Origin of the sequence: Streptomyces sp. NPDC046759 (assembly GCF_040645475.1) — a bacterium.
Taxonomy (GTDB): domain Bacteria; phylum Actinomycetota; class Actinomycetes; order Streptomycetales; family Streptomycetaceae; genus Streptomyces.
Genome location: NZ_JBEYYJ010000035.1, coordinates 54,011 through 108,431 on the forward strand (window position 1 = coordinate 54,011; position 54,421 = coordinate 108,431).

Genomic DNA, 54,421 nt, shown 5'->3' on the forward strand with positions numbered 1-54,421 from the left:
CGCACGAGGCGCTGCGCGTCGAACACCACCAGCCCCGGCTGGGCTTCGAGACCGACCACCGGACCATCCCGCACGAGCTGGGCTGGATCGGCACGGCGGTGCATCTGCAGAAGGGATGCTACCGGGGTCAGGAGACGGTCGCGCGCGTCCAGAACCTGGGCAAGCCGCCGCGTCGCCTGGTCTTCCTGCACCTCGACGGCAGCGAGGTCCACCTGCCGGTGCCGGGCACGGAGGTCCGGGTCGCGGACGAGGGCCCGGAGGGCCGCAAGATCGGTTTCGTGACGACGTCCGCACGGCATCACGAGCTGGGCCCGGTGGCGCTGGCCCTGGTCAAGCGGAACGTGCCCGTCTCCGCGAGGCTCCTGGCCGGAGAGACCGCGGCGGCACAGGAAGTCGTGGTCGAGCCGTAGCCGGACGGCTGCGGGCACGACTGTGGGCGCCGGGGCCCCGGTCGCGCCCGTGCGGCGCAGGTCCGGCGGAGCCGCATGTCGAACCCAGCCCCGCCCCTTCGGGCGCTCCCGCGCACGGCACCTGGATCTCCAGCAGCAGCACGGCGCCTAGATCTCCAGCAGCACCGTGAACGGCCCGTCGTTCGTCAGCGACACCCTCATCTGCGCGCCGAACCGCCCGGTGGCGACCGTCGCCCCCAAACCGCGCAGCTGAGCCACCACCTCGTCGACCAGGGGCTCGGCGGCGTCACCGGGGGCCGCCGCGTTCCAGGTGGGCCGACGGCCCTTGCGGGCGTCGCCGTACAGGGTGAACTGGCTGATGACCAGCAGCGGGGCGTCGATGTCGCTGCACGACCTCTCGTCCTGCAGCATGCGGATCGACCAGAGCTTGCGGGCCAGCTGTGCCGCCTTCTCCTTGGTGTCCTCGTGGGTCACCCCGACGAGCACGCACAGCCCCTCGCCCTCGATCGCGCCGACCGTCTCGCCGTCCACGACGACGCTCGCGCCGTCCACTCTCTGCACCACCGCACGCATGCGGACCATCATGCCGGGTGCCCGGTACGTGGTCACAGGGGGTCCAATATAGATCCCTTACCCCCCATCTGGGGCCGTTCGGGGGCACTCGGTCACATAGTGGCCAGTTGGGGTGGCACGATGCTCCCACACGCCGGTCGAGGGGACGGTCACAAGCACATGAGCACACCGAGTACGAGCGGGCGGCTGGAGGCGCAGAACGCGTACCGGCCGCCCGCCCAGCGCGCCGACACTCCGGTGGGTCCGGCGCTGCCCACGGAGCCTTCCCCGGACCCTCCGAGCCGGGGGGACCCCTATCCGCCGGATCTGGCCCTGCTGAGCCTGCCCGAGCTGCGCACGCTGCGCCGCGACGCCCAGCGCGACGAGGCGGACCTCAGTTATGTGCGGCGGCTGCTGCAGGGCCGGATCGACATCCTGCGCGCGGAGCTGTGCCGGCGCGGCCGGACGTCCGTGCCGGCGCCCGCGGACGGTTCCGTGGTCGACCGGCTCCCGGAGATCCTCAAGGACGCCCCGGCCCGGCACCGTTCCTCGGCCCGCCACGTCACGCTCGGCACCCCGCACAACGAGGAGTACCGGCAGCTGGCCGCCGAGATGCTCGGCGAGGTCGAGCTGTCCGATCTCCAGGCGCGGACGGACCTGGAACTGACTGCGGCCATGGGGCGCCTGGTCCGGTACGAGCAGGAGGTCTCCCGGCGCCGCCAGCGGCTGCAGCGCACGACCGACGACTGCAGCGGGGAGATCGCGCGGCGGTACCGGGTGGGTGAGGCGCAGGTCGACGATCTGCTGACGTGAGCCCGCGCCCCGTGCGGGCGCGGAAATCAGGACGACAGGGGGCGGCCGGTCTGCCTACCGTGACCCCATGACCGACGTCCGTATCGCCACCGAGGCCGACTTCGAGGACTGGCAGCGCGCGCTGGCCACCGGGTTCACCCGTCCGCCCGTCCTGGCGCGCGAGCAACTGGACGCCCGCAGACGGCTGTTCCGGCCGGGGCGCTGGCTGGGTGCCGTCGACGGCGACCGGTGGGTGGCCACCTTCCGTTCCTTCCCGCAGGAGCTGACCGTGGTGGGCGGCGCCCTGGTGCCCGCCGACGCCGTCTCCGGCGTCACGGTGTCCCCCACGCACCGCCGCCGTGGGCTGCTCAGCCGGATGATGGGGCAGGACCTGGCGGCGGCGAAGGAGCGCGGTGACGTCGTCGCCACGCTGATCGCCGCCGAATACCCGATCTACGGGCGCTTCGGCTTCGGCCCGGCCACCTGGTCGACGCAGTGGACGGTCGACGTGCCCCGGGCCGGCCTCGATCCGCGCTGGTCCGGGCCCGACGACGGCGGCCGGATCGACCTGGTCGACGGCGAGGACGTGCGCAAACTGGGGCCGGAGGTGTTCGAGCGGTTCCGCCGCGCCCAGCCCGGCGCGATCAGCCGGGACGAGCTGTGGTGGGAGGTGAACACCGGCCTGGTCCCCGTGCACGCCGAATGGACCGAGCCGTTCTACGCCGCCTACCGCTCCGCCTCCGGCGAGGTCGAGGGCTTGGTGGCGTACAAGTGCGACGAGACCTGGCAGGGCAAGCAGCCCGACCAGACGGCCACCGTGCTGGGGCTCGTCGCGACCACCCCGGCGGCCGAGCGCGCCCTGTGGCACTTCCTGTGTTCCATCGACTGGATCACGAAGGTCGAGAGCGGCGACCGCGGCCCCGACGACCTGCTCCCGCTGTACCTGCCGGACCCGCGCGCGGCCCGGGTCACCGGGCAGGGCGACTGGCTGTGGGTGCGGATCCTGGACGTCGTACGGGCCCTGGAGGCACGGACGTACGACGGGGCGGGGACCCTCGTTCTGGAGGTCGTCGACGAGAGCGGGATGGCCGGGGGGCGGTTCCGGCTGGAGGGCTCGCCGGAGGGCGCTTCCTGCGCATCGACGCGTAGGAAGGACGCCGATCTGACCCTGCACATAAGGGACTTGGCCTCGGTGTGGCTCGGCGGGGAGTCGTTGCTGCGGCTCGCGGCCCTCGGCCGGGTCCGGGAAGAACGAGAGGGCGCCGCCCGGAAGGCCGACGCCCTGTTCCGCTCGCCCGGGCGTCCCTGGTGCCCGGACATGTTCTGAGGACTCCTCTTCTCCCGGTGGCCGTGACTGTGCATCCGTAGCGAGCTGTTCTGTTGTGGCTGTGCTGTGCGGTGTTCAGTTGTGGCTGTGCCATGTCGTGTTCAGTTGTGGCTGTGCGCTTCGGTGGCCGTCCCCTGTCCGGACTCCCGGCTCCCCTCCGGAAGGGGGCCCGGTCGGCCAACCACTGGGAAGCTTGACCATGTCGTACAAGTTGGCAGCCAACTTCACTGTACTTATCTCCGTTGGGGAGCGACTCATAACCAGCCGCCGCGGAACTGCCGGAACTTGGCGGGAAGTTGTAGTGTTTGTCCGTGGACCCGGAGCACGCCTTGGCCAGTGGGCGGACGAGGTCACAGCGGCCTCACACGTCCCATCGCGCCATCGCCGACGAACTGCGCAGCCGGATCAGGACCGGTGTGCTGCGGCCGGGTCAACGCATGCCGACGCAGGCCGCGCTGGCCGACGAGTTCGGAGTCGAGCGCGGGGCCGTGCGGCAGGCCTTGCGCATTCTGCAGTCGGAGCATCTGCTCACCGACGTTTCCAAGGGCAGCCCGGCCACCGTGGCGGCGGCGCCGGGCCCGGTGCGGCCGCCCGCCGGCCCGGCGGCGCCGCCGCAGCCCACCATGGTCGGTCTGGCCCCCCGGATCGCGGAGGCCTTCGCCGCCCCGCACGTGCGGATCGACGCGCTCTGCCTGACCGCCGTCTCGCTCACGCTGGCGATCGGTGAGCCGCTCCGCCAGATCCACGCGGGACGGCTGGAACCGGCCAAGATCGACGTCCGGGTACTGCTGCCCAGCCGTGACATCGACCTGGCCTTCCCGGCGGCGGTGGCCGCCGACGATCACGGTCTGCTGCACCGCCGCTGGCTGGCCCAGCGCAACGCCCAGGGCATGGTGCTGCGCCAGAACCTGCTGGCCCTGTGCACCACGCACGGCGTCGACGTGAGGATCTCTTTCCGCGCCCTGCCCTTCACCCCGCCGGTCAAGCTGTACCTGCTCAACGGGTCCGAGGCGCTGTTCGCGTACTACACGCTGCTGCGCCGCGAGCGGGAGATCGAGCACGAGCATCTGGAGCTGTACGATGCCGACGGCACCCGCTCGATGCTGTTCGCCTTCGAGCGGCGGGCCGGGCGGCGGGACGCCGCGTTCGTGGAACAGTCGCGGCTGTGGTTCGAAGCGCTGTGGGAGACGATCAGTTCGGATCTGGTGCTCAGTTCCTAGGGTGACTCCCGCGAGGGGTCACAGCGCCGGGCCCGCCAGGAGCACGGCCAGCAGGACGGCACCGGCGGAGCTGACCGCCGGGCTCTTGGCTTTGATGCCGATCGACAGCAGGAGCATGCCGACGACGCCGGCGGCACCGTACTTCCACTGCACGAGCTGCTCGAAGCCGACGACGAACAGGGCGGAGAGAAGAGCGAGAGCAGGCACGGCGATTCCCCCTTCAAGCCGGCAGAGATCGACCAACTTCCATAAGTTGGCAACCAACTTCAACTAAGTTGTCCCCACTTGGCTGTAGTTCATAAACAACTTTCAGGCAACTCCCCATAGATGGATCAAAGTTGTAGCGTTTGGTCGTGACCCAGGAGCATGTGGCAGTGAACGGCAGCAGGAGGCTCACGCCTCAGGAGATCGCCGACACGCTGCGCGAACGCATCCGCACCGGTGTGCTGCGGCCCGGCGAGCGGCTGCCCACCCAGGCCGTGCTGGCCGGGGAGTTCGGCGTCGAGCGGGGTGCCGTACGCCAGGCGCTGCGTGTGCTCCAGGGGGACGGGCTGCTCGCCGACGTCAGCAAGGGCAGCCCGCCGCGGGTCGCCGAGCCGCAGCCCGCGCGGGGCGAACCCCAGCCGACCATGGTGGCCCTCGCGCCCCGGCTGACCGAGGCGTTCTCGGCGCCGCACGTGCGGATCGACGCCGTCTGCCTGACCGCGCAGAGCCTGATCCCCGCGCTCGGCGAGCCGCTGCGCCTGGTCCACGAGGGCCGGCTGCGGCCCGAACGCATCGACGCCCGCATCCTGCTGCCGTCCCGCGACATCAACCTCGCCTTCCCGGTCTCGGTCGACGCCGGGAGCGAGGAGGACGACGCCGTGCACCGGCGCTGGCTGGCGATGCGCAACGCCCAGGGCCAGGTCCTGCAGTACAACCTCCAGGCACTGCGCGGCACCCACGACATCGACGTCCAGGTCACCTTCCGGGCCCTGCCCTTCACCCCGCCGGTCAAGCTGTACCTGCTCAACGGTGTGGAGGCGCTGTTCGGGCACTACATGGTCACGCGCCGCGCCGAGCCCACCGAGCGCGGGACGCTGGAGATGTACGACACCCTCGGCTCGGAGTCCCTGCTGTTCTCCTTCGAGCAGCGGGCCGGAGAGCGGGACGCGGCGTTCGTGGAGCAATCACAGAAGTGGTTCGACGCCCTCTGGGAAACCATCACCACGGACCTGACACTCTCCTAGTGACTTCTGATGCGACGCAGTCTGAGACGACGCAGACCGAACAGACCGCGAACGAGACCGAGAAGCTCCGGATTCTTGTCGAAGGTGCCCGGGTGGTCCTGTGGGACTTCGACGGACCGATCTGCCGCCTGTTCGCACGGCACAGGGCGGAACGGGTGGCGGCCGAGCTGGTGGACTGGCTGGAGGGGCGTGGGCTGCCGAACCTGCTCAGCGACTCCGAGCGCGACTCGCTGGACCCGCACGAGGTACTGCGCGCCGTGGACCTGCGGCGCCCCGGCAGCGACCTGGTGGCCGAGCTGGAGGAGCGGCTGACGCAGGAGGAGCTTCGGGCCGCCGGCTCCGCGCTGCCCACCGCCTACGCCGACCCCCTGATACGCACCTGGACCGCGGTCGGCTCCCGCCTGGCCATCACCACCAACAACTCCCCGAAGGTCGTCCGCGCCTACCTGGAGGGCCGCGGCCTCACGGCCTGCTTCGCCCCCCACATCTACGGCCGCACGACCGACCTGCACCTCCTCAAGCCCGACCCGCACTGCCTCAACCGCGCCCTGGCCGCGACGGGCTCGGCGCCCTCGGCGGCCCTCATGATCGGTGACTCCCCCTCCGACCTCGCCGCCGCGAACCACGCCGGCGTACCGTTTGTCGGCTACGCGCGTAACGAACGGAAAGCGAAGCTTCTGCGGGAGGCCGGAGCCGGGCGTGTGGTCGCCTCGCTGGAGCCGTTGCTGAGGATGCTGCGGGGCTGGTGACAAAGGCCCCACGGCGGCGCCGCACCCGTCTGCGCATCCCCGTCGCCCCTCGTCTGACGGGGGTCGGCCGACCGATCCGGCTGCTTGCGGCAGCATGCCCGGTCGACCTGGTCCGGTAACCGTGCGGGTGACTTGGCCGGTGGCCCGACCGGCGGTGTTTGCCGTCGGCGCGCGGAAGGTACGTACCGCCTGTGACGGTGGAGCGGAAGGACGCGGCCGGCGGCCACGAGTTCCTCCGGGTCGCGGCGGAACTGCGAGCCCGGATGGCCGACGGCTTCTACCCCGTGGACACCCGCCTGCCCTCCCAGACCGAGCTGGCGAAGGAGTTCGGGACGTCCCGGGACACGGTCCAGCGGGCGCTGCGCCTCCTGCGCGGCGAGGGCTGGATCGAGTCCCGGCAGGGCAAGGGCTCGCGGGTGGTGCGAAACCAGCGCGTCCAGTCCACGACGCCCCGGGCGAGCAGGTCACAGCGCCGGCTGACCCTGGGCCCGCTGATCGCCGAGGCGTTCGAGCAGGACGAAGTCACCCTCGATGTCCACACGTTGACGTCCGAGAGCCTGGACGCCCACTTCCGCGTGCAGGCGGAGCGGATCCGTTCCAAGGCCGTCGCTCCCCGGCGCATCGCCGTGCGCCTGATCCTCCCGTCCTCGGTCGACATCCTGCCCCACCCGCGGCGCCTGGACAGGAAGTACGACGGGAAGTACGACGCACGGTTGCGGGAGCGGCTGCGGGGGATCACCGAGACGAGCACCGCCTCGCTCCGGAAGGTCCTCGACGAGCTGAGCGCCGAGCATCTCGTCCCGGAGGTGGAGTACGAGTTCCGGCACGCCCCCTTCGCGCCGACGTTCAAGCTCTACCTCATCAACCGCTGCGAGATCCTCCACGGCCCCTACATCCCGCTGGTCCGCCCGGTGATGTTCGACGACGGCGAGGAGGTCCTGGCGCTGGACGTCCTGGGCCTCGGCGCGACCCTCACCCACCATGTCCGCGACGGGCGTCCCGACTCACCGGAGTCGACCTTCGTGGACAGCATGGCGTCGTGGTTCGACGCCACGTGGGACCTGCTCACCGACGAGGCGGGGCCCACACCGGGTCGGGGATGACCGGGCGCTCGGGCTTGATGTCGGCCAGCTTGTCCCAGAGGTTGCGGTGGCACTCCATGTAGTGCTCCGCTATCTGCGCGGTCGTACGGGACTTCGAGCGGCGGTCCCAGCCGATGTAGCGGGCCTGGCCGTAGAGCGGCCCGAAGCCCTCGGTGTCGAGGATCCGGTAGGTGTTCTCGTGCCAGGTCACGTCCCTGCGCTCGATGCCGTACGGCGTGGTGAACACCGTCTCCTGGTTCAGGATGTACAGCTTGCGCTCGGGTATCTGCGGCGACTCCCGGATCTCGCAGGATATGACGATCCCCGGGTTTCTCTGGTGCACCCGCTCCAGCAGGTTCTTCAGGGTGATCCAGTTGTGCTTGGTGAAGTCGTCCCGCATCCGCTGCCGGTTCTCCGGGGAGTCCCGGAAGTAGAACCGCTCCGCGTCGGACTCACCGCTGCGGGGGGCCGGTACGAGCCCGCCGGGCAGTCCCATCGGCAGGTTGAGGTGGGCGATGATGACGCACAGTTTCAGCTCGACCGTGCGCACTTCGTGGTCGGCCATCTTCTCCAGCGGCACGCGCAGCGCGTCCAGCAGTGTCTGCATCGTGAAACCGGAGAAGTCGACACGCACCAGCCGGGCCTGGAAGGCCTCCCGGAACGCGGAGTGCAGTTCGTCCCGGTCGGCGAAGACATGGACGCCGGACACCTCCTTCGGCTCCGACTCGCTGATGGCGTCGAAGAGGATGAGGGCGATCAGCGCGGCGAACGAACCGCCCAGGAGCTGCTGGCCCTTGAGCGCGTTCCCCAGTGGTTCGATCAGCTCGGCGGCGACGCCCAGCAGGGCGACCGAGGCGAGCAGCCAGCGGACCATGCGCGGCTTCCACTCCCCGAGTGTCCCGCGGAGTCGTTCGAGCCGGCTCGGGCCGCTGTCGCCCGGACTGCGAGATGACACACGTACCCCCGTGTGCGCCGTCGGATACGGGAGGGTGATGATGCCCAGCCCACCTCGACCGCACACCCACGGCGCGGTGACGAGGGTCAGTTGACGGGCGTGGCCGTCAGGGACCTGGCGGCGGCGATGAGCGGGGCGTGCGTGCGCACGACGGCCTGCGCGCCCTGGTTCCCCATCTGCCGGGCCCCTTCCGCCGACGGGGTGTGGCCGAGGAAGGCGGTACCCGCGGCCCGGGCGGCCCGCAGGTCGGTGAGCTGGTCGCCGATCAGCAGGGTCTGTGCCGCCGGCAGGTCCAGGATCGCCAGGGCCCGGTGCACCGGGTACGGGTCGGGTTTCATGTGCCGCAGCTCGTACGGATCCCGGCCGACCACGGCCTCGAAGCGCGACTGGAGGCCGTTGTTCTCCAGGAACTCCCGCACGGGTCCGTCGGAGTTGTTGCTGACGATCACCAGCCGCAGGCCGATGCCGGCCAGCGCTTCCACGAGCTCCACGGCGCCCGGTGCCGGCTCGGCCCTCTTGACCGCCGTGTACTCGTGCCGGGTGACGATGGCCTCCGCCTCGGACAGCGCGCGCGGGTCACGGGGTGTGGCGGCCGGCCGGTCGAACATGTTCCTGAGGTGCCGGAGGATGCCGTGGGAGTCGTCGCACTCCTCGACATCGCGGTCGAGGTCCCCCCAGATCCCGCGGACCACATCCTTGATCTCGTCCGCGACGGGTGCGGTGGGCTCGTCGCCGAACAGGTCGGTGACGGGTCCGTCGAAGTCCAGCAGCACGGCTCGTGCGCGGCGGATCAGCCGCCGCAGAGCCACGCTTTCGTCGAGTGGGCCGCCCATCGGTCTCCTCCCGTCACCTCGGCCAGTGTGGACCACGCACGCCCACGCTGCCAGCACCGCAGGTCATGCCACGGCGCGGGCGTGAGACGACGTGCGGGGCACAAGTGTGCGTCCCGTAGCCGTCCGGGGCTACCGGGTTCGATAAGGCGACGGCGTCTGGCAAGATCCACGCCCGCGGAAGGAGTAGCGTGCTGCCACTTCCGCACCCTGCATCGGTGCCACTGCGAGAGAAACGGGCCATGTCCCCCCAGTCAGCTTCCATTGCTCGGCTGCACGCGGTCGAGGTGAGCGGCGACGAGAGTCTGGTCGAGGGTCCGCTCCACGGGTACCACCACGAGACGTATGTGTTCCCGCTGCTCGGCGAGGCCGGCCGGGTGCGGCCGGGGCGGTGGAAGTGCCGCGAGCCGCGACCCGATCTGCTGTGGTTCGACCGGCGCTGCTTCGCCTCGGAGGAACAGCTGCTGCGCGACCTCCAGGGGCGGATCCACGGCATTCCCGAGATCGCCGAGGTCGGCGGCATCAGCCTGATGCGTTTCATCGAGGGCCGCACGCTCGGCTCCCTGCACGCCTCCGGCACGCCCGTTCCGGACGTCTACCACCGTCAGATCATCGGGCTCTTCCGGCAACTGGCCGCTGTGGCGCCCGCCAGTCTGGGGGCCGCACGACGATGCGACCGGGAGGACCGTCCGGACGACGGTGACACCGAGGGCTTTCTCCGGCGGCTGGTCCACTTCACCGAACACCGGGTCTACCGGCACAACCTCCAGCGATTCGAGGGCCTGTTCCACGAACTGGGCGTGGGTCACGAGGCGTTCGGCCACCTGCGCGCGCACGTCTCCGGTCTCACCCGGCGGCCGTTCTGCCTGCTCCACGCCGACCTGCACCGCGAGAACTTCATCGTGGACGCCGAACAGCGCCTGTGGACCATCGACTGGGAACTGGCCATGGTCGGTGATCCGCTCTACGACCTGGCGACCCACCTCCATCTGATGCGCTATCCCGCAGGCCAGGCGCGCAGGCTGGCCGAGCTGTGGCACACCACCGTGGAGGAGGTCCGGCCCGGCGGCACCAACGGCTGGCGGCACGATCTGCCGCTCCTGCTCGGCTACAAGCGGGCCCAGTCCGTCATCACCGACGTGATCCGCCACGCCCTGATGCTGGGTGCCGAACCGGACGTCGGCCGGCACCGGCTCCACTCCGCGGCGCTCAAGCTGCACGGAGTCCTCGGCCAGGCCGTCGCACCGCTGGGTCTGGACCCGGTGCCCGGCACCGACCGGATCGCGGCGGCGCTGACACGCTGGTGCCGCGCGCACCGGGCCCGATGACCGCCCTCTGTCCTGCGGGAGCCGTGGCGTCGGCCTTATGGTGGGTTGCGATGTCCACCGCCTGACTCCCGGGAGCGGCCAGTGCGCGCATCTGCTGTTCCACGGCCGCGACTTGCGCCGCAAGGGGTCGTCGAGGCCTTTCTCCGCGACGCGGCCCTGCGCGGCTGCTCCACCAGCGGTTTCCACAACGACAACCATCTGCTGCCGCTTTCCGCGCCGATGGCCCGGCTGCTCGGCCGGGAGCCGGGGACGCCGGTGATCGTGCGCGTGCGGCGGCGAAAGGCCCTCCCGGTGGTGATCCGGACATGGCAGGACGAGGCGGCGATCCTGCGGTCCCTCCAGGGAGTCCTGCCCCATGTGCCCGAGTGCCTGGCCGTGGGAGACGGGTTCGCCATCCACAGCTATGTGGAGGGAGTGCCGCTCTCCGACCTGTGCGGCCCCGGGAAACCGGTGGACGGTCGGCTGGTATTCGAACTGGCCTGTCTGCTCGCCCAGACGGCGAACGTGCGCAACAGGGCGCTGCTGCCGCCTCTGCCGGTCTTCTGGCCCCGGAACCACACCGACAGCCAGGGCTTTCTGCGCACCTTGGTCCGCATGGCCGACCTGCAGATCCGGCAGCCCAACTGGCGTGATTTCGGAGGCTTGTTCTTCGCCCTCGGCATTCCCGAGGACGCCCTCGTCCGGCTGGCCGAACGGGTCCCCGCCATGACCCGCCGCCCCTACGGCATGCTCCATGGCGACCTGCACCGCGACAACGTGATCGTGTCGTACGGCGGTGCCGAGCCACTGATCCGGGTCGACTGGGAGCTCGCCACGTATGGCGATCCACTGCACGACCTCGCGGTCCACCTGGTCCGGATGCGGTACCCGGACCGCCAGTGGGACGAGGTCGTCGAGGCGTGGGCGCGTGCCATGCACGAGATCCGGCCGGCGGCCGTCGCGGGCATGACCAGGGACCTGCGCCACTACATCGCCTTCGAGCGAGCCCAGTCGGTCTACCCCGACGTCATGCGTGCCGCGATGTCGCTCTGGGAGTCCTTCGACCGGCAGAGGCTGGAGGAGGCGACGGCATGGGTGCGCAGCGCCCTGGTCCTGGGGGCGGAACCGCTGCGGTTGAGGCACGTGCCGGAGCGGCGGGACGTCGAGCGCATTCTGTGCCGCTGGGCCGCGTCCAAGCGCGGGGAGGCCGGAACGGAGTACGGGGGCGTACGCCGACGCGGTCCCGCCACCCGGGCGATCGCCTGGACGCCGGACCGGCGTGCTCCGGAACGTCCCGACTTCCCCCACTCCGCCGTCGCCCAGGCGCTCCTCATGGAGGGCGTGGTTCCGGGCGGCCAGGTGTACCGGAGCAGCGGGCACCTCAACTCCGTTCTCTGGGTGCCCGGAACCTCGTTCCCTGTCGTCGTCCGCCGGGAGGTGACCGCCGCACGGCGGCGCGGGCGTGGCTTCCTGAGCGAGCACGCGGTGCTGTACGTGATCGAGCGGTCGGGGGCACCGGTGGCCGCGCCGCGGGTGCTGGCACTGGGCGAGAGCCACGCGACGGACCTGGCCGACCGGTACCGCGGGGACGGGTTCGCCATCCACACCTACGAGGGGCCGAGTGATCTCGGCCGCGCGCTCGACCATCCGGTCCACGGGCTGCTTCCCTACGAGGCGGACCGGCTCGTCGATCAGCTGGCCGCGCTCACCGAGGTCGACTGCGCCGCGATCGACCCGCTGGCGGGCTCCGCCTGCTTCTACGGCTGGCTCAGCGACCAACTCGTGGCCCTGGTCGCCCAACTGCCCAGGGAGACCCACCAGGCAGCCCTGCTTCTCGGGCTGCCTGAGGCGTCCCGGCTGCGTGAGATCCTCGCGCGGCACCGCGTCACCGATCGCGCGGCCGCTCTGCTGCACGGCGACCTGAGCCCCTGGAGCCTCGTGCGCCGGGACGACCCGCCCGGTCTGAGCATCGTCGACTGGGACCGGGCCATGGTCGGCGACCCCCTGTACGACCTGGTCCGCCACATGCACCTCACCCCTACGCGCGCGGAGATCCGCGACCGCATGTTCCGCCGGTGGGAGGCGCTGCTGCCCGGGCGGTTCACCCGCAACTGGCAGGAGGACTGGCGGGTGTACCGCTGGTTCGAGATCGTGCGCTCGGCGTACGCGGACCTCGACCTCATCGTCGCCGGCGGCAACCCGGACACCCCCGACGTGCGCAGCGCGCTGGACTCCTACCCCATGACCCTGGCCGCGGCGACCGCCTCCCTCGGCCTGCCCTCCCGGCGGGCCCCCGGTCGCGGACCGGCCGGCGTCCGGGCCTGACTGCAGGGCAGGGCGGTGCCGCGTCGGCTGCCCGCCCCCGGCCACGCTGCGTAGGCTCCCCCCATGGGTGAGATGGGGCTGCGTGCGCGCAAGAAGCAGCGGATGTACCAGGACGTGTCGGACATCGCCGTACGGCTGTTCCTGGAGCGGGGCTTCGACGCGGTGTCCGTGGCCGAGGTCGCGGCGGCGGCCGGGATCTCCAAGCCGACGCTCTTCCGGTACTTCCCGGCCAAGGAGGACCTGGTCCTGCACCGGATCGCGGATCACGAGGCGGAGGCCGCGCGGGTGGTCGCCGGTGCCGGTGACCCGGTGGACGCGCTGCGCCGGCACTTCCTCGCCGGGCTGGAGCGTCGGGATCCGGTCACCGGGCTGAACGACAACCCGGAGGTGCTCGCCTTCCACACGCTGCTGTACGGCACGCCGGCCCTGGTGGCGCGGGCGTACGCCCATCTGGAGCGGTCGGAGACGGCGCTCGCCGGGGCGCTCGGGGGCGGGCTCGACGCGCGGCTGGCGGCCGGGCAGATCGTCGCCGTCCAGCGGATCCTCGCGCAGGAGAACTGGCGGCGGGTCGCGGCGGGGGAGCGGATCGAGGAGGTGGAGCCGGATGCCGTACGGGCGGCCGAGCGGGCGTTCCGGCGGCTGGCGGAGGGGCTGCCGGACCTGAAGGGCAGAATGAGACTGGGTTAAAAATGTAACTCGGTAACGTTTGCCGGTACCCTGGCTCTCATGACGTCACTCGACCCCGCCCTCACGGACGCCCTGCACGCCGAGCGCACCTACCACGACGCCTGCCGCGGTGCCCTCGCCGCGATGGTCGAGGGCGCCGCCGAACAGGTCGTCATCGGCACGGACGTCTCCGCCTCCGGGGCCGACGCCGAAGTCCTCGGCCGTGAGCTGCGCAGCCAGGCCAAGGCCATGCGCGAACTCCCGCCGGGTCCGCTGTTCTTCGGCCGCCTGGACTTCGCCGCCGGCGATCCCGGGCACGGCGGGCAGACCTACCACCTCGGCCGGCTCCGGATCACCGAGGATCCGGCCGCCCCGCCCCTCGTCGTCGACTGGCGGGCCCCCGTCTCCCGCGCCTTCTACCAGGCGAGCGCCCGTGACCCGCGCGGCGTCGCGGTACGGCGCCGTTTCGGCTGGGCGCCGGGCGGCACGGGCGACTCCGCCGACCTCACCGGCCTGGAGGACGAACACCTGGGCCGGGGCGAGTCACGCGCGAGCGCCATCGTGGCCCGCGAGACCGAGCGGCCCCGGGTCGGGCCCATGCGGGACATCGCCGCCACCATCCAGCCCGAGCAGGACGACCTCGTCCGTGCCGCCCTCGCCGACTCGGTGTGCGTACAGGGCGCCCCCGGCACCGGCAAGACGGCGGTGGGCCTGCATCGCGCCGCGTACCTCCTGTACACCCACCCCAGGCGGCTCCAGCGCGCCGGGCTGCTGATCCTCGGCCCCAACCGCACCTTCCTGCACTACATCGCCGAGGTGCTGCCCGCGCTCGGCGAGACCGGCGTACGGCAGTCCACCCTGCTGGAGGAGATCGCCCGGCACCCCGTCACCGGCACCGACCCGGCGGACACGGCAGCGCTCAAGCACGACCCCCGTATGGCCGAGGTGCTGCGCCGGGCGCTGTACGGCAGGGTCACCACCGACGGCGTGAGCGACCTCGCGGTGAAGGACGGCTCCAGCAGGTGGCGGGTGCCCGCCGGCGAACTGGCCGCCGTCGTCGAGGCGGTGCGCACCGAGGAGCCGCCGTACGCCGTCGGCCGCGAACGGGTGCGCACCCGGGTGGTACGGCGGCTGCGCGAGCGGGCCGAACGGCGCTCCGGGGTGCTGCCCGCCTCCTGGGTGCGCCGCGTCGAACGGGCCCGGCCGCTCACCGAGCACCTCGAGCTGGTCTGGCCGAAGGTCCGCCCCGAGGAGGTGCTGGCCCAACTCCTCGGTGACGCCGCGGCGTTGGAGCGGGCCGCGAACGGCCTGCTGGACCCCGGCGAGCAGGCCGCGCTCCGGTGGCCCCGGCCGCCGCGCTCGTACAAGTCGGCCCGCTGGTCGGCCGCCGACCTGGTCCTCCTGGACGAGCTCTCCGGGCTGATCGAGCACCCCGAGGGGTACGGGCACATCGTCGTGGACGAGGCGCAGGACCTCTCGCCGATGGAGTGCCGGGCGATCGCCCGCCGGGCGGTCTTCGGCTCGCTGACCGTCCTCGGTGACCTCGCCCAGGGCACCACCGCGTGGGCCGCCCGCGACTGGTCCGTCCAGCTGCGCCACCTCGGCCGGCCGGACGCGGCCACGGTGCCGCTGACCACCGGGTTCCGGGTGCCGGCGGCCGTCGTCGCGCTGGCCAACCGCCTGCTGCCCCGCCTGGACGTGTCCGTCCCCCCGGCCGACTCCCTGCGCGAGGACGGTGAGGTGAGGATGCGTCCGACCGACGACGTAGCGGGCACGACCGTCACCGCGGTGCGCGAGGCGCTGGCGCGGGAGGGCTCGGTGGGCGTCGTGGCGGCGGACGCGGACGTGGACGCCGTGCGGGGGGCCCTCACGGCGGCCGGCCTCGACCCGGCCGGCCCGGACACGCTCGGCACCCGCGTCACCCTCGTTCCCGCGACGCTGGCCAAGGGCCTGGAGTACGACCACGTCGTGGTCGTGGAACCGGCCGCCGTCGCGGAGGCGGAGGAACGCGGCGCGCACCGGCTGTACGTGGTCCTCACCCGCGCGGTCTCCCGCCTGGACATCGTCCACGCCCGCCCGCTGCCGTTCTGACACCGGTGGCGTGCGGCCATGACCGACGACACTCACACCTTTTCCGCCTTCCAGGCGGTTCCCACCACCACCCTCGCCGATCTGCTCGGCCGCGGGCAGGTCATGGACATCGGCATACGGCCGCTGTGGCAGCCGGTCCCGCGGGTGGCCGGGCCCGCCTTCACCGTCAGCTGCCCGCCCGGTGACAACCTCATGCTGCACGCGGCCGTCCACCGGGCCGCGCCCGGTTCCGTCGTGGTGGTCGAGTCCGGCGATCTCGACCACGCGCTGGCCGGCGGCAACGTGTGCGCGGTCGCCCGGCGCCGCGGAGTGGCCGCGTTCGTCGCCGACGGCCTGATCCGCGACCTGGGCGAGGTTCGCGACCTGGGCTTCCCGGTGTTCGCCCGCGGCATCAAGAAGGTCGCCCGTCCCCTGAACCTGCCCGTGCGCTGCGGGGGCGTGGCGAGACCCTGGACGACTGGGAGAAGGCACACCGGGCCCGGATCGACGGGCTCCTGGCCGCACGGGGCTTTCAGTCCGATCCTGGACGGTGATGCTGCTCTTCCTCGATGTCGACGGTCCGCTCGTCCCGTTCGGGGCGGCGGACCGCGCCTGTCCGGTGTACGAAGGGCCGCCGGCCCTCGTCGGTGCGCACCCGCTGCTGAACCGGGTCGATCCGGCGCTGGGCGCCCGGCTGGCCGCGCTGGGCTGCGAACTGGTGTGGGCCACGACCTGGATGGACGACGCCAACGTCGTCCTCGCGCCGTGGCTGGGGCTGCCGCCGCTGCCGGTCGTGGCGTGGCCGGACGACGACGAGCCCCCCGGCCCGGTGCACTGGAAGACCCGCCCGCTGATCGCCTGGGCGGCGGGCCGGCCCTTCGTCTGGGTCGACGACGAGATCACCGGGACCGACCGCGCCTGGACCGCCGCCCACCACCCGGGGCGGGCCCTGCTGCACCGGGTGGACCACCGCCACGGGCTGACGAACAGGGATTTCGGGGCACTCGAGCAGTGGCTGGCGGGCGCTCGACCGCCCGGCCGCGTCAGACCCCCGCGCCGACGTACGCCGCCAAGTGCTTCCCCGTGAGCGTGGACCGGGCCTCGACCAGGTCCGCCGGAGTGCCCTCGAACACGACGCGGCCGCCGTCGTGGCCGGCGCCGGGGCCGAGGTCGATGATCCAGTCGGCGTGGGCCATGACCGCCTGGTGGTGTTCGACGACGACGACCGACTTGCCGGAGTCGACCAGGCGGTCGAGGAGGGACAGCAGGTGTTCCACGTCGGCCAGATGCAGGCCCGTCGTCGGCTCGTCGAGGACGTAGACGCCGCCCTTGTCGGCCATGTGCGTGGCGAGCTTGAGGCGCTGGCGTTCGCCGCCGGAGAGCGTGGTCAGGGGCTGGCCCAGGGTGAGGTAGCCGAGGCCGACGTCCGACATGCGCTGGAGGATCTTGTGCGCCGTCGGGACGCGCGCCTCGCCGGTGCCGAAGAACTCCTCGGCCTCGGTCACCGACATCGCCAGCACCTGAGCGATGTCCCGCCCGCCGAGGGTGTACTCCAGCACCGACGCCTGGAACCGCTTGCCCTCGCACTCCTCGCACGTCGTGGCGACCCCGGCCATCGTCGCCAGGTCGGTGTAGACGACACCGGCGCCGTTGCAGGTGGGGCAGGCGCCTTCGGAGTTGGCGCTGAACAGCGCCGGCTTCACGCCGTTGGCCTTGGCGAACGCCTTGCGGATGGGCTCCAGCAGTCCGGTGTACGTCGCCGGGTTGCTGCGCCGCGAGCCGCGGATCGGGGTCTGGTCCACGGTCACGACGTCCGCGCCGGCCGGCATGGAGCCGTGCACGAGCGAGCTCTTGCCGGAGCCGGCGACGCCGGTGACCACGCAGAGCACGCCGAGCGGGATGTCGACGTCCACGTCCTGCAGGTTGTGCGTCGTCGCGCCCCGGATCTCCAGGGCTCCGGTCGGCTTGCGCACCGTGTCCTTGACGGCCGCCCGGTCGTCGAGGTGCCGGCCGGTCAGGGTGCCGCTGGCGCGCAGTCCGTCGACGGTGCCCTCGAAGCAGACGGTGCCACCCGCCGCACCGGCGCCGGGACCGAGGTCCACGACGTGGTCGGCGATCGCGATCGCCTCCGGCTTGTGCTCCACGACCAGCACGGTGTTGCCCTTGTCGCGCAGGCGCAGCAGCAGCTCGTTCATGCGCTGGATGTCGTGCGGGTGCAGCCCGATCGTGGGCTCGTCGAAGACGTACGTGACGTCGGTGAGGGACGAGCCGAGGTGGCGGATCATCTTCACGCGCTGCGCCTCGCCCCCGGACAGCGTGCCCGCCGGCCGGTCGAGCGAGAGATAGCCGAGGCCGATCTCCACGAACGAGTCCAGGGTGTGCCGCAGCGACGCGAGCAGCGGTGCCACCGACGGCTCGGCCAGGCCGCGCACCCACTCCGCCAGGTCGCTGATCTGCATCGCGCAGGCGTCGGCGATGGACACCCCGTCGATCTTCGAGGAGCGGGCCGCCCCGGTGAGCCGGGTGCCCTCGCACTCGGGGCAGACGGCGAAGGTGACCGCACGGTCCACGAAGGCCCGGATGTGCGGCTGCATGCCCTCCTTGTCCTTGGCGAGCATCGACTTCTGGATCCGCGGGATCAGACCCTCGTAGGTCATGTTGATGCCGGCGATCTTCATCCGGGTCGGCTCGCGGTACAGGAAGTCGTGCAGCTCCCGCTTGGTGAACTTCCGGATGGGCTTGTCCGGGTCGTACAGGCCGTTCTCGGTGTACAGGCGGTGGTTCCAGCCGCCGGACTTGTAGCCGGGGACGGCCAGCGCTCCCTCGTTGAGGGACAGGGCGTCGTCGAAGAGCTGGGTGAGGTCGAGGTCGGAGACCGTGCCCCGGCCCTCGCAGCGCGGGCACATGCCGCCGGTGATGCTGAAGCTGCGCCGCTCCTTCACCGTCTGCCCGCCTCGCTCCACGGTCACCGCACCGGCACCGCTGATCGAGGCGACGTTGAAGGAGAACGCCTTGGGCGAGCCGATGTGCGGCGTGCCGAGCCGGCTGAAGAGGATGCGCAGCACGGCGTTGGCGTCGGTGGCGGTGCCGACGGTGGAACGGGGGTCGGCGCCCATCCGCTGCTGGTCCACGATGATCGCGGTGGTGAGCCCGTCGAGCACATCGACCTCGGGCCGCGCCAGCGTCGGCATGAAGCCCTGCACGAACGCGCTGTACGTCTCGTTGATCAGCCGCTGCGACTCCGCGGCGATCGTGTCGAACACCAGCGAGCTCTTGCCCGAGCCGGACACACCGGTGAACACGGTCAGCCGGCGCTTGGGGAGCTCGACACTGAGGTCCTTGAGGTTGTTCTCCCGCGCCCCGTGGACGCGGATCAGGTCGTGACTGTCGGCGGCGTGCGCTGCGGTGGCGTCGTCCATGGCGGTCACGGTAGCCGGGGCGGACCGGCCGGCGCTTCTCGAATCCTGACGACTCCGGCTGCTGGGCCGGGCCCGAGGCTCCGTGCCGCCGGCACCCCGACCCGGCGCGCTCCGCCCCGACACACAATTGCAAGCGGGTGCTTGCAATTGTTAGCGATGGTGGGGCAAGGTGGGGGCATGGCATCGCTGAACGTCGGCAACCTCGGTGAGTACCTGCGCGAGCAGCGGCGGAACGCCCAGCTGTCGCTACGGCAGCTCGCCGACGCCGCCGGGGTGTCCAATCCCTACCTGAGCCAGATCGAGCGCGGGCTGCGCAAGCCGAGCGCGGAGGTGCTCCAGCAGGTCGCCAAGGCCCTGCGCATCTCCGCCGAGACGCTGTACGTCCGCGCCGGCATCCTCGACGCCGAGCGGGACCGGGACGAGGTGGAGACGCGCGCCGTCATCCTCGCCGATCCCTCGCTCAACGAGCGGCAGAAGCAGGTGCTGCTCCAGATCTACGAGTCCTTCCGCAAAGAGAACGGATTCGGGGTCGGCGAGCCCGTGGCGGGCGAGGAAGCCGAGGGCGCGGGGCGGGACGCGGACACGGACACCGACGGCACCGCCGTGCGCGGCACCGGCACGGCCGGCGGTCACGATGCCGCTGCAGGCCCGCGGCGGACGGCCGGGTAACCGGACCAGGGCGCCGGCTTCCACCGCGGACCACACCAACCTCAGCCGAACGCGAATCCGGGAGGACCAGATCACCATGGCCATCACCGACGACCTGCGCAAGACCCTCAGCGACCCGACTCCGCTCTACTTCGCCGCCGGCACCGCCGACCTCGCCTTCCAGCAGGCCAGGAAGGTGCCCGCCCTGGTCGAGCAGCTGCGCACCGAGGCCCCGGCCCGGATCGAGGCCGTGCGCAACACCGACCCGAAGGCCGTGCAGGAGAAGGCCGCCGCCCGGGCCAAGGAAGCGCAGGAGACCCTGCAGACCAGGGTCAACGAGCTCCTCGGCACCATCGACGTCGACCTGAAGAAGTTCGGCGAGCAGGCCCAGGACCTCGCCCTGCGCGGCGTCGGCATCGCCGCCGAGTACGCCGTCAAGGCCCGCGAGACCTACGAGAAGGTCGCCGAGCACGGTGAGCAGGCCGTGAAGCACTGGCGCGGCGAGGCCGCCGAGGAGATCGAGGACCTCGCGGTCGCCGTCGAGGGCAAGCCGGAGCCGGTTCAGGTCGCGGAGGAGCCGAAGCCGGCCGAGTCCGAGCTCGCCGCCGAGAGGAAGCCGGTGGCGAAGAAGACCCCGGCCGCCCGCAAGCCGGCCCCCGCCGCCAAGAGGACGACGCCGCCGGCCAAGTGACCGGCGCCGGCGCGACGACGGGATGACAGCGGGCCGGGCACCTTGGGGGTGTCCGGCCCGTTGTACGGGTACGGTGGCTGTACGGACGACTCGACTCGGGTGGTGGGCATTGTGCTGATGACGGCAGTCGGCGGAGTGATGTGGCTGATCTTCACCGCCATGCTGGCGCTCGCCATCGTGGCGTTCGTGATGGCCGCGATCTTCCGCGAGGACGCGTACCGCGCCGCGGACAAGCAGAACAAGGGCTTCTGGCTGATCATCCTCGGCATCGCGGTCGCCGTGAACCTGTTCGTGCCGATGCTGTTCCTGCAGCTCGCGGGCCTGGTCGCCACGATCGTCTTCTTCGTGGACGTCCGCCCCGCGCTGCAGCAGGTCTCGGGCGGCAGGGGCGGCCGAGGCTTCCGCCGCGGCCGGGGAAGCAGCAGCGACGGCCCTTACGGCCCTTGGAACGGCGGCCGCTGAGCGCCCCGAAGGGGCGCGGGGAACTGCGCGAGCAGCCACAGCGGACCCGCCACTCCGCGACGGCGAAAGCACCCCTGCGGCGAGACCCGACTCACGGCGTCCGATCCAACAACACCACGGCCACGTCGTCCGTCAGCTCCCCACCATTGAGCTCCCGCACCTCACTGACCGCGGCCCGCAACAACTCCTCCCCCCGCAAACCCTCGGAGAGCTGGCGGCGGATCATCGACACCATGCCGTCCTGACCCAGCCGCTCCCCGTCCTCACCGACCCGGCCCTCGATCAGGCCGTCGGTGTAGAGCATCAGGCTCCACTCGGCGCCCAGCTCCACCTGCATCCGCGGCCAGCGGGCGCCGGGCAGCAGGCCGAGGGCGGGGCCGTTGTTGTCGTACGGCAGCAGCTGGGCCGGCCGGCCCGGGCGGGCCAGCAGCGGGGCCGGATGTCCGGCCAGGCACAGGCCCGCGCGGCGGCCGTCGGGGGCGATGTCCACCGTGCACAGGGTCGCGAAGATCTCCTCGTCGGCCCGCTCGTGCTCCAGCACCTCCTGCAGCGTGCCCAGCAGCTCGTCCCCGCACAGCCCGGCGAGGGTCAGCGCGCGCCAGGCGATGCGCAGCTCCACGCCGAGCGCGGCCTCGTCCGGGCCGTGGCCGCAGACGTCGCCGATCATGGCGTGCACGGTGCCGTCGGGGGTGCGGACGGCGTCGTAGAAGTCGCCGCCGAGCAGTGCCCGGGAGCGGCCGGGGCGGTAGCGGGCGGCGAAGCGGAGCGAGGATCCCTCCAGCAGGGGCGTGGGCAGCAGCCCGCGCTCCAGGCGGCGGTTCTCCTGCGCGCGCAGCCGGCCCTCGGCCAGCCGGCGCTCGGCGGAGTCGGAGCGTTTCCGCTCCACCGCGTAGCGGATGGCGCGACTGAGCAGCCGGCCGTCCAGTTCGTCCCGGAAGAGGTAGTCCTGTGCGCCGACGCGCACGGCCTCGGCGCCGCGCTCGGCGTCGCCGGAGGCGGTCAGCGCCAGCACGGCATGCCGGGGGGCGAGCCGGAGCACGTGCTTGAGCACGGCCAGCTCGCCGTCGGTGGCGCTGCCGCCCGGCGCCGGAAGCGCCAGGTCCAGCAGGATGCAGTGGACGTCGTCGGTGAGCAGCCGCTCGGCCTCGGTGAGGTTGCGGGCGGTGCGGACGCGGATCGGCTTGCCGGCCGGGTCCAGCAGGTCGGGCACGATCGGAGAACCGGCCGGATCGTCCTCGATCAGCAGCAGGGTGAGAGTGGCGCCGGTGCCGGTGGTGGGCACGGCGTCGCGGTGGGCCTCTTCCTTGAGGGGGCCGCCGACAGCGGAGGCGGCCTTCGCCTGACCACTCTCCACGGCCGGGATCGCTCTCTGCCGCGGTACGGGTACGGGCATCGTCTTGGGTTCCTTCCCTCCCCCCGAGGGCACGGTGGCCTCGAGGGTCTCGAAGCCACCGACGGGTGACCATAGCGGCATTGCCCGCTCTGATGGAATGGTGTGAGCCGCGTCGCTCCCGCGCAGGTCGCTGTCATATGCCGCGTTCCGTACGACAGTTGGACAGGGCGCCCCGGCGCCGGGGATGACGAAGCTCACGCCCGGCCGGGGTTTGGGCGTGAGCCGGTGGTGCGGTGGGTCACATGGCGTACGTCACGGGGACGTACGCCGAGAGGACGTCACCGCCCCGTGTGCCCCGGCCGTGAGGCCTACGCGTCCGGTCGTACGACTCCCAGGATCGGCATCGAGCCGGCGCCCGCGACCGTCACGTCCCGTCCGGGGCGCGGGGCCTGGATGATCGCGCCGTCGCCGATGTAGAGGGCGACATGGCTGGCGTCGTCGAAGTAGATGATGAGGTCGCCGGGGCGCATGTCCTTCACGTCGACGTGCTGGAGCTGTTTCCACTGCTCCTGCGAGGTGCGCGGGATGGGGTGCCCGGCCGCCGCCCAGGCCTGGGAGGTCAGGCCGGAGCAGTCGAAGGAGTCAGGGCCCTCGGCACCCCACACGTACGGCTTGCCGAGCTGGGCGGCGGCGAATGCGACGGCCTTCTCGCCCTGCGCGGAGGCCTTGCCGTGGATCTTCTCGAGGATGCCGGTGTCCAGCCACTTGGTCTGCGCCTTCAGCGCGGCCTCGTCCTCCAGCCTGGCGAGCCGTTCCCGGTCCCGCTTCTCCAGGCCGGCCTGGAGCTTCTCGGCCGCGGAGATCTGCTGCTGGATCCGTTTCTTGGCGGTGCCCTTGGCCTCGCGCTCGGCGTCCAGCTTCTTCCACTGGTCGGCGGCGTCGTCGGCGTACGCCTGCAACTGCTTCTGGGTGCTGGTCAGTTCGCTCATCAGCGATCTCGTCGCCCGCTGGCCCTGGAGCACCAGTCCGGCCCCGTCCAGGACCTGTCCGGGGTCGTCGCTGAGCAGGAACTGGGCGGTGGGCGGGATGCCGCCGGTGCGGTACTGGGCACGGGCGGCCGCGCCCGCCTGGTCCTTGAGCTCGGCGAGCCTCCGCTGCCCCTCGTCGATCTTCTTGGCCAGCGCGACGATCCGGGCGGACTGCTGCTTCGCCTTCTCCTCGGCCGCGTTGTAGGCATCGGTGGCGACGGCCGCGTCGTGATAGAGCGCGTCGAGCTTCTCGCGGACCTTCTCGAGGTCCTTGCTCGGCGGGGGAGTCGGGGTCGTGCTCGGACGGGGCCCCGGGTCGGCCAGGGCGGTGCCGGGCGCTCCCAGCACGGTGACCGCGCAGACCACGGTCACGGCGGCCGAGAGGATGCTGCGCTTGCCCCAGCCCATCACAGATGCCCCCAAGCTGATTTACCGTCAGTAACTTACTGTGCCCCGGGGATCGTGCCACGTCGCGGCGCAAAGTGACAGAGGCAGGTGTTCCCCCGTAACCGCCCCGGTACGACGATCTCCCGCCGGTGTGACGAACGGCGCACCGAGATCGTTCCGTTCCGGCCTCCCCGGACGGGTGATCTCAGTGGCGCGGCGCCAACGCCTCCCACGCCACCGTCACTTCGCCCTGCCGCCAGCGGGCCGGGGAGTCCGTCACCGGCCAGTCCGTCGTCAGCTCCCGCACCGCGCGCAGCCAGCGCTGACGGGCGCCGTAGGAGGCGTAGGGCGCGGCGGCGGCCCAGGCGCGGTCGAAGTCGCGCAGGAAGGCGTGCACCGGCTCACCGGCCACGTTCCGGTGGATCAGCGCCTTGGGCAGCCGCTCCGCGAGGTCGGAGGGGCGCTCCAGGGAGCCCAGGCGGGTGGCGAAGGTGACCGTGCGGGGCCCTTCCGGGCCGAGCGCCACCCACACGTGCCGCCGCCCGATCTCGTCGCACGTCCCCTCGACCAGCAGCCCGCCGCGCGAGCCGCAGCCGGCCGGTGCGAGCCGCGTGCACAGCCGCTCCCAGACGGCGGCGACCTCGGCCTCGTCGTACTGGCGCAGCACGTTGGCGGCCCGGATGAGCATCGGGCGTCCGGGCACGGGGACCTCGAAGCCGCCGTGCCGGAAGACCAGCCCCGGTCGTTCGTACGGCCGCGCGGCCGCGACCCGCTCCGGTTCGATCTCGATGCCGGCCACGCGGGCGCGGGGGGCGACGGTCCGCAGCCGGCCGAGCAGCTCGACGGCGGTCCAGGGGGCGGCGCCGTAGCCGAGGTCGATGGCCAGCGGGTCCTCGGCGCGACGCAGTTCGCAGCCGTGCGTCGCCGCGATCCAGCGGTCCATGCGGCGCAGCCGGTTGGGGTTGGTCGTCCCGCGCGTCACCGTTCCCACGACGGGGGTCCTCCCGCTCGAGCGAAGCCGAGAGTGGGGGAGGGATGCGGCGCGGGCTCTCATGCCTACGAGGGTAAGCGGGAGCGCCGGACGCACCGGCCCGGCCGAACGGCGTCGGCCGGACCGGGCACCGGGTCAGCGGGAGCCGTGCCCCGCCCTGCGGCGCAGCGCGACGACGACGCCCCCGCCCGCCACGACCAGCGCCGCCGCCGCACCGGCGATCAGCGGGGTGGTGCCGGAGGCGCCGGTCTCGGCGAGGTGGGTGCCGCCGCCCGCGGGCGACGGGGCGCTGCTCGCCACGGGCGAGGCGGCCGGGCTGCCGGTCCGCGCCGGGCTCGGGGTGGCGGAGGGCGCCGAGGAAGGCTGGGCGGACGGCGTCGGGGAGGCCGAGGCCGAGGCCGAGGGGGAGGTGGAGCCGCCGGCCGGCTTGCAGGTGAAGTCGTCGGGGACGACCACCGGGGGCTTGAGGTCCTCGTCGACCCGGTCGGCCGCCTTGACGTGGACCACGAAGGTCTCCCCGGCGTACCAGTCCAGGGGGTGCAGGTCGACGCTGACGCCCTGCGCGGTCGGGTGGTCGATCGTCCTGCTGTCGATGTTCCGCTCCTGGCCCGGCGTGTTCAGCTCCACCTTGAGGGTGATGGTGGCCGGGGTGCCGGAGACGTCCTTGTCGGTGACGCGGATGACGGGCTTGCCCGCGCCGTCACAGGCGGGGGCGGCGGAGAAGTCGGTGATGCTGCAGGCGAGCGCGGTCTGGGCGGCGGTGACGGAGAGCGCGGCCGCGGCGGCAGAGATGCCGACGACGCGGGCCACCCTGGTGGCGTGGCGAGTGAGGGACACGCTTGTCCTTAGGTGCGACGGAGTTCGTGGAAGGGGGGCGCCCACCTCTACAACTTCTGAGCGTGCTCTGTCAAAGGTTGCATCGCCGCAGGCCGAAGGCCGCCGAAGAGAGGGTCGGGGATCCGCCAGGCGACCGTTTAAAGGTAATGATTTGATAAAGTCGCTTCGGCGGGAAATGGCCGTGCACCCGCTCGCTGTTGGACCTGCTCGGAGGGCAGAGGTCGGTCCTCCGTCCGGCATGCCCGCAGCAAGGAGGACCGCCAGGTGAGCCAGTACGTCAGCAGGCTCGGGCGACGCTCCCCGTCGGCCGCGTCCCGGCTCCGGCTGCACCGCCGGCCCCGCCGGGTGGCCATGCTCTCCGTGCACACCTCCCCGCTCCACCAGCCCGGCACCGGCGACGCCGGCGGCATGAACGTCTACATCGTGGAGCTGGCCCAGCGGCTCGCTGCCATCAACATCGAGGTCGAGATCTTCACTCGGGCCACGGCGGGCGGCCTGCCGCCCACGGTCGAACTCGCCCCCGGCGTCCTCGTCCGGCACGTCGACGCCGGCCCCTACGAGGGTCTCGCCAAGGAGGACCTGCCCGCGCAGCTGTGCGCCTTCACGCACGGCGTGATGCAGGCCTGGGCCGGTCACCGCCCCGGCTACTACGACCTCGTCCACTCCCACTACTGGCTCTCCGGCCACGTCGGCTGGCTCGCCGCCCAGCGCTGGGGTGTCCCGCTGGTGCACGCCATGCACACCATGGCCAAGGTCAAGAACGCCAACCTGGCCGAGGGCGACACTCCCGAGCCCGCCGCCCGGGTCATCGGCGAGACGCAGATCGTGGCCGCCGCCGACCGGCTCGTCGCCAACACGGCGGAGGAGGCCGACGAGCTGGTGCGGCACTACGCCGCGGAGCGGGCGAACGTCGCCGTGGTCCACCCGGGCGTGAACCTCGACCGCTTCCGTCCCGCCGACGGCCGCGCCGCGGCCCGCGCCCGCCTCGGTCTCCCGCAGGACGCCCTGATCCCGCTGTTCGCGGGCCGCATACAGCCCTTGAAGGCCCCGGACATCCTGCTGCGCTCGGTGGCGGTGCTGCTGGACGAGCGCCCCGAGCTCCGCTCCCGCGTCCTCGTCCCCGTGGTCGGCGGCCCGAGCGGCAGCGGCCTCGCCAAGCCGGAGGGGCTGCAGAAGCTCGCCGCCCGCCTCGGTATCGCGGATGTGGTGCGGTTCCGCCCGCCGGTCGGACAGGAGCAGCTGGCGGACTGGTTCCGGGCCGCGTCCGTGCTCGTCATGCCGTCCTACAGCGAGTCGTTCGGTCTGGTCGCCGTAGAGGCGCAGGCGGCCGGCACGCCGGTGCTCGCCGCCTCCGTCGGCGGGCTCCCGGTGGCCGTGCGCGACGGCGTGACCGGCTTCCTCGTGCGCGGCCACCATCCGGCCGACTACGCGCGCGTGCTGCGCCGTTTCGCCGACGACCCGTCCCTCCCGTCGAGCATGGGCCGGGCCGCCGCCCGGCACGCGCAGTCCTTCGGCTGGGACCGGGCGGCCGCCGAGACCGCGGACGTCTACACGGCCGCGACCCAGTGGCACCGCCGTCGCGTACGCTCCCACCATGGGTGATGTCGAGAAGGCCGGGCAGGTCCTGGAAGGTGCCCTGAAGGACGCCGAACTGGAGTGGGAGAGCCCCGAGCCCGGAAACTACGTGGTCAAGCTCCCCGGTACCCGCAAGCTGTCCACGACGGTCTCCTTCCTCGTCGGCCGCCACTCCCTCTCCCTCAACGCCTTCGTCATCCGGCACCCCGACGAGAACGAGGCGGGCGTCCACCGCTGGCTGCTGGAGCGCAACCTCAAGTTGTACGGCGTGAGTTACGCCGTCGACCGCCTCGGCGACATCTACGTCACCGCCCGTCTGCCCCTCGCCTCCGTCACCCCCGACGAGATCGACCGCCTCCTCGGCCAGGTCCTGGAGGCGGCCGACGGCGCCTTCAACACCCTTCTGGAGCTGGGCTTCGCCTCCTCGATCCGCAAGGAGTACGCCTGGCGGGTGTCCCGGGGCGAGTCGACGCGCAACCTGGACGCGTTCAGGCATCTGATCGAGCGCCCCACCGACTGACGGACCGCACGACCCCTTCCCTCCTATCGCGGGAAGTGGCATGCTCACCGCCGACGCAATCCTGAACAGCATTCATATTCATGAATGAAGGGCGGGCGGACATGCGCAGCACGCACCTCACCAGACGGACCCTGCTGGCCGCCGCGACGGCCGTGGTGCTCGGCGCGACGACGACCGTCGAGGCGGCGGCCGAGGCGGCGGCGGCCGAGGCGGCGTGCGGGCAGAGCGAAGTCCCGCCGGTCTGGGGCGAGTTCCTCCGCTCGCCGTTCACCCACCCCCAGATTCCCTACGTCGGCCGCGCGGGCCGGCACGGCGGAGCCGCCCGCTTCCCCCGCCCCCGCCCCCGCCTCTTCGCCGACGTCACCGACTACGGCGCGGTGCCCGACGGCACCACCGACAGCGCCCCCGCGATCAACCGTGCCATCGCCGCCGCCGGAAAGGCCGGCGGTGGCACGGTCACCATCCCGCCCGGCACCTTCCGCATCGACGACCTCATCCGCATCGGCGACTGCGGAGTCGTCCTGCGCGGCGCCGGCAGCGGCCGTACGACGCTCTACGCGACGAGGAGCCTCACCGAACTGATCGGCGTCTACGGCTCCCGCTACGGCGGCGACAAGTCCGCCTGGTCCTGGGCGGGCGGACTCATCTGGCTGGCCCCGAGGGCCCGTTGGGACTCCTTGGTGGCCGCGATCCGGTCCCGCGCCTGGCCCTTCGAGGGCTGGACCGGCAACAAGCGGGACGAGTGGACGCCGCTGACGGCGGTGGAGCCGGCCGGACAGGGCTCGTGGACGGTCACCGTCGCCGACGCCTCCGCCCTGCACCCCGGCCGACTCGTCCTCCTGCGCCTCGCCGACGACCCCGCGCACACCCTCCTCCAGCACATGGCCGGCGGCGGCCCGGGCCCGGCGTCGTACCAGTGGGACGACAAGACGAAACTGCTGTCGTACGTCCCCTACGAGTGGCCGGTCCGCATCACCCGCGTCCACGGCCGCCGGATCACCCTCGAACGCCCCCTGCCGCTCGACGTGCGCCCCGAGTGGAACCCACAACTGACCACACACGCGGGCGAGTTGACCGGATCGGGCGTGGAGGGCCTGACCCTTCAGGTGGCCGAGACCCCGCAGTCCCCGCACCTGCTGGACAAGGGCTACAACGGTGTGGTCCTGCAGTGCGCCTACGACTGCTGGGCGGACGACGTCACCGTCCGGAACGTCGACAACGGCTTCGGCCTGGTCGCCGCCTCCGCCTGTACCCTGCGCCGCACCCGGGTCGCCGGCCGCGGCTCGCACCACCCCTACTTCTGCCGCGAGGGCTCCCACGACAACCTGATCGAGGACTTCACGATCGAGCAGCGCACGGTCCCGGCCCCGCCGAACACACAGCTGCACGGCATCAACGTCGAGGGCCTGTCCTCGCACAACGTCTGGTCCCGCGGCGAGATGCAGATGGGCACCTTCGACAGCCATCGAGGCCTGCCCTTCGCGAACGTCCGCACGGACATCACCGTCAACAACAACGGCCGGCACGGCGGCGACGCCAACGCGGGCCCGCTCTTCGGCGCCCGCTTCACCCACTGGAACGTCAGGGTCACCAACGGCCGCGCGGGCCTGATGAAGATCGACGGCCTGGCCCCGTACTCGGCCACCGTCGGCCTCGGCACGGTGAGCGAGTTCGACCAGATCGACGTCCCCGACTTCACCGGCGACCTGCACTCCCGCCTGGAGCTGTACGGCACCACGAACGCCGTACGCCCGCGCAACCTGTACGACGCTCAGCGCGAACTGCCGCGGTAGCGGCCCGGAGTCACGCCGACCAGTTTCTTGAAGTGCCGGGTGAGATGGGCCTGGTCGTAGAACCCGGTGGCCGGCGCCACCTCACCCGGCGCCAGCCCGTCCAGCAGCAGCCGCCGGGCGCGCCCGACCCGCCGCGACGTCAGGTACTGGTGCGGCGCGATGCCGTAGGCGCCGCTGAACGCCCGTACCAGGTGTGCGGGATGGGCGTTCAGCAGCCGGGCGGCCTCCTCCAGGGAGAGACCGTCGACGACCCGGGCGTCGAGCAGCTCCCGCAGCCGCCGCCCGAGCACCGGGTCCGGGCGGTGCGGCGGGGCGTCCGCGCGCCGCCGCAGATGGCCCCGCAGCCGCTCCCCGACGAGGGTCAGCCGGCTCTCCGCCTCCAGTTCGTCGCCCGGCCGGGCGAGGGCGGAGTGCAACTGGCCGACGCGCAGCCGCAGCACGGGATCGCGCAGATCGGGTCCGTCCACGGCGGCTCCGATCAGCTCCTCGCCCAGCCGGCTGCTGTCCAGGTAGACGACCCGCTTGCGAAAGCCGTCCGGGGTGGCGGGGGAGCCGTTGTGCGGCACGTGCGGCGGCAGCAGCGTGACGGTGTCGTGCGGGGTGCCGTGCTCGTGCCGGTCGAGGTCGTACCGTACGGCCCCGTCGTCCACGATGAGCAGCGTCCAGGCGTCGTGGACGTGCATCGGGTAGGCGTATTCGGTGAAGTGGGCGTGGAAGACCTCCACGACACCCGGGACACGCGGGCGCCAAGCGGAGATCTCCGGCTGGTCGGCGGCCACGCAAAGAACGTACAAGACCCGCCTCCCGGCCGCGCGGCAGTCTCATTGCATGAACACCGAACCGATCCAGAACGAGCCCGTCCGCTTCGACACGAAGATCGCCGTGCTGCTGCGCGAGGACCTGGAACCCTGGCAGCGGCTCAACGTCACCGCGTTCCTGGTCAGCGGCTTCGGTGCGACGGTTCCCGAGGTGATCGGCGAGCCCTACACGGACGCGGACGGCGTCGGCTACCTCCCCATGTTCCGCCAGCCGGTGCTGGTCTTCGAGGGGGCGAAGGAGACCCTGAACGCGGCCCACGGCAGGGCACTGGGCCGCGCCCTGCCCCGTGCCGTCTTCACCTCGGACCTGTTCGCGACGGGCAACGACCGCGACAACCGCGCGGCCGTGCGCGCCGTACCGACGGCGGAGCTGGACCTGGTGGGGCTGGCGGTGTACGGACCGCGGAGCGCGGTGGACAAGGTGCTCAAGGGCGCGCGGATGCACCCTTGAGCACCTCCTCCCGGCGCGTTGCCCGGCGTTGTCCCGGCCTTTGACCCGGTCTGTGTCCCGGCCTTTGTCCCGGAGGTGTCGCGGTCAGGAGAACATGCCGGGCTGGTAGTCGCCGGCGGGCTGCCGGACGATGACGTCGACTCGGTTGCCACGTGTCCCGCGGCGCACTCGGACGCCCGTGCACGGACCCTCACGGGCGCGGGGTGAGCTTCGACGGCTCGGCGTGTGTGGCATGCCGGGGCCGGGTCCTGCTCGAGATCTGGCCGACGAGTTCCCAGAAGCACACCAGAGCGGTGACGGGCGGGATCCCGAAGATCACTAACGAGAGCAGCGCATGGGACGAGTGGCTGACGCACAGTGCCACGGCCATCACGGAGGTGGCCAGCACGATGAACCAAGACCGCCGCGCGCTCCTGCGCTGAGCGGTGGCCCGTACGACGGAGAGCGCCGCCACGAACCACGGCCCGTACACCGTCAGGGGCCAGCACTGCGCCATTCTCGGTGGCAGCACCGACGACGCGATCCCGCGCAGCTGCCCGTAGGAATAGCAGACGGACCAGCTCAGCATGCAGACCGCGCACAGGGAGACCGCCGCGATCAGCAGCGTGATGTGGGTGACGCTGCGGCCACCGTCCAGCAGATGCGAATCGTGCCGCATCCGCCGCCGGTTGCTCCTGCGCGGAGACGGGATGTCCAGCCGGGTGGCAGTGGGGAGCGTGCCGGTGGGCGTGGACAGTATCTGGGCGAGTTCCTCGACGGGGTCCCACTCGTTCGGCGCGATGTCCGGTTCGGGGACGCTCCAGGTGTCGTCATAAAGACCGGTGTCCTGCTGAATCCTGTCCATCCGTAGACCTCCGTGCCCCGCCTCAGGAAGCTCCGTACAGATTCGCCATCGTCCGCCGATATTCATTTTCCATCGAAGTGATTCTTTTCAGGAAATCATCGAGCAGGTCCGAACATGACGTGCGATCCGTGTCGCACGTCCGGCAGAACGTGATCATCGGGTGCTCTTCGGCTGTGTGCCGGTCCAATCGCGTCACGGTCACCTAACGACGGTCACCGGAGGCGGGGTTTGGCGCGTTCGGGCGAATGGCGGTGACCCGGAAGGGGGATTTGTGGACACCTGTCCACACATGGTTGACGTAACGGTGAATGAGCATGAAATTGCATTCACCGGATACTGGAATTAAATGGTAGGCGCCACCGGACCGGTTCCGGAACATAATCTGCACAGTGTGTGCGCAACCGCTGCGAATGCGTGTTCCGTTGATGCCGAGTTGTCCTGCTCGGTGCGGCGGTGGCAACACCCGTGGCCGGTCAGTGCGGCGCGGTCTGTAGAGGAACTGCCCCCAAAGCGTGACCGGGTGCGCACGGATGGGTCACGCGGTGCCGCCAACTGCCCCGGACCGGAGGACGGTTGGCTGGATGCCGGGCGCGCTCCGTGATTTGATCGCTCGCACCGCCGGGATCGCGCCAAGGTGTCCTGAACAGGACGGCGCGCGCCCGCGGCCGCGGCCACCGTCTGTCCCCAGCGAGGCCGCTTTCCCCTGTGGACCATCCATGCGAAGGGCAGTCTCCCCATGAACTCCGCTCACCCGGTTCAGACCGCCGAGATCTCCGACGCCGCGCTCGACGCCGTCTCCGGCGGCTTCGGCCCCGAGGCCGGTGTCACGCTCGACTCCACCACCCTCAGCAGCGCCGACCTGCTGTCCCAGCTCGGCGCCGTCCAGGGGGAGGCGCTGGGCGCCCTCGCCCAGCCCCACCAGATCGGCGTCAACGCCGCCTTCTGATCCGTCCGGTCACCGCACCGAGCCCCCTGTCCGGGAGAAGTCCCGGGCAGGGGGCCGGTCGTGCCCGCTGGACTCTCCGCCTTCCCCCGGCGCCGGCGTCCCGTCTGGCGTCCCGCGCCACTCCTCAGGCGGCGCTGACCTCTACCTCCGCTGCGGCCGTCGCGTCGGCCGAGGCGGCGTGCTGCGTGGGCAGCCTCCGCATGAGCACCGCGTACCCGGCTCCCGCGACCGTCCCCACGGCGGCGCACGCCCCCCACAGCCACTCCGCGCCGAACCGGTCGATCACCGCGCCGGACATCAGCGGGGCGACCAGCGCGGCCACGGACCACGACAGCGTGTACATGCCCTGGTAGCGCCCGCGCCCGTGCACCGGGGAGAGCCGCACGACGAGTCCGGTCTGGGTCGGGGCGTTGACGATCTCGGCGAGGGTCCAGACGCACACGGTGACCATGAAGACGCCGACCGAGCCGGCGAACGCGGTGAGCCCGAAGCCGTAGCCGGCGAGGAGCGAGGAGACGACCAGCAGGGTGCGCGGGTCGCGGTGCTCGATGAACCGGGTGACCGGGATCTGCAGGGCGACGATCAGGATGCCGTTGACGGCGATGGCGAGACCGTAGTCCGCCGGCGAGAACCCGGCCCGTCCCATGGCCACCGGCAGCCCCACCGACCCCTGCTGGAAGACCAGTGCGACCAGGAAGGACAGCCCGACGACGGCCATGTACCGCCCGTCGCGCAGCACGGTGCCGAGGCTGACGGCGTCGTCCTGCTGCCTCGCGTGTGCCGTGGGCCGGGACTCGGGCACCTTGAGGAAGACGACGAGCGCGCAGGCGAGGGTCATCCCGGACTCGATCAGGAAGCCGGCGAGATAGCTGTACTCGGCGATGAACCCGGCGGCCATGGAGGAGACGGCGAACCCGAGGTTGATGGCCCAGTAGTTGAGGGAGAAGGCCCGCACCCGGTCCTCGGGCCGGACGATGTCGGCCATCATCGCCTGGACGGCCGGCCGGGAGGCGTTGGACGCCATGCCGACGAGGAAGGCGACGGCGGCGATGGCGACGGGGTGCGTCATGAAGCCGAGCAGCGCGACGGACCCGGCGGTGGCGGACTGGGCGACGAGGAGGGTCGGCCGCCTGCCGAGCCGGTCGGCCATCACCCCGCCCGCCAGTGAGGAGACGACTCCGCCGAGTCCGTGCAGGGAGGCGACGAGGCCGGCGTACGAGGCGGAGTAGCCGCGGTCGAGGGTGAGGTACAGGGCCATGAAGGTGGCCACGAACGCGCCGAGCCGGTTGACGAGGGTGCTGGTCCACAGCCACCAGAACTCGCGGGGGAGCCCGGAGACGCTCTCCCGGGCGGCACGTCTGAGACGAGCGGTGGACATGACTAGACCCCCCACGGATCGGGCACCCCGTGTGGGTGCTGTAAGAAGCTCAAGCGGTAAGCACAACTTACATATGGCGTCCGTCGGGAGCCACTCGATTAACAGATGCCGTCAACCGTCCACCCCTCGGCCGGCCCGGGCGGTGCCGGGAACCGGTGGATTACGCTCTCTCCCATGGCCGACGCACCGTACAAGCTGATCCTCCTCCGCCACGGCGAGAGCGAGTGGAACGCGAAGAACCTGTTCACCGGCTGGGTGGACGTCAACCTCAACGAGAAGGGCGAGAAGGAGGCAGTCCGCGGTGGCGAGCTCCTGAAGGACGCCGATCTCCTGCCCGACGTGGTGCACACGTCCCTCCAGAAGCGCGCGATCCGCACGGCGCAGCTGGCCCTCGAGGCCGCGGACCGCCACTGGATCCCCGTCCACCGCAGCTGGCGCCTGAACGAGCGCCACTACGGCGCCCTGCAGGGCAAGGACAAGGCGGCCACGCTGGCCGAGTTCGGCGAGGAGCAGTTCATGCTCTGGCGCCGCTCCTACGACACCCCGCCGCCCCCGCTCCCGGAGGACTCCGAGTTCTCCCAGGCGCACGACGCGCGCTACGCCTCCATCCCGCCGGAGCTGCGCCCGGACACGGAGTGCCTGAAGGACGTCGTCGTCCGCATGCTGCCGTACTGGTACGACGGCATCGTCCCCGACCTCCTGGCCGGCCGCACGGTCCTCGTCGCCGCTCACGGCAACAGCCTGCGCGCCCTGGTCAAGCACCTCGACGGCATCTCCGACGCCGACATCGCGGGCCTGAACATCCCGACCGGCATCCCGCTCCACTACGAGCTCGACGCCGACTTCAAGCCGATCAACCCCGGCGGCACGTACCTCGACCCCGAGGCGGCCGCGGCGGCGATCGAGGCGGTCAAGAACCAGGGCAAGAAGAAGTAAGCCCACACGAACAAGCCCCCTACCTGCAGTTTCCTCGCTCGTAGGGGGCTCGTTGCTGTGCTGGGGCCGTCTCGGGGCCGTCGCGCTTAGATGCGGGTGATCCTCATGTGTACCGAGACGAGGAGCGCCGCCAGAGTTGCAGCGGCGACGGATTGTGTCATCGGAGTTTGATCACCGCTGACCTGTACTTATGTGCAGTGCCTCGTAAACGTGCAGGTCAGAGCGTTGGGATCGTCGTGCAGGCTGCTCGATTTGTGGGGACGGGGGGTCAGGAAGGCTTGACCGCCGAGACCGGGGTGACGGTCACCTTGTTGTCGCACTCGGCCCACACACCGTCGTTCAGGGCGACCTGGTGCTTCCCGGAGTGCGGCAGACCGATGACCATCGTCGGATACGTCACCGGGTCCTTACCTGACACGCAGTAGCCGTCGGCCTCCCCCTGGACCTGGACGAAGGTCAGCTTCACCCACGCCTTGCCGTGCGGCCGGACCGTCACGGTGGCCGCCCTGCCGGTGGGGGTGACCTTGAGCGGGGTGTTGTGGGCGGGGGAGCCGTTGCCGGCGCCCGCGACCGTCGGATGGCCCTTCAGGACGCACGTCCTCCGGGAGACGTTGGTGAACTGCACGACCGCCGCCCCCGTCCCGGTCCCGACGGGCCGGTGGACGGCCTGCCAGGCGCTGACCTGGAGGGCGGAGGCCGGGCAGGCGGGCGGCGGGGTGGAGGTGGTGGTGCTCGCAGCCATGGCGGTGCCGGGCAGGATGCCGGTCACCGCCGCCGCGACGGCCGTGACCGCCGTCGTCGCCAGAGCCGCCCTGCGAATGCCGTTGCTGTGACGCATGCTGTCGTCCCCCTGAGTCGTCTCGTCCGCGGGTTTCGGTCGTCGGTTGTTGCCCCGCGGTACGCGTGGTCGTAGTACGTGAGTGCAGACAGGGCGGGAGAGCGGCAGGGTTCCGTGCGGCGACGCTTGTGACGGAACGGTGACGACAGGCCTGCACCCCTGCAGATGGCCGTCAGGACAGACAGAAGCACCTCCAGCGCGCCATGGGTTTTACCACGCCCCCGGCCCGCACCGAAGGTGCGCTGAGTCGCCGACCTGAGGTGATCAAAGTTCAATGACACAAACTCGCGTCCGTCAAAGTCCGATGGCACACGGTCAAGATCCAGTGGCACGGGACACACGCCTCGGCGGGGAGCGCACCCCCTGGACGATCATGTCTGGGGCAGTGAATCCTGAGTGAAGCGCGGGCCGTCTGTGGGCCGTCCGAGGCCGCTCGGCAGTGGCCGATGACGACCAATGACGACCACTCGGGCGTACCGGAGCGCGGCCCTGACCAGCAAGAACCCAGCTCACCAAGATCCCCGGCAAGACCCGGGGCAAGAAGAAGCGGCCGCACAGACCTCGGCAGCTCGCTGCGCCCGACTTGCCTCGATTGGGGCGCTAGCCAGCCTGATCTTCACCCATGTGGGTGGCACGTCATGTTGCGCCATTCGGGTGAAAAGACCTCATCGGCGCGCGCTGTCAGGGAGCGTGCGGAGACTGCTGGTGTACGCGTCCGTACGGTTCCGTGGTGCGCCGGAGTGGGTCTCGGCGAGCACCGCCCGTACTCCCTTGCCGTCCGCCACCAGGCCTTGGTAGTCGCCGAGGAAGTAGCCCCCGGCGAACGGCGCCTGCAGCCAGTCGAAGACCCGAGAGATCCGTCGTTCGGTCCGGAGCTTCGGATTTCCGTGCTGCAGCGTGGCCAGTTGGTAGGCGGTGGGCAGGGTGGTGGTGTTGCCGGGCTTGAGGAAGCGCAGGTCGTAGTAAGTGAGCGCGACCGTGCCCCGCCCGGTGACCGCGATCGACGGTGAGAAGGCCGGAACGCCCTGGGGGCTGATCAGCTCCGGGGTCCCCCAGGTGCGTCCGCCGTCGGTGGACCGCGCAAGCTGGACGGAGTCGAACTTTCCACCGGAGAAGTCCGAGCCCTCGTAGGCCATGTACAGCGTGCCCGTCCTGGGGTCGACGGCCGGGCTCGGCAGGGTGGTCGCGGCGCGCAGCAGTTTGGTGGGGTCGTTCGGGTCGACCTCCGGTACGGAGGTGTCCCGGGCCACGGTGACCGGGGCGCTCCAGGTCTCTCCGGCGTCGGTCGAGGTGACCACCTCGTAGCGGGCTTCGACGACGGTGCTCAGGTCGTCGGAGTAGGTGATCCGGTCGAAGAAGTCGTACAGGGTGCCGGTGCGCCGGTCGGCGACGATCAGATGGCCGATGGTCTGGGTGTTGGGCACGGCGCTGGTGTCGACGAACGGCCGGGCCTTGCTCCAGGTGCGGCCGCCGTCGCGGGTGAGGGAGATGTAGCCGGGACCGTCGAGGGAGCTGGGGCCGGGTGGGTCGTTGTCGAGGCGGTTCCAGACCTGGTAGGCGGTGCCCTTGCGGATCGGGTCGGCGGTGAGGGTGGGCTTGTCGTTGAAGAACGGCTGCTCGTCGACGTGCGTGGTGGTGAGGTTCCGCCACGTGCGGCCGCCGTCGCGGGACGTCACTGCCAGGAGGGCGCTGCGCGTGCTCTTCGTGAAGTCGACGCCCTCCCCGCCGGCGTAGACCGTGCCGTCCGGTCCGGTGCTCACCCAGGGGTCGGAGGCCCGTTCGAAGTCCGCGCCGCCGGGGGCGCACAGGCTGAACGGGAGCGTGCTCCGGTGGAAGGTGTGGCCGTCCGTGGTCCAGCCGGCCGCCAGGCCACGGGCCCCGCCGTCGTTCCAGCGGTCCTGCTGGAACACGGTGACCACGCGCTTGGGGTCGCGCGGATCGACGGACAGGTACGGCTCGACCTCGGTGGCCGGGTAGACGACGCTGTCGGGGGACCTCGCTCCGATGGTGCACTTCGCGTACGGGTCGCCGTGGGACACCTTGACCAGTGGTGTGCCGTCGGGGTTCCGGTCTGCTGCGGCGGGTGTCGTGCCGGTGACCGTGACGAGCAGGAGCGCGGCGGTGGTGACGGCGGTCAGAGGCAGGAAGACGCGCATGCGGGATCTCCTCCGGGCCTGTCGGCCGGGGTGCGGGACCGCCGTCATCGGGGCGGCCTGGGGCGCGGAGGCGCACCGGAACGCGGGGGTGGGGCGACTCCGCTCGCTCCTTTTCGGCGTTGCAGCCGGTGCCCTTGATGGGCCGAACGACGGAGTCGTCCCCGGGGTCGTCGGGGAGCACGGCGGAGCCGACCGGCGGGTGCACCGTGCCGGTCGGCTCCTCGGTCGGGCTATTACGGCGCCGTCTCGTAGCCAAGACCCCGAATGTCGACAACGCTCGTGATCGATACAGCTGGGAAATCCGAGTCGCCCAGCAGTGACGGCCTTGGCTTCGAGACGGCCGGCGTCCACGCACGCGAGTGCCGCGGCGCCGAGACGGGCGCGGGCGGTCCACCCGACGGTGGACCGGATGCCGTCACTGGGTACCCACCGCGCCGGGTCCACCGGCCGGACTGGTTGCCCAGCCGTGTGCCGACCGGTCAAGTGATCGCCTGCGTGGTCCCGTCTCCAGAGACGACTGCACGGCCGCCGGCGGACAGATCGTTTCACGCCCCTACGACGGCGAAGTCTGCCGGTTGGGCGCCGCGCCCGGGCGGTGACTGCCCGGACCCGAGAGGCATGACGTCACCGACCTCGGCCGGCCGCATCGGTACGCCGCGTGCGTCGGCAGGAGCGGGGCAACGTCGATGTCCTTGGCGTCGGGACTGCCCACCGGAGCCGCGTTGTGTCCGGGCAGGCCGGGGGTCGAGGAGGAGACGGGCTGTACCTGCCTCCGACCGGTGCCGGCAGGCGGCTGTCGCGCGCGGTCCTCTAACGCGGTTCGTGGGCCGCCGCCCGGCAGGCACCGGTCGCGGCGCCCCCCGCCACTCCGGCCCCGGTCAGCCCGGTCACACAACTCTGCAGGTCTCCCACCACGCCACGGCTGCAGGCCGCTGTGACGGCGTCGGAAGCGGTGGCACCGGCCAGTTCGGCCATCTTTGTGCAGGCGGGGATGTCCGCCCGGACCGCGGGAGCGGCGAGGACCGCACCACCGAAGGTGAGGGTCAAGCCGGTGAGGGCACCGGCGATACGCGTCGACGTGCGCATGGGACGCACCTGCCTTCCGGGTTGGTCGCGCGGTCCTGGTCCCGGCGGGCCGGATCCACGCCGTAGGGCCGCCTGGCGACGCTCGGTGAGTGCTTGCTGGGACGGGGTGTGCCGTGACATGTCGTCAGCGTCGGCTGCAACGTCGGCGGTTGGATCGGGACCGGCTCCCTCCCGTACACCGCTGCCCGGACCCGGCGCCGTGGCCAGGCCCGGACAGGGCTGTGAGGTGTTCAGCCAGCCGGCTGCCCTCCGTTGGCCGCGCCTCCGTTGGCCGCGCCACCAGTGCCCTGCGTGGTGGGTGCTCCGGTGGCGGTCGGCGCCGCGGTGGCGGTCGGCGACTGGGCGGGCGAGTTCGTGGCTGAGGTCGGCGAGTTCGTGGCTGACGTCGGCGACTTCGTGGCTGAGGTCGGCGAGTTCGTGGCTGACGTCGGCGACTTCGTGGCTGAGGTCGGCGAGTTCGTGGCTGAGGTCGGCGACTTCGTCGCTGACGTGGGCGAGTTGGTGCCTGACGTCGGCGAGCTCGTACCCGACGTCGGTGAGGTCGAGCCTGACTTGGGCGGGGTCGAGTTGGTCTTGGGCGGGGTCGAGTTGGTCGTGGGCGATGTCGGTGCCGCCGATGTCGTCGTCGTGCTCGGCAGCGCCGGTACGACGATGACCGCTGGGGGATTCTTCGGTGTGGCGACCTGCACCAGGACGATCACGATGTAGTCGCGACCGTTGCGGTGCACGTGCCGCCGCGCCTGCCGGTAGCAGTGGATTCTCTTCGGATCCTTGTGCGTCTTGTAGCACTTGATGACCGTGGCGGTGGGTGTGCGAGCGGGTGTCTTCGACGTCGCCCCGGCATTCGCTGCCGAAATGCCCCAGGCGCCGGCCGTCAGGCAGGAGGAGGCCGTCACCGCGACGCAGATTTTCCTGAGTTTGTTGTTCATCTCTTTTCCAACTCTGGTTGCGTGACACACGGGACGTACTCGAGGATCGCTGGCGTCCCGTGCAAGCTCCAGAGGCAGGACCACCCAAACGGGGTGGGGAAAACTACCCCTCCTCGGCGGGCTCCACGGTCGCCATCCCCCGCTTCAGCGCGAGCCGCGTGAGATCGGCCCGGCGGCGGTAACCGGTCTTGCTGCACACCCGGTCCAGATGGGAATGCACGGTGTGCTCGCTGATATTCAATTCAGCGGCGATTTCCCGGTCGGTGGCACCGTTCGCGACAAGCCGCAGGATCTCCTGCTCCCGGTCGGTGATGCGGGGTGGGTTCTGATGCACATCACGGTCACCGAAAAAGCTTGCGGAGAAATAGCTGCGGCCGGAGGCGACGGTACGCAGCGCGGTCAGCAGTTCCTCCTCCGCCGCCCACTGACTCACATGCCCCCGGGCTCCGGCCTCGATGAACAGCACGAGGTCGGTCTGCGTTGCGCCAGCCGACAGCACCACCACGCGGCGGCCCTTCTCGTGCAGCCGGGCCACCAGGTCGCAGATCTCCTGGACGGAGACCCGCAGATTGAGCAGGACCACGTCCGCCTCGCCGACCTCGTGCGGAGGTGTGGCCTTGTGACCCACCCCGAGCTGCCGCTGCAGCTCCGGCGCACTGTCGACGACGCTGATCAGGCCGTGCAGAAGGAGTGGGCAGTCGGAGACGACCGCCACGGACGTCGGTTCTCGGCTCATCCAGGTCCCCGTGGTAGGGGCCGGCCACCGGTGGACGCCGGCTGGGCAACCGGGTGGCAGGCCACGGTCATCCCAGCATCCCGGACCGGCACCGCCCCCGCCCGCCCGGCTCACCCAACCGGAGACCCCTCGGGGCACCGGCCCGATCGCCGGGCGATTTCCCGAGGGGCGGACCAGGTGAGTTCTCCACAGGTGGGAACCCGGCGCGTGGAACAGTCGGTTCGGGAAGGCCGGACGGGATACTGGTGTGGATCATGTCTGCTGACGGAGCGCCGCGACGGGGGTGATGGCGATGGTGCCCAAGCCGCCCGAGGAGCCGTCCGGCGGCGGTGGAGCGCCGGACGCCGAGATCCGGCTGCGGATCAGCGAGACGCTGGCCGCCGCCCTGGGCGCCGACGACCCGCAGCAGGTTCCGGGCGTGCTGTGCGAGGCCTGCATACGGCTGCTGCCGGTGAGCGGATCGTCGGTGTCGATCTCCGGCGGCAAGGGCGTACGCGTCACCTGGTGTGCCAGTGACCGGGTCGCCGCCCGGCTCGCCGAGCTGCAGTACACGGTGGGGGACGGACCCTGCCAGACCGCTCTGGACCAGGGCGCCCCCGTGATCGCGGCCGACCTCGCCGACGGCCCCGACGCCCGCCGCTGGCCCATCTTCGCGCACGAGGCCGTGGGCCTCGGCGTCCGCGCCGTCTTCTCGCTGCCGCTAGGCGTCAACGGCGCAGCGATCGGCACCCTGGACCTGTACAGCGAGATCGCCGGGGGCCTGGCGGAGCCGGACCTGCGGACCGCCCTGTGCGTGCGGGACGCGGTCACCTACGCGCTGATCAGCCTTCAGACGGCCGGCCCCGACGGCACCGGGGCAGACGCGGAGGACGAGGCAGCGTCCTGGGTGGTGGCCTCCGAGGCCGACCACACCGAGGTCTACCAGGCGGTCGGCATGGTGATGGTGCAGCTCGACCTGGACCCGGAGCAGGCCCTGGACCGGATGCGGGCCCGCGCGTTCGCCGACGGCCGCACGGTCAGCCAGGTGGCCCGCGAGATCCTGGCACGCAAGCTGCGCTTCCAGAAGGAGCCGACGGCGGACGACAGCGGCGACCGGAGGGACTAAGCCGGTGAGGACGGGTGCGAAAGCGGGGACGAGGGCGGCCCTGTCGGACGCCGCGCTCGCCGCGCGCTGGGCTGCCTCGCCCCGCCCGCGGGACTAGGCTGGAAATGGCCGAGCGGCGGGATCCGGGCGATCCCGTGCGTGCAGGGCAGGGGCCCGCGATGCAGCAATTCTCCTGCAGGACCGTGGCGGACTTGGCCGTGCCCGGTCTGATGACAGGCCGGCTGACCGTACTCGCGCTGCACGGTGACGCCGACTCCGCCACGGAGCTGGAGTCCGCGCTCCGCGCACCCGCGCCCAGCCAGCTCGTCCTCGATCTGAGCGGCCTGGTCCGCCTGTCACCGGCGGCCGCGCAGGCCCTGTGCCGGTTCGCCGAGGTCGCCGCCGCGCACGGCCGGATGCTCCTCATCGCCTCCTGCCCCGCCGAGGTCGCTGCCGCGCTGGCCCGGGCACGGCCGCCCGGGCGCACCGTGTGCGCGCTGCAACCGACGGTGTCCGACGCCCTGAGCGTCTGCCTCGCCGCGGCCGCCACCCCTGGCGGCCCCCACCTGCGGCCGCACGCCGTGCAGATGCGCCACGAGCTGCTCGCGCACGCCCTGGTGGGCCGCGCGCAGGGCGTTCTCACGGAGCGGTACGGCCTGCGCACCGCCGACCGTGCCGCCGGGCTGCTCAGGTGCGTCGGCCGCGCACACGGAGTCGGCACCGTCCGGCTCGCGGCGGCGCTCGTCCAGGCGCCGCCCTCACGCACCGGCCGGCCCTGGTTCCCGGGCCGCGTACGGCTGCCCGCGCCCGCCGTCGGGTTCGTCAGCGCGACCGTGGACCGCCCGCCGTCGCTGGCGGCGTTCCTCAACGGCCTCCGGGACGCCGTCTGTGCGATCACCAGCACGGGCATGGCCGACGTCCAGCTCATCGACGCGAGCGACAACACGCTGTGGCTTGAGTCCTCCTGCGGCCTGCCCACCGAGTTCGTGGACTTCTTCGCCGTGATCGACGACACCACCACCGCCTGCGGGCACGCGGCGCGCAAGTGTGAACGGGTCGTCGTCGAGGACGTCGCCACCGCGCCGGACTTCGACGAGGCCTCCCGGGCGGTGCTGCTCGCCGCCCACAGCCGCTCGCTGCAGTGCACCCCGATCCCGGGCCCCGCGGGCCGGCCTCAGGGCATGGTCTCCACCCACCACGACCAGCCCGGACACGCCTACACGGGGGCCGAACTCGGCGCGCTCGACCAGGTGGCCCGGGAGGCGGGGGTGTGGCTGGACTGGTACCGGACGACCACCGTCCGGGACGCCCTGGAAGAACTGCACCACCGGGCACAGCAGGCCTGAGGGCGGGCGGGCACGGCGCAGGGCCGGTGTGAACGGCATTCACACCGGCCCTGCCGGGTCGTACGGGTCGTACGGCCCCTCAGCCGCACTGGCAGGGGGCGCCCGACTGGCACCCGCAGCCGCAGCCCGAGCCGCAGCCGCACGCGCCGATCAGCGGAAGGCTTGCGGTCTTGGCGGGCTGGTCGGTCTCGCGCTCCTGCGTGGGGTCGGGCGTGGTGCTGGGGGATTCGGCCATGGGTCCCTCCTTGACACTGGGGCAGGGATGCCCTCGCCCATTCCATGCCCGGATCGCCAGGCGCATCAACGGCGCACAGAGGCGCCCACGCGCCCCCGGCGCCGCCCCGGAGCTCCCGGAGCCGACCGGAGCGTCCGCCCGGCCCGCCGCCCAGACCCCGCCCAGGCGGGTCTCAGGCCCCCTCGACGCCCGTCACCGGCTGGATGTCCGCCTGCAGCTCGTCCGCGTGCTCGCCCGTGACCAGGTAGACGACCCGCTTGGCGACGGCCACGGCGTGGTCGGCGTACCGCTCGTAGTAGCGGCCGAGCAGGGTGACGTCCACCGCGGTCTCGATGCCGTGCTTCCAGCGCTCGTCGATCAGGTGCTGGAACAGCGTGCGGTGCAGCAGGTCCATCTCGTCGTCGTCCTGCTCGAGCTGCAGCGCGAGGTCGACGTCCTTGGTGATGATCACCTCGGCCGCCTTCGCCATCAGGCGCTGCGCGAGCTGGCCCATCTCCAGGATCGTGGCGTGCAGGTCCTGCGGCACCCCGCGCGCGGGGAAGCGCAGCCGGGCCAGCTTCGCCACGTGCTGGGCGAGGTCGCCGGACCGCTCCAGGTCGGCGGACATGCGCAGCGACGTGACGACGATACGGAGGTCCGTCGCCACCGGCTGCTGCCGCGCGAGCAGGGCTATGGCCCGCGCCTCCAGGTCGTGCTGAAGCTCGTCGACCTTCTGGTCCGCCTCGATCACGCTCTCGGCCAGCTTCAGGTCGGCGTCCAGGATCGCGGTCGTGGCGCGCCCGATCGCCGACCCGACCAGCCGGGCCATCTCCACCAGACCGTCGCCGATCGAGTCAAGTTCCTCGTGGTACGCGTCCCGCATCAGGGTTCCCTCTCATAGGTGTGCTTGGTCCCCACGCTCCCACGTTCTGCCCCGCACGCGTCCGTTTCCGCCACCCCAAATGAACCAATCCTGGCCCCAAGGTGAACTCTGGGCGACGAGTGTCCGAGGTCGCACCTCGACGGCTGTGGTCATGTCGTACACCCTGCTTAACCTGGAGGCATGGACGTGAACGCGGCGGTCGCCGCAGCGGCAGCGATCGCCGGGGTGCTCACCGGTGTCATCGCCATGCTGGCGTTCCGCTGGAGCGAACGCGACCAGAAGCGACCGACCAGGACTTCCTTGCACACCGATCCCGTACTCCCGCCCGGCGTGGACACCGTACTGTCCGTGCTCCGCTCCTCCGCCGTCGTCCTCGACGAGGCCGACACCGTGGTCAAGGCCAGTTCCGCCGCCTACGCCCTCGGGCTGGTCCGCGGCGGCAAGCTCTCCGTGGAACCCATGCTCCAGATGGCCCGGGACACGAGAAGGGACGGCGAGATACGGCAGGTCGAGCTGGACCTGCCCCGGCGCGGCACGGGACGGGGCGAGGCCCTCGCCGTCTCCGCGCGCGTGGCCCCGCTCGGCTCCCGCCTGGTCCTGCTGCTGGTCGAGGACCTGACCGAGGCCCGAAGGATCGAGGCCGTACGGCGCGACTTCGTGGCGAACGTCAGTCATGAGCTGAAGACGCCCGTCGGCGCGCTCTCCCTCCTCTCCGAGGCGGTCATGGACGCCTCGGACGACCCCGAGGCCGTGCAGCGCTTCGCGGGCCGCATGCAGATCGAGGCGACCCGCCTGACCAACCTGGTCCAGGAACTGATCGACCTCTCCCGGGTGCAGAACGACGACCCGCTGGAGGACGCCGAGCCCGTCCGCGTGGACGAGCTGGTCGCCGAGGCCATGGACCGCTGCCGCCACCAGGCCGGCACCAAGCAGATCACCATGGCCGCCGGTGGAACGGCCGATCTGCACGTCTGGGGCAACCGGGGCCAGCTGGCCGCGGCCCTCGGCAACCTGGTCGAGAACGCCGTGAACTACTCCCCGGCCCGCACCCGCGTGGGCATAGCCGCCCGCCGGGTCAGCGCGCCCGGCGGCGACACGATCGAGCTCGCCGTGACGGACCAGGGGATCGGCATCTCCGAAAAGGACAAGGAGCGCGTCTTCGAGCGCTTCTACCGCGTCGACCCGGCCCGCTCCCGGGCCACCGGAGGCACCGGTCTGGGTCTCGCGATCGTCAAGCACGTGGTCGCCTCGCACGGCGGGGAGGTCACGGTCTGGAGCGCCGAAGGCCAGGGCTCCACCTTCACCCTCAAGCTGCCGGAGGCGGGTGCGGCCCGCGACCGTGCGTCGCAGCACCCCGACCCCGACCTCGGTGACGAGGCCGGCACCACCGAGTCATCCCCGTACGAACCGCTTCCCGCCCCGGAGGTCCTTCCGTGACCCGAGTGCTCGTCGTCGAGGACGAGGAGTCCTTCTCCGACGCCCTGTCGTACATGCTCCGCAAGGAGGGCTTCGAGGTCGCCGTCGCGGCCACGGGCCCCGACGGACTCGACGAGTTCGAGCGCAACGGCGCCGACCTCGTCCTCCTCGACCTGATGCTGCCGGGGCTGCCCGGCACCGAGGTGTGCCGCCAGCTGCGCGGCCGCTCCAACGTCCCCGTGATCATGGTGACGGCCAAGGACAGCGAGATCGACAAGGTCGTCGGCCTCGAAATAGGAGCCGACGACTACGTCACCAAGCCGTTCTCCTCGCGTGAGCTGGTCGCCCGCATCCGTGCCGTGCTGCGCCGCCGGGGCGAGCCGGAGGAGGTCACCCCGGCCGCGCTCGAGGCCGGCCCGGTCCGCATGGACGTCGACCGCCACGTGGTGACGGTCAGCGGCTCCAAGGTCGACCTCCCGCTCAAGGAGTTCGACCTGCTGGAGATGCTGCTGCGCAACGCCGGCCGCGTCCTGACCCGCATGCAGCTCATCGACCGCGTCTGGGGCGCGGACTACGTCGGCGACACCAAGACCCTGGACGTCCACGTCAAGCGTCTGCGCGCCAAGATCGAACCGGACCCGGGCGCGCCGCGCTACCTGGTGACGGTGCGCGGGCTGGGCTACAAGTTCGAGCCGTAGGCCATACCCGTAGGCCATACCCGTAGGCCATACCCGTAGGCCATATCCGTAGGCCGTACCCGTAGGCCGTACCCCTAAGCCGAACCCGTAGGCCGCACCGGCCGGACGCGCCGTGTGTGCACACACCCGGCCGTACGACGAAGGGCGGCACCCCGTTGGGGGTGCCGCCCTTCGCCGTACGGCTGCTCAGTGGCCGGCGGCCGACTGCGACGCGGAGTCGCTGGGGGACGTGCCCGTGCCCGCCGTGTCGCTCGCGGTGGCCGACGGGGACGCCTTGCCGTGCTTGCCAGGCTTGGCGCTGCCGGAGGCGGTGGCGCCCGGGGCCGGGGAGGCCGTCGGCGCGCCGGACGGGATCTGGCTCGGGCCCCACTTGTCGAAGTAGCTGGTGGCCGGCACCACGAAGGCGCGCAGGCTCACGGCACCGGTCTTGCTGAAGGTGAAGGTGATCTTCTGGGCGTTGCCGTTCTGGACGGACTGGCGGCCGTTGGGGATCTCGGCGGAGGCGTTGCCCTGGCCGCCGAGGATCAGCGAACCGTGTGCCGGGACGGTCAGGCTGCCGCCCTTGGCGGGGGTCAGCTTCACCGTCTCGGTGCTGCCGGGGATGGCGATCGACTGCAGGGTCTCCGGGTCGGCCCCCTCGTTGTACAGGGTCGCCGAGACCACCGCCGGGCCCGTCGAGTTCAGGTCGGGCTGGGTGATGACCGTGGCGTTCTGGACCTTGATGTTGCCGACCGTGGTCGCCGCGTTGTCCGGCTTGACCCCCAGGGTCTGCGAGTCGTTGCCGGCACCACAGGCGGCGAGCGAGGCGATCGAGAAGACGATGGCGGAGGCGGCGAGGGCGCCGCGTCGAAGGCTGCTGCTCACGGCGGCGGCAACTCCTTGAACGCAGGGGCGGCTCCCCTTATAAAGCCGCCCTAAGTGTCTGTCAGCGGCCCCAGGTTACCGAGCCGTTCCCACGCCGCCGCACCCGACCCTCCCCAAGCGTCCTGCTTGCCTCCGGCTGGGGGTACTGCGAGCGCGTCGTCACTCTGGTCACAAGTGACTCTCCAGTCACTTGTGACAGGCACTCGTCCGCCATTCGGATAACCGCGCGCAAAATTTCCGTGAAGGAATGCGCGACCACCCCCGATATCGATCACTCGGGGCCCTCCGGGCGGCTGTTGATCAATTCCGGAATCGGCCCGGATCGCCCCCGGCGCACCGAACGGAGTAGCGGAAGTCGCACGCTTGGAAGCAGACAAATCGGGACGTTCAGCCACTTGGAGACGGCTCCGGGAGTGTGTAGCGTACGCCTTTCACCCTGCCCGCAGAGCCCCTCTCACCTGCGAATTCCCGGTTCCGCAGGGTCCCCGCAGCACGTTCCGGTCGCAGTTGTCAAGCCCCGAGATATGCCCTGACCTGCGAAAACGCCATTCAGAAGACGCCGTATCCGTGTTACCCTGGATAGCCACGGAAGGGGTACCTGTCACATGACGTTCAAGGTTGGCGACACCGTGGTCTATCCCCATCACGGGGCCGCGCTGATCGAGGCCATCGAAACTCGCCAGATCAAAGGCGTGGACAAGACCTACTTGGTGCTGAAGGTCGCCCAGGGTGACCTGACGGTGCGTGTGCCAGCGGACAATGCTGAGTTCGTGGGTGTGCGTGATGTGGTCGGTCAGGACGGGCTGGACCGGGTCTTCGAGGTGCTGCGGGCGCCGTACGCCGAGGAGCCCACGAACTGGTCCCGTCGCTACAAGGCAAACCTGGAGAAGCTCGCCTCGGGCGATGTCATCAAGGTCGCGGAAGTCGTGCGTGACCTGTGGCGTCGTGAGCGCGAGCGCGGACTCTCCGCCGGTGAGAAGCGCATGCTCGCCAAGGCTCGCCAGATCCTGGTGAGCGAGCTGGCTCTCGCGGAGAACACGAACGAGGACAAGGCCGAGGCCCTGCTCGACGAGGTGCTCGCCTCCTGACGCGCCACGGCGGCGATCCTTCGCCTCCGCCACGCTCAGCACAGTGAAATGCCGCGGTGCCCGATGACACTGATCCTGTCGCCGGGCGCTGCGGCATGTTCGTACCCGTGGCCTCGTGCCGGTGGCGCCGGATGTGCCGAGAGCGCCGGATCCCTCGAAAGAGCCCCGCTCTTCGGTGTTCTTCGGAAAGCCCCCGCGAAGCAAGCCCCCCGATACTTGATGTGCCGGGCCCGGGCAGATGGCTCGACCAGGGTCACGGAAGGGGTCCGGTCAAGGCGTCGCGCCCGGCACTCCTCCAGGCCATACCCACCTAGGTCGAGCACACAAACCTGACAGGAACCGATGTCTGACGAATCGCGCCCTTCGCCCGCGCAGACCCCCGTCGCCGCCGTGATTCCGGCCGCCGGCCGGGGCGTACGCCTCGGTCCGGGCGCTCCCAAGGCGCTCCGCGCGCTGAACGGCACGCCCATGCTCATCCACGCGGTGCGCGCGCTCGCCGCGTCCCGCCATGTCCAACTGGTGGTGGTCGTGGCCCCGCCGGACGGCGCCGCCGAGGTCAAGTCCCTGCTCGACGCGCACGCGCTGCCCGAGAGGACCGATTTCCTGGTCGTGCCCGGAGGGGAGAGCCGCCAGGAATCGGTCGGGCTCGGCCTGGGCGCCCTGCCCCCCGAGTACGGGGTCGTCCTCGTCCACGACGCGGCGCGCCCGCTCGTCCCCGTCGACACGGTGGACGCGGTCATCGAGGCCGTACGCGACGGCGCCCCCGCCGTGGTGCCCGCGCTGCCGCTCGCCGACACGGTGAAGGAAGTCGAGCCGGCGGCCGTCGCCGGCGACCCGGAACCGGTGGTCGCCACCCCGGAGCGCGCCCGCCTGCGCGCCGTCCAGACGCCCCAGGGCTTCGACCGCGCGACCCTGGTCCGCGCCCATGAGACGGTCACCGACAACGTCACCGACGACGCGAGCATGGTGGAACAGCTCGGTCTGACGGTGGTGGCCGTCCCCGGTCACGAGGAGGCCTTCAAGGTCACCCGCCCCCTCGACCTGGTCCTCGCCGAGGCGGTCCTGACCCGCAGGAGGCTCAACGATGGCTTCTGAACGGCCCGTGGTCCTTCCCCAGGTCGGCATCGGCACCGACATCCACGCCTTCGCCGAGGGCCGCGAGCTGTGGTGCGCGGGTCTGAAGTGGGAGGGCGAGGGGCCGGGCCTGGCCGGGCACTCCGACGCCGACGTCGTCGCCCACGCCGCCTGCAACGCCCTCTTCTCCGCCGCCGCACTCGGTGACCTGGGGCAGCACTTCGGTACCGGCCGCCCCGAGTGGTCCGGCGCCTCCGGGGTGACCCTGCTCACCGAGGCCGCCCGGATCGTGCGTGCGGCCGGCTTCACGATCGGCAACATCGCCGTCCAGGTGGTCGGCCCCCGCCCGAAGATCGGCAAGCGCCGGGACGAGGCCCAGAAGATCCTCTCGGAGGCGGCGGGCGCTCCCGTCTCCGTCTCCGGCGCCACGACGGACGGCCTCGGCTTCCCGGGCCGCGAGGAGGGCCTGATGGCGGTGGCGACGGCACTCGTGGTGCGGGTGAGCTGAGAGCGTGCGAGGGTACCCGGAGAGTCACCGCGAGTCACCGCCGACCCTGGCTTTCCGGAGGTACCCATGTCCGCCGCCCTGCCCGACCGCGTCAAGTCCCTGCTCGACGGCAAGGTGTTCATCGTCGTCGGCACGCTGCAGCCAGACGGCAGCCCGCAGATGTCCCCGGTCTGGGTGAAGCGCGAAGGCGACCACGTCCTCTTCTCCACGACGGTCGACCGCCGCAAGTACCTGAACCTCGACCGCGACGCCCGCGTGACGGTGGTCGTCATGAACCCCGACCAGCCCTACGAGTACGCCGAGATCCGCGGCACCGCCGACATGACGACGGACGGCGGCCAGGACCTCATCGACGAACTGAGCCAGAAGTACACGGGGAAGAAGTACGCCGACTTCAACCCCGCCTCCGCTCAGGACGCCGAGCGTGTGGTCGTACGGATCACGCCGCAGAAGGTCGTCGGGATGAGGTGACGACGCGGCCCGCGGCCCGCCATTGTGGGTAAGGGGCGTGAGGCACCCTCCCGCGCCCACTACCCTGGAGGGGTGACCATTCGCCTGTACGACACCAGCGCCCGGCAGATCCGTGACTTCACCCCCCTCAGGGCGGGTTGTGTCTCGATCTACCTGTGTGGCGCCACGGTGCAGGCGGCACCCCACATCGGGCACATCCGCTCGGGCCTGAACTTCGACATCATGCGCCGCTGGTTCGCCTACCGCGGCTACGAGGTGACGTTCGTCCGGAACGTCACGGACATCGACGACAAGATCATCACCAAGGCCCATGAGCAGGGCCGGCCGTGGTGGTCGATCGGCTACGAGAACGAGCGGGCGTTCAACGACGGCTACACCGCCCTCGGGTGCCTGCCGCCGACGTACGAACCGCGCGCGACCGGCCATGTCACCGAGATGGTCGAGATGATGCAGCGCCTGATCGAGCGCGGGCACGCCTACGCGGTCGACGGCAACGTCTACTTCGACGTGCGCTCCTTCCCGCACTACCTGCAGCTGTCCAGGCAGGAGCTGGACAACCTGCTGCAGCCGTCCGGAGAGGGCGAGACCGGCAAGCGGGATCCGCGGGACTTCGCCATGTGGAAGGCCGCCAAGCCCGGCGAGCCGACCTGGCCGACCCCCTGGGGAGAAGGCCGCCCCGGCTGGCACCTGGAGTGCTCGGCGATGGCGCACAAGTACCTGGGCTCCGCCTTCGACATCCACGGCGGCGGCCTGGACCTGATCTTCCCGCACCACGAGAACGAGATCGCGCAGGCCAAGGCCTACGGCGACGACTTCGCCCAGTACTGGGTGCACAACGCCTGGGTGACCATGGCCGGCGACAAGATGTCCAAGTCGCTCGGCAACAGCGTCCTCGTGAGCGAGATGGTCAAGCAGTGGCGGCCCATCGTGCTGAGGTACTACCTCGGCACCCCGCACTACCGCTCGATGATCGAGTACAGCGAGGAGTCGCTGCGCGAGGCCGAGTCCGCGTTCGCGCGGATCGAGGGCTTCGTGCAGCGGGTCACCGAGCTGGCCGGCAAGAACGTGGAGCCGGCCGACCAGGTGCCGCCCGCCTTCGCCGAGGCGATGGACGACGACCTGGGTGTCCCGCAGGCCCTGGCCGTGGTGCACACCACCGTCCGGCAGGGCAACAGCGCGCTCGCCGCCGACGACAAGGACGCCGCCGTCGCCCGCCTCGCCGAGGTGCGCGCCATGCTCGGCGTCCTCGGCCTGGACCCGCTGGACGCCCAGTGGGCGGGGGAGTCCGAGAAGGGCGAGGACCTGCACGGCGTGGTCGACAGCCTCGTACGGCTCGTCCTGGACCAGCGCGAGTCGGCCCGCGCCCGCAAGGACTGGGCCACCGCCGACACCATCCGCGACCAGCTCAACCAGTCCGGCCTCGTCATCGAGGACAGCCCGCAGGGCCCGCGCTGGACCCTCGGTCAGCGCTGACCCCTGCTTGATCGACTGTGCCGCCCGGCCTCCCGGGCGGCACACTGCATAAGACGTACGTACGACGCTCACGGAGACGAGTTACTCATGGCCGCGAACAACCGCCGCATGTCCGGCAAGAAGGGCGCGCAGGTCGGCAGCGGCGGCAAGCGGCGCCGGGGCCTGGAGGGCAAGGGACCGACCCCGCCCGCCGAGATGCGCAAGGGCCACGCCAAGCAGCGCGCCGCCGCGGCCAAGGTCCGCCGTGGCCAGGGCCGCACGCAGCCGCGCCGGGGCGGCGGCAGGTCCAGCTCCGAGCTGGTCGTCGGGCGCAACCCGGTCGTCGAAGCCCTGCGCGGGGGCGTGCCCGCCTCCACCCTCTACGTCCAGCAGTTCATCGACAACGACGAGCGCGTCCGTGAGGCCCTCCAGCTCGCCGCCGAGCGCGGTGGCATCAACCTGATGGAGGCCCCGCGCCCCGAGCTGGACCGCATGACCAACGGCCTCAACCACCAGGGCCTGGTGCTGCAGGTCCCGCCGTACGAGTACGCGCACCCCGAGGACCTGCTCGACGCCGCCGCCGACGAGGGCGAGGACCCGCTGGTCGTCGCGCTCGACGGCGTCACCGACCCGCGCAACCTCGGCGCGGTCGTCCGCTCCGTCTGCGCCTTCGGCGGTCACGGCGTCGTGGTGCCCGAGCGCCGCTCGGCCGGCATGACCGCCGGAGCCTGGAAGACCTCCGCGGGTACGGCCGCCCGCACGCCGGTCGCCCGCGCCACCAACCTCACCCGCACGCTGGAGTCCTACAAGAAGGCCGGCCTCACGGTCGTCGGCCTGGCGGCCGAGGGCGAGTCCGAACTCGGCGAGCTGGACGCCCTCGAGGGCCCGGTCGTCGTCGTGGTCGGCAGTGAGGGCAAGGGCCTGTCCCGCCTGGTCGGCGAAACCTGCGACGTCCGCGTCCGCATCCCGATGCCGGGTGGCGCGGAGTCGTTGAACGCCGGTGTGGCGGCGGGCATCGTGCTCTACGAGGCGGCCCGCAGGCGAAGCTGAGACGGCGGCACGCCGACGGGAGTGAACATCCGTCCGGTGCCTCACCCTTGCGGGCTAATTCTGGCGCCCATGTGCCGTTAGAGGCCGCTTTGACGGGGTCCGGACACATCCGCCCGGTCAAAGCAGTGTCCTAACTCCACGTCACTCGGTTAGATGAGTGTGGACACCAGAACACCCCGCACACCCACGGGGGACCGCTCGTCGGGATACGACGACGCTCCCGCGCTGAGCATGGTGAAGGTGCCGAGCGATCCGGCGCAGGTCATCGTCAACCACCCCAGCTTCCGCGTGCAGCTGGGTGCGTCGGCGAGGCGCACCCAATCGCCGCGGATCGCCCGGCATCTGAGCGCCGCCCAGGACGCCGCCCGGTCGCCCGGCACGGCGGGCCGGCCGGGCGCCGGTGCCGGCCGTCGCCGCCCCGTCGTGTGGAGCGGCAGGTCCGCGCCCGACGACACCGGCGCCCACCGGCTCCTCCAGGCCGTGCGGGGCAGCAGCGTCCGCCACGCCGAGGAGCCCGAGGCCGGCGCCACCCGGGTCATCCCGCGCGTCGGGACCGGTTACGGCGACGCCTACGAAGACCTGGACCAGACCGTCGAGAGCCCGGTCGTGGGCCACCAGCGCACCGCCCCCGACGGCACCCGGCTGCTGCCGCACATGCGCACGGCCGGCGGTGCCTATGACGACCCCCCCTACGCGGACTCCGGCTTCCAGCCGTACGACGACGACGATTACGACGACTACGACGACTACGACGACCGTGTCGGCCCGTCCGCCCCCGGCGCCCCCCGCGCCGGCCGCCACCAGGGCGACGACCCGGCCCGGCACGCCTACTACCCGGGCCGCCGGATGAACCTCGGCGTCGTCCTCCTCCCGCTGCGGATCTTCCTCGGCTTCATCTCCATCTACGCCGGCATGGGCAAGCTCTGCGACCCCGTCTACTTCGACGGCGGCAAGCGCGGCTCGATGGTCAAGTGGCTCAACACCCTGCACCCGTGGGACGTCGCCGAGCCGCTGCGCCAGTTCGCCCTGCACCACCCCGTGGGCTCCGGGCTGGTCATCGCCTTCCTCCAGGTGGTCGTGGGCGTCCTCACGATCCTCGGTTGCTGGCAGCGCGTGGCCGCGGTCGTCGGCGCCCTGCTCTCCGCCGCGCTGATCGTCACCGTCAGCTGGAAGACGGTCCCCGCCTACGACGCCCCCGACATCATCTACATGGCCGCCTGGTCGCCCCTGGTCATCGCGGGCGCGCCCGTCTACTCCGTGGACGGCCGTCTCGCCGCCGGTGCCTGGCGCCGCCTCGGCCCGCGCGCCGACATCTTGGACCTGCGCCGCTACGTCCTGCGCCGCGGCGCCCTGATCACGGTCGTCACCGTCGGTGTCACGCTGCTCCTCGGCTCCCTGCTCGGCGGTGCCGTACGCGACTCCAGCCGTGTGGTGGTCCCCGGCCCGGGCGAGGCCCCGCGCAACAACCTCCCCGGCTCCCCGCTCCCGCAGGAGTCGGGCAAGCAGCACAAGAAGGCCCCGGCCACCTCCAGCTCGCCCACGGGCGGCGCCACGGCCGGCGCGAGCCCGTCCGGCGCGGCGACGACCCCGGGTGCCACCCGGTCCGCCGGCGGCACGACCACGACCCCCAGCCAGACCCAGGGCACCGTGGGCCAGGTCCCGCCGCGCCAGTCCTCCCCGACGGGCGGTGTCCCGAGCTCCACGGCGGGACCGACCAGCACCGGCGGTACGTCGACCGGGGGCAGCTCCTCCTCGGGCGGTGCCGGCGGCTCGGGCGGCTCCTCGTCCTCGGGCCAGCAGGGCCTGGTGGGCGGCCTGCTGGGCTGACGGAACGCCACGCGGAAGGGCCCCGTACCCGAAGGCTTCCGTTCTAGTGGTCGTCGCAACACCCCAGTTCAGGGGATGCGATGGACTTCGAGATTCGGAAGGTGCGGAGCCCTCAGGGCCGCAAGAAGCT

53 protein-coding genes and 1 pseudogene (1 of these 54 only partly in view) are annotated in these 54,421 nt (G+C 71.5%); 35 read left to right on the plus strand and 19 right to left on the minus strand.

Annotated features, from left to right (window positions below):
• A protein-coding gene (locus ABZ919_RS35020) for a folate-binding protein (RefSeq protein ID WP_361256137.1) crosses the window boundary here: on the plus strand, window positions 1-410 show its 3' portion. It extends 556 nt beyond the left edge of the window; only the last 410 of its 966 coding nucleotides appear in the window; its start codon lies beyond the left edge, outside the window; it ends in the stop codon at window positions 408-410.
• Between the two features lie 147 nt (window positions 411-557).
• Here the strand turns inward: ABZ919_RS35020 and dtd are convergent, their stop codons facing one another.
• A complete protein-coding gene (dtd, locus tag ABZ919_RS35025; RefSeq protein WP_361256273.1) occupies window positions 558-983 on the minus strand; it encodes a D-aminoacyl-tRNA deacylase in 426 nt (141 codons plus the stop codon).
• Window positions 984-1,142: 159 nt separating this feature from the next.
• On the opposite strand from dtd, the gene ABZ919_RS35030 reads away from it, so the two are divergent.
• From ABZ919_RS35030 to ABZ919_RS35040, 3 genes are all read left to right on the plus strand, one after another.
• Window positions 1,143-1,775: an aerial mycelium formation protein gene (locus tag ABZ919_RS35030; protein ID WP_361256140.1), complete on the plus strand. Its 633-nt coding sequence runs from the start codon at window positions 1,143-1,145 to the stop codon at window positions 1,773-1,775.
• Between the two features lie 67 nt (window positions 1,776-1,842).
• The gene (locus ABZ919_RS35035; protein ID WP_361256143.1) at window positions 1,843-3,081 is read left to right on the plus strand and encodes a GNAT family N-acetyltransferase; all 1,239 of its coding nucleotides are present in this window, start codon (window positions 1,843-1,845) and stop codon (window positions 3,079-3,081) included.
• Between the two features lie 305 nt (window positions 3,082-3,386).
• Entirely contained in the window at window positions 3,387-4,301 is a 915-nt protein-coding gene (locus tag ABZ919_RS35040; protein ID WP_361256145.1) for a GntR family transcriptional regulator, read from the plus strand.
• An 18-nt stretch (window positions 4,302-4,319) separates the two neighbouring features.
• Here the strand turns inward: ABZ919_RS35040 and ABZ919_RS35045 are convergent, their stop codons facing one another.
• Window positions 4,320-4,508 carry a hypothetical protein gene (locus ABZ919_RS35045; RefSeq protein ID WP_361256148.1) on the minus strand — a complete coding sequence of 63 codons (189 nt, stop codon included), beginning with the start codon at window positions 4,506-4,508 and terminating at the stop codon, window positions 4,320-4,322.
• A 140-nt stretch (window positions 4,509-4,648) separates the two neighbouring features.
• Between ABZ919_RS35045 and ABZ919_RS35050 the strand changes: the two genes are divergently transcribed.
• The 3 genes from ABZ919_RS35050 to ABZ919_RS35060 all read left to right on the plus strand — a co-directional run bounded on the left by ABZ919_RS35050 (window position 4,649) and on the right by ABZ919_RS35060 (window position 7,382).
• Entirely contained in the window at window positions 4,649-5,530 is an 882-nt protein-coding gene (locus tag ABZ919_RS35050; protein WP_361256150.1) for a GntR family transcriptional regulator, read from the plus strand.
• Window positions 5,530-6,279 (plus strand): HAD family hydrolase, encoded by a 750-nt coding sequence (locus ABZ919_RS35055; RefSeq protein ID WP_361256153.1) that lies wholly within the window; start codon window positions 5,530-5,532, stop codon window positions 6,277-6,279. The genes ABZ919_RS35050 and ABZ919_RS35055 overlap by 1 nt, the downstream gene beginning before the upstream one ends.
• Before the next feature lie 191 nt (window positions 6,280-6,470).
• On the plus strand, window positions 6,471-7,382 hold the full coding sequence (locus tag ABZ919_RS35060) for a winged helix-turn-helix domain-containing protein (RefSeq protein WP_361256155.1): 912 nt from the start codon (window positions 6,471-6,473) through the stop codon (window positions 7,380-7,382).
• Here ABZ919_RS35060 and ABZ919_RS35065 read toward each other — a convergent pair.
• Both ABZ919_RS35065 and ABZ919_RS35070 read right to left on the minus strand, forming a co-directional pair.
• On the minus strand, window positions 7,345-8,235 hold the full coding sequence (locus tag ABZ919_RS35065) for a hypothetical protein (protein ID WP_361256158.1): 891 nt from the start codon (window positions 8,233-8,235) through the stop codon (window positions 7,345-7,347). The two genes, ABZ919_RS35060 and ABZ919_RS35065, sit on opposite strands and share 38 nt — an antisense overlap.
• Window positions 8,236-8,402: 167 nt before the next feature.
• Window positions 8,403-9,149, minus strand: coding sequence for an HAD family hydrolase (locus ABZ919_RS35070; RefSeq protein ID WP_361256160.1), 747 nt, complete (start codon window positions 9,147-9,149; stop codon window positions 8,403-8,405).
• A 239-nt stretch (window positions 9,150-9,388) separates the two neighbouring features.
• Between ABZ919_RS35070 and ABZ919_RS35075 the strand changes: the two genes are divergently transcribed.
• The 6 genes and pseudogenes from ABZ919_RS35075 (at window position 9,389) to ABZ919_RS35100 (ending at window position 16,601) form a co-directional block, all read left to right on the plus strand.
• Window positions 9,389-10,474, plus strand: coding sequence for an aminoglycoside phosphotransferase family protein (locus ABZ919_RS35075; protein ID WP_361256162.1), 1,086 nt, complete (start codon window positions 9,389-9,391; stop codon window positions 10,472-10,474).
• Window positions 10,475-10,555: 81 nt separating this feature from the next.
• Window positions 10,556-12,778 (plus strand): aminoglycoside phosphotransferase family protein, encoded by a 2,223-nt coding sequence (locus tag ABZ919_RS35080; RefSeq protein ID WP_361256165.1) that lies wholly within the window; start codon window positions 10,556-10,558, stop codon window positions 12,776-12,778.
• 63 nt (window positions 12,779-12,841) lie between these two features.
• The gene (locus ABZ919_RS35085) at window positions 12,842-13,465 is read left to right on the plus strand and encodes a TetR family transcriptional regulator (RefSeq protein ID WP_361256168.1); all 624 of its coding nucleotides are present in this window, start codon (window positions 12,842-12,844) and stop codon (window positions 13,463-13,465) included.
• Window positions 13,466-13,504: 39 nt separating this feature from the next.
• Entirely contained in the window at window positions 13,505-15,535 is a 2,031-nt protein-coding gene (locus ABZ919_RS35090; RefSeq protein WP_361256171.1) for an AAA family ATPase, read from the plus strand.
• 18 nt (window positions 15,536-15,553) lie between these two features.
• A pseudogene (locus tag ABZ919_RS35095) lies at window positions 15,554-16,068 on the plus strand (RraA family protein).
• Complete coding sequence (locus ABZ919_RS35100; RefSeq protein ID WP_361256173.1) at window positions 16,068-16,601, plus strand: HAD domain-containing protein; 534 nt, start codon at window positions 16,068-16,070, stop codon at window positions 16,599-16,601. The pseudogene ABZ919_RS35095 and the gene ABZ919_RS35100 overlap by 1 nt, the downstream one beginning before the upstream one ends.
• On the opposite strand, the gene ABZ919_RS35105 is transcribed toward ABZ919_RS35100, so the two are convergent.
• Window positions 16,558-18,933 (minus strand): excinuclease ABC subunit UvrA, encoded by a 2,376-nt coding sequence (locus ABZ919_RS35105; protein ID WP_361256177.1) that lies wholly within the window; start codon window positions 18,931-18,933, stop codon window positions 16,558-16,560. The genes ABZ919_RS35100 and ABZ919_RS35105 overlap by 44 nt on opposite strands.
• Window positions 18,934-19,110: 177 nt before the next feature.
• Between ABZ919_RS35105 and ABZ919_RS35110 the strand changes: the two genes are divergently transcribed.
• The 3 genes from ABZ919_RS35110 (at window position 19,111) to ABZ919_RS35120 (ending at window position 20,734) form a co-directional block, all read left to right on the plus strand.
• Window positions 19,111-19,602: a helix-turn-helix transcriptional regulator gene (locus ABZ919_RS35110; protein ID WP_361256179.1), complete on the plus strand. Its 492-nt coding sequence runs from the start codon at window positions 19,111-19,113 to the stop codon at window positions 19,600-19,602.
• A 76-nt stretch (window positions 19,603-19,678) separates the two neighbouring features.
• The gene (locus ABZ919_RS35115; protein WP_361256182.1) at window positions 19,679-20,272 is read left to right on the plus strand and encodes a hypothetical protein; all 594 of its coding nucleotides are present in this window, start codon (window positions 19,679-19,681) and stop codon (window positions 20,270-20,272) included.
• A 111-nt stretch (window positions 20,273-20,383) separates the two neighbouring features.
• Window positions 20,384-20,734, plus strand: a complete 351-nt coding sequence (locus ABZ919_RS35120; protein WP_351544255.1) for a DUF2516 family protein — start codon at window positions 20,384-20,386, stop codon at window positions 20,732-20,734.
• A 91-nt stretch (window positions 20,735-20,825) separates the two neighbouring features.
• On the opposite strand, the gene ABZ919_RS35125 is transcribed toward ABZ919_RS35120, so the two are convergent.
• The 4 genes from ABZ919_RS35125 to ABZ919_RS35140 form a co-directional block, all read right to left on the minus strand.
• Window positions 20,826-22,127 (minus strand): fused response regulator/phosphatase, encoded by a 1,302-nt coding sequence (locus tag ABZ919_RS35125; RefSeq protein ID WP_361256185.1) that lies wholly within the window; start codon window positions 22,125-22,127, stop codon window positions 20,826-20,828.
• 308 nt (window positions 22,128-22,435) lie between these two features.
• Window positions 22,436-23,503 (minus strand): NlpC/P60 family protein, encoded by a 1,068-nt coding sequence (locus ABZ919_RS35130; protein WP_361256276.1) that lies wholly within the window; start codon window positions 23,501-23,503, stop codon window positions 22,436-22,438.
• A gap of 184 nt (window positions 23,504-23,687) precedes the next feature.
• A complete protein-coding gene (locus tag ABZ919_RS35135; RefSeq protein WP_361256188.1) occupies window positions 23,688-24,473 on the minus strand; it encodes a class I SAM-dependent methyltransferase in 786 nt (261 codons plus the stop codon).
• 135 nt (window positions 24,474-24,608) lie between these two features.
• Complete coding sequence (locus ABZ919_RS35140; RefSeq protein WP_361256191.1) at window positions 24,609-25,310, minus strand: LAETG motif-containing sortase-dependent surface protein; 702 nt, start codon at window positions 25,308-25,310, stop codon at window positions 24,609-24,611.
• Window positions 25,311-25,574: 264 nt separating this feature from the next.
• Between ABZ919_RS35140 and mshA the strand changes: the two genes are divergently transcribed.
• From mshA to ABZ919_RS35155, 3 genes are all read left to right on the plus strand, one after another.
• Window positions 25,575-26,912 carry a D-inositol-3-phosphate glycosyltransferase gene (mshA, locus tag ABZ919_RS35145; protein ID WP_361256194.1) on the plus strand — a complete coding sequence of 446 codons (1,338 nt, stop codon included), beginning with the start codon at window positions 25,575-25,577 and terminating at the stop codon, window positions 26,910-26,912.
• Window positions 26,905-27,405, plus strand: a complete 501-nt coding sequence (locus ABZ919_RS35150; RefSeq protein WP_361256197.1) for a YbjN domain-containing protein — start codon at window positions 26,905-26,907, stop codon at window positions 27,403-27,405. Before mshA ends, ABZ919_RS35150 begins: the two co-directional genes overlap by 8 nt.
• A 101-nt stretch (window positions 27,406-27,506) precedes the next feature.
• Window positions 27,507-29,198, plus strand: coding sequence for a glycosyl hydrolase family 28-related protein (locus tag ABZ919_RS35155; protein ID WP_361256200.1), 1,692 nt, complete (start codon window positions 27,507-27,509; stop codon window positions 29,196-29,198).
• On the opposite strand, the gene ABZ919_RS35160 is transcribed toward ABZ919_RS35155, so the two are convergent.
• Window positions 29,177-29,977 carry an AraC family transcriptional regulator gene (locus ABZ919_RS35160; RefSeq protein ID WP_361256203.1) on the minus strand — a complete coding sequence of 267 codons (801 nt, stop codon included), beginning with the start codon at window positions 29,975-29,977 and terminating at the stop codon, window positions 29,177-29,179. The genes ABZ919_RS35155 and ABZ919_RS35160 overlap by 22 nt on opposite strands.
• 49 nt (window positions 29,978-30,026) lie before the next feature.
• Between ABZ919_RS35160 and ABZ919_RS35165 the strand changes: the two genes are divergently transcribed.
• Window positions 30,027-30,467 (plus strand): DUF2000 domain-containing protein, encoded by a 441-nt coding sequence (locus tag ABZ919_RS35165; protein WP_361256206.1) that lies wholly within the window; start codon window positions 30,027-30,029, stop codon window positions 30,465-30,467.
• 190 nt (window positions 30,468-30,657) lie between these two features.
• Here ABZ919_RS35165 and ABZ919_RS35170 read toward each other — a convergent pair whose 3' ends face one another.
• On the minus strand, window positions 30,658-31,311 hold the full coding sequence (locus tag ABZ919_RS35170; protein ID WP_361256209.1) for a DUF2637 domain-containing protein: 654 nt from the start codon (window positions 31,309-31,311) through the stop codon (window positions 30,658-30,660).
• Between the two features lie 736 nt (window positions 31,312-32,047).
• Here ABZ919_RS35170 and ABZ919_RS35175 point away from each other — a divergent pair.
• Window positions 32,048-32,257, plus strand: a complete 210-nt coding sequence (locus ABZ919_RS35175; protein ID WP_361256210.1) for a hypothetical protein — start codon at window positions 32,048-32,050, stop codon at window positions 32,255-32,257.
• A 124-nt stretch (window positions 32,258-32,381) separates the two neighbouring features.
• On the opposite strand, the gene ABZ919_RS35180 is transcribed toward ABZ919_RS35175, so the two are convergent.
• Window positions 32,382-33,635 (minus strand): MFS transporter, encoded by a 1,254-nt coding sequence (locus ABZ919_RS35180; RefSeq protein ID WP_361256212.1) that lies wholly within the window; start codon window positions 33,633-33,635, stop codon window positions 32,382-32,384.
• 174 nt (window positions 33,636-33,809) lie between these two features.
• Between ABZ919_RS35180 and ABZ919_RS35185 the strand changes: the two genes are divergently transcribed.
• On the plus strand, window positions 33,810-34,571 hold the full coding sequence (locus tag ABZ919_RS35185; RefSeq protein ID WP_361256215.1) for a phosphoglyceromutase: 762 nt from the start codon (window positions 33,810-33,812) through the stop codon (window positions 34,569-34,571).
• 268 nt (window positions 34,572-34,839) lie between these two features.
• Here the strand turns inward: ABZ919_RS35185 and ABZ919_RS35190 are convergent, their stop codons facing one another.
• The 3 genes from ABZ919_RS35190 to ABZ919_RS35200 form a co-directional block, all read right to left on the minus strand.
• Window positions 34,840-35,409: a DUF4232 domain-containing protein gene (locus ABZ919_RS35190; RefSeq protein ID WP_116152629.1), complete on the minus strand. Its 570-nt coding sequence runs from the start codon at window positions 35,407-35,409 to the stop codon at window positions 34,840-34,842.
• Between the two features lie 665 nt (window positions 35,410-36,074).
• Complete coding sequence (locus ABZ919_RS35195; protein WP_361256218.1) at window positions 36,075-37,565, minus strand: sialidase family protein; 1,491 nt, start codon at window positions 37,563-37,565, stop codon at window positions 36,075-36,077.
• A gap of 810 nt (window positions 37,566-38,375) precedes the next feature.
• A complete protein-coding gene (locus ABZ919_RS35200) occupies window positions 38,376-38,651 on the minus strand; it encodes a hypothetical protein (protein WP_361256221.1) in 276 nt (91 codons plus the stop codon).
• Window positions 38,652-38,957: 306 nt separating this feature from the next.
• On the opposite strand from ABZ919_RS35200, the gene ABZ919_RS35205 reads away from it, so the two are divergent.
• Window positions 38,958-39,359 (plus strand): hypothetical protein, encoded by a 402-nt coding sequence (locus ABZ919_RS35205; RefSeq protein WP_361256224.1) that lies wholly within the window; start codon window positions 38,958-38,960, stop codon window positions 39,357-39,359.
• Window positions 39,360-39,443: 84 nt separating this feature from the next.
• On the plus strand, window positions 39,444-39,605 hold the full coding sequence (locus ABZ919_RS35210) for a hypothetical protein (protein ID WP_361256226.1): 162 nt from the start codon (window positions 39,444-39,446) through the stop codon (window positions 39,603-39,605).
• A gap of 78 nt (window positions 39,606-39,683) precedes the next feature.
• Here the strand turns inward: ABZ919_RS35210 and ABZ919_RS35215 are convergent, their stop codons facing one another.
• Window positions 39,684-40,295 (minus strand): response regulator transcription factor, encoded by a 612-nt coding sequence (locus ABZ919_RS35215; protein WP_361256229.1) that lies wholly within the window; start codon window positions 40,293-40,295, stop codon window positions 39,684-39,686.
• Window positions 40,296-40,608: 313 nt separating this feature from the next.
• On the opposite strand from ABZ919_RS35215, the gene ABZ919_RS35220 reads away from it, so the two are divergent.
• Complete coding sequence (locus ABZ919_RS35220) at window positions 40,609-41,421, plus strand: GAF and ANTAR domain-containing protein (protein ID WP_361256232.1); 813 nt, start codon at window positions 40,609-40,611, stop codon at window positions 41,419-41,421.
• Between the two features lie 158 nt (window positions 41,422-41,579).
• Window positions 41,580-42,746, plus strand: a complete 1,167-nt coding sequence (locus ABZ919_RS35225; RefSeq protein ID WP_361256235.1) for an STAS domain-containing protein — start codon at window positions 41,580-41,582, stop codon at window positions 42,744-42,746.
• Window positions 42,747-42,825: 79 nt separating this feature from the next.
• On the opposite strand, the gene ABZ919_RS35230 is transcribed toward ABZ919_RS35225, so the two are convergent.
• Both ABZ919_RS35230 and phoU read right to left on the minus strand, forming a co-directional pair.
• Window positions 42,826-42,981 (minus strand): hypothetical protein, encoded by a 156-nt coding sequence (locus tag ABZ919_RS35230; protein WP_361256238.1) that lies wholly within the window; start codon window positions 42,979-42,981, stop codon window positions 42,826-42,828.
• Between the two features lie 172 nt (window positions 42,982-43,153).
• Window positions 43,154-43,843 (minus strand): phosphate signaling complex protein PhoU, encoded by a 690-nt coding sequence (gene phoU / locus ABZ919_RS35235; RefSeq protein WP_361256241.1) that lies wholly within the window; start codon window positions 43,841-43,843, stop codon window positions 43,154-43,156.
• Between the two features lie 180 nt (window positions 43,844-44,023).
• Here phoU and ABZ919_RS35240 point away from each other — a divergent pair, with 180 nt between their 5' ends.
• Both ABZ919_RS35240 and ABZ919_RS35245 read left to right on the plus strand, forming a co-directional pair.
• A complete protein-coding gene (locus ABZ919_RS35240; protein ID WP_361256244.1) occupies window positions 44,024-45,280 on the plus strand; it encodes an ATP-binding protein in 1,257 nt (418 codons plus the stop codon).
• Window positions 45,277-45,957, plus strand: coding sequence for a response regulator transcription factor (locus ABZ919_RS35245; RefSeq protein ID WP_010358452.1), 681 nt, complete (start codon window positions 45,277-45,279; stop codon window positions 45,955-45,957). The genes ABZ919_RS35240 and ABZ919_RS35245 overlap by 4 nt, the downstream gene beginning before the upstream one ends.
• Window positions 45,958-46,143: 186 nt before the next feature.
• Here ABZ919_RS35245 and ABZ919_RS35250 read toward each other — a convergent pair whose 3' ends face one another.
• Window positions 46,144-46,821: a DUF461 domain-containing protein gene (locus ABZ919_RS35250; RefSeq protein WP_361256247.1), complete on the minus strand. Its 678-nt coding sequence runs from the start codon at window positions 46,819-46,821 to the stop codon at window positions 46,144-46,146.
• A 605-nt stretch (window positions 46,822-47,426) separates the two neighbouring features.
• On the opposite strand from ABZ919_RS35250, the gene ABZ919_RS35255 reads away from it, so the two are divergent.
• From ABZ919_RS35255 to ABZ919_RS35285, 7 genes are all read left to right on the plus strand, one after another.
• Entirely contained in the window at window positions 47,427-47,909 is a 483-nt protein-coding gene (locus ABZ919_RS35255; protein WP_003953493.1) for a CarD family transcriptional regulator, read from the plus strand.
• Window positions 47,910-48,251: 342 nt separating this feature from the next.
• On the plus strand, window positions 48,252-49,004 hold the full coding sequence (gene ispD, locus ABZ919_RS35260; RefSeq protein WP_361256250.1) for a 2-C-methyl-D-erythritol 4-phosphate cytidylyltransferase: 753 nt from the start codon (window positions 48,252-48,254) through the stop codon (window positions 49,002-49,004).
• Complete coding sequence (ispF, locus tag ABZ919_RS35265) at window positions 48,994-49,491, plus strand: 2-C-methyl-D-erythritol 2,4-cyclodiphosphate synthase (RefSeq protein ID WP_361256252.1); 498 nt, start codon at window positions 48,994-48,996, stop codon at window positions 49,489-49,491. Before ispD ends, ispF begins: the two co-directional genes overlap by 11 nt.
• A gap of 66 nt (window positions 49,492-49,557) precedes the next feature.
• On the plus strand, window positions 49,558-49,962 hold the full coding sequence (locus tag ABZ919_RS35270) for a PPOX class F420-dependent oxidoreductase (RefSeq protein ID WP_361256255.1): 405 nt from the start codon (window positions 49,558-49,560) through the stop codon (window positions 49,960-49,962).
• Window positions 49,963-50,034: 72 nt separating this feature from the next.
• On the plus strand, window positions 50,035-51,435 hold the full coding sequence (cysS, locus tag ABZ919_RS35275; RefSeq protein WP_361256259.1) for a cysteine--tRNA ligase: 1,401 nt from the start codon (window positions 50,035-50,037) through the stop codon (window positions 51,433-51,435).
• Window positions 51,436-51,522: 87 nt separating this feature from the next.
• The gene (gene rlmB / locus ABZ919_RS35280; RefSeq protein WP_361256261.1) at window positions 51,523-52,464 is read left to right on the plus strand and encodes a 23S rRNA (guanosine(2251)-2'-O)-methyltransferase RlmB; all 942 of its coding nucleotides are present in this window, start codon (window positions 51,523-51,525) and stop codon (window positions 52,462-52,464) included.
• A gap of 153 nt (window positions 52,465-52,617) precedes the next feature.
• Complete coding sequence (locus tag ABZ919_RS35285; RefSeq protein WP_361256264.1) at window positions 52,618-54,291, plus strand: DoxX family protein; 1,674 nt, start codon at window positions 52,618-52,620, stop codon at window positions 54,289-54,291.
• The last annotated feature ends 130 nt before the right edge of the window (window positions 54,292-54,421 follow it).

Excerpts from the sequence above, each read along its gene's own strand:
- dtd (WP_361256273.1), bottom strand. The coding sequence starts at position 983 with ATGCGTGCGGTGGTGCAGAGAGTGGACGGCGCGAGCGTCGTCGTGGAC.
- ABZ919_RS35030 (WP_361256140.1), top strand. The coding sequence starts at position 1,143 with ATGAGCACACCGAGTACGAGCGGGCGGCTGGAGGCGCAGAACGCGTAC.
- ABZ919_RS35035 (WP_361256143.1), top strand. The coding sequence starts at position 1,843 with ATGACCGACGTCCGTATCGCCACCGAGGCCGACTTCGAGGACTGGCAG.
- ABZ919_RS35065 (WP_361256158.1), bottom strand. The coding sequence starts at position 8,235 with ATGGTCCGCTGGCTGCTCGCCTCGGTCGCCCTGCTGGGCGTCGCCGCC.
- ABZ919_RS35070 (WP_361256160.1), bottom strand. The coding sequence starts at position 9,149 with ATGGGCGGCCCACTCGACGAAAGCGTGGCTCTGCGGCGGCTGATCCGC.
- ABZ919_RS35075 (WP_361256162.1), top strand. The coding sequence starts at position 9,389 with ATGTCCCCCCAGTCAGCTTCCATTGCTCGGCTGCACGCGGTCGAGGTG.
- ABZ919_RS35085 (WP_361256168.1), top strand. The coding sequence starts at position 12,842 with ATGGGTGAGATGGGGCTGCGTGCGCGCAAGAAGCAGCGGATGTACCAG.
- ABZ919_RS35090 (WP_361256171.1), top strand. The coding sequence starts at position 13,505 with ATGACGTCACTCGACCCCGCCCTCACGGACGCCCTGCACGCCGAGCGC.
- ABZ919_RS35100 (WP_361256173.1), top strand. The coding sequence starts at position 16,068 with ATGCTGCTCTTCCTCGATGTCGACGGTCCGCTCGTCCCGTTCGGGGCG.
- ABZ919_RS35105 (WP_361256177.1), bottom strand. The coding sequence starts at position 18,933 with ATGGACGACGCCACCGCAGCGCACGCCGCCGACAGTCACGACCTGATC.
- ABZ919_RS35110 (WP_361256179.1), top strand. The coding sequence starts at position 19,111 with ATGGCATCGCTGAACGTCGGCAACCTCGGTGAGTACCTGCGCGAGCAG.
- ABZ919_RS35115 (WP_361256182.1), top strand. The coding sequence starts at position 19,679 with ATGGCCATCACCGACGACCTGCGCAAGACCCTCAGCGACCCGACTCCG.
- ABZ919_RS35125 (WP_361256185.1), bottom strand. The coding sequence starts at position 22,127 with ATGCCCGTACCCGTACCGCGGCAGAGAGCGATCCCGGCCGTGGAGAGT.
- ABZ919_RS35130 (WP_361256276.1), bottom strand. The coding sequence starts at position 23,503 with ATGGGCTGGGGCAAGCGCAGCATCCTCTCGGCCGCCGTGACCGTGGTC.
- ABZ919_RS35150 (WP_361256197.1), top strand. The coding sequence starts at position 26,905 with ATGGGTGATGTCGAGAAGGCCGGGCAGGTCCTGGAAGGTGCCCTGAAG.
- ABZ919_RS35155 (WP_361256200.1), top strand. The coding sequence starts at position 27,507 with ATGCGCAGCACGCACCTCACCAGACGGACCCTGCTGGCCGCCGCGACG.
- ABZ919_RS35165 (WP_361256206.1), top strand. The coding sequence starts at position 30,027 with ATGAACACCGAACCGATCCAGAACGAGCCCGTCCGCTTCGACACGAAG.
- ABZ919_RS35170 (WP_361256209.1), bottom strand. The coding sequence starts at position 31,311 with ATGGACAGGATTCAGCAGGACACCGGTCTTTATGACGACACCTGGAGC.
- ABZ919_RS35175 (WP_361256210.1), top strand. The coding sequence starts at position 32,048 with ATGAACTCCGCTCACCCGGTTCAGACCGCCGAGATCTCCGACGCCGCG.
- ABZ919_RS35180 (WP_361256212.1), bottom strand. The coding sequence starts at position 33,635 with ATGTCCACCGCTCGTCTCAGACGTGCCGCCCGGGAGAGCGTCTCCGGG.
- ABZ919_RS35185 (WP_361256215.1), top strand. The coding sequence starts at position 33,810 with ATGGCCGACGCACCGTACAAGCTGATCCTCCTCCGCCACGGCGAGAGC.
- ABZ919_RS35190 (WP_116152629.1), bottom strand. The coding sequence starts at position 35,409 with ATGCGTCACAGCAACGGCATTCGCAGGGCGGCTCTGGCGACGACGGCG.
- ABZ919_RS35195 (WP_361256218.1), bottom strand. The coding sequence starts at position 37,565 with ATGCGCGTCTTCCTGCCTCTGACCGCCGTCACCACCGCCGCGCTCCTG.
- ABZ919_RS35200 (WP_361256221.1), bottom strand. The coding sequence starts at position 38,651 with ATGCGCACGTCGACGCGTATCGCCGGTGCCCTCACCGGCTTGACCCTC.
- ABZ919_RS35210 (WP_361256226.1), top strand. The coding sequence starts at position 39,444 with ATGACCGTGGCGGTGGGTGTGCGAGCGGGTGTCTTCGACGTCGCCCCG.
- ABZ919_RS35220 (WP_361256232.1), top strand. The coding sequence starts at position 40,609 with ATGGTGCCCAAGCCGCCCGAGGAGCCGTCCGGCGGCGGTGGAGCGCCG.
- ABZ919_RS35225 (WP_361256235.1), top strand. The coding sequence starts at position 41,580 with ATGCAGCAATTCTCCTGCAGGACCGTGGCGGACTTGGCCGTGCCCGGT.
- ABZ919_RS35230 (WP_361256238.1), bottom strand. The coding sequence starts at position 42,981 with ATGGCCGAATCCCCCAGCACCACGCCCGACCCCACGCAGGAGCGCGAG.
- phoU (WP_361256241.1), bottom strand. The coding sequence starts at position 43,843 with ATGCGGGACGCGTACCACGAGGAACTTGACTCGATCGGCGACGGTCTG.
- ABZ919_RS35240 (WP_361256244.1), top strand. The coding sequence starts at position 44,024 with ATGGACGTGAACGCGGCGGTCGCCGCAGCGGCAGCGATCGCCGGGGTG.
- ABZ919_RS35255 (WP_003953493.1), top strand. The coding sequence starts at position 47,427 with ATGACGTTCAAGGTTGGCGACACCGTGGTCTATCCCCATCACGGGGCC.
- ispD (WP_361256250.1), top strand. The coding sequence starts at position 48,252 with ATGTCTGACGAATCGCGCCCTTCGCCCGCGCAGACCCCCGTCGCCGCC.
- ispF (WP_361256252.1), top strand. The coding sequence starts at position 48,994 with ATGGCTTCTGAACGGCCCGTGGTCCTTCCCCAGGTCGGCATCGGCACC.
- ABZ919_RS35270 (WP_361256255.1), top strand. The coding sequence starts at position 49,558 with ATGTCCGCCGCCCTGCCCGACCGCGTCAAGTCCCTGCTCGACGGCAAG.
- rlmB (WP_361256261.1), top strand. The coding sequence starts at position 51,523 with ATGGCCGCGAACAACCGCCGCATGTCCGGCAAGAAGGGCGCGCAGGTC.
- ABZ919_RS35285 (WP_361256264.1), top strand. The coding sequence starts at position 52,618 with ATGAGTGTGGACACCAGAACACCCCGCACACCCACGGGGGACCGCTCG.